This is a genomic window from Gemmatimonadaceae bacterium, from assembly GCA_019637445.1.
Classification (GTDB): Bacteria; Gemmatimonadota; Gemmatimonadetes; order Gemmatimonadales; family Gemmatimonadaceae; genus Pseudogemmatithrix.
In genome coordinates, this window is record JAHBVS010000003.1 from 56,236 (window position 1) to 113,906 (window position 57,671).

Here is a 57,671-nt window from a genome sequence, read left to right on the forward strand (position 1 = left end):
CATGCTTGATTGGCTCAATACCTACGGCATCCGCCTCTTGATGCCGTTCTCGGACCGATGGTTCTACGGCGATGCGGTGTTCATCATCGATCCGTACTGGTGGCTGCTGCTCGCCTCGGTCGTGGTGCTGGCGCGACGCAAGGCGTCGTTGCGTGCCGTCCGCGTCGCCGGCATCGTGGCGCTGGCGTATCCACTCGCGTTGGTCGCACTCGCGCGCGTGGGCGACCGTCTCGCGATGCAAGCCGCAGCGGAGCAGGGCATCGAAGGCGCGTACGAGGTGCTCTACCAGCCGCGGCCGGCCCGGCCCTTCGCGGCGCAGCTCATCGCCGTCACCGACAGCGCCTACCACTTCGGGCGCTTGCAGTGGTTGCCCCGGCCGTCGGTCCACTACGACGGCGCTGTCATCGCCGTCGGCGACCTCACGCATCCACGCGTCGTGCAGGCCCGCGACGAGGACCAGGACGTCCGCGACTTCCTCGTATGGTCACGCTATCCCTACGTGGAAATGCACACGACCGCCGCGGACGGATCCACGACGGTCGTGCTCGGTGATGCGCGCTTCCCGCGCGGCGGCTTTGCCGGCGCGCTCGGTGGGCTCGCCGTCAGCGTCCGATAAGCGCGTCCGCCTCGGCCTTCGTCACCGTCCGCGAGACCACGCGGCCATCGGCGAAGGTGGTCGTGACCGTAATCGCATCCTGCGACTTCGGCATCGTCATCGTGGTCGTGGACAGCGTCTGGCCGTCCTTCAGCTCCTCGATGGTCAGCACACGCGCGTGGTTCACCACCTGCCGCGTCTGCCGCAGTTGGCGGCCGTCGTCGGTGCCCGTCACGCTCACCGAGGTGATGGGGTTGTTGCCCGTCCAGAACTCCACGCTGTTGAAGATCAGCACGTCGCCGGCGTTGACCAGCGCATACACGGGAATGATGCTGAAGGCCAGGAACACGAACTCCTGCACCCACTTGTCGCCCATGCTCTTGTTATAGGCGTACAGCTTGCGCGTGGCCTGGAACGAGCCGAAACAGCCGCTGCTGGCAACCAGGCCAAGTGCGGCGGCGCCGAGGACGATGCCGCGGGTGAGGCGTGAGGGACGCATAGGGTTCTCCCTGTGGTGGTGGGACTGCAACAGCCTTGAGGCGTGGCGCAAACGATACGGCGCGGTGCCACCGGGCGCAAAGTCGCCCAAGGTCGCACCGCGCCGTTCCCCCCACCACGGAGGATCGCACGGACCTGCCCCTTCAACGTGTGGAGGCCTCGCTACATCAGCGCTGCCTCGAGACTTCCCAGTAGTGACGCGGCCGGGGGCGCCAAGTCGTGCACCCCATCACGAGAACCGTACCGAACACCCCCGGCCCGTCCGCGCAGTAGACGGTGCATTTCCTGTGCCAGTCACAAGCCGCCGCCGTGTGGACATGTGATGCGCGACACCTTTGTGATGCGACGGCAACTTCGTGACGTGTAAAGCGTCAACGCTGCCGCACGAAGCGCACGCCACGCACGCGGCCGGTGTTCACGACGAAGCCCGTCACGCGACCGCGACGGTCGCGCTCAATCAGGTACGTCGTGCCGCCGCCGGTGAAGATGTCGCGGGCCACGGCCCGCAGTACCTGGGTGCCGAGCGTGCGGTGCTCACGTACGAGCGCCCCGCTGCGCGCAATGAACTCATACTCCGTGTCGAGCTCTTCACTGCGGTACCGGCCCGCGTAGGCCTCGAATGTCGTGAATGGTGCCGGCTGTTTCACCAGCACCGGCTCGCGGAGCCCGCCCCCCACATGTCGAATGGTCACAGCGGATCCCGCCGTCGTGCGGCGGAGATGACCGGGAACACCTGGCAGGGTGCCGGTGCTGTCGCTGCCGAACCGCAGCCGCATTCCATCAACAAAGATTGAATCGCCAACCGCCCACATGCGCACCAACTGATTGCTCAGCGTATCCCGCCAGGTGCCGACCCAGGCCTCGCGCACCGCTGCGCTCGGCCGGTGCTCCGGGGCACGGGCCTCCACCATCGGAGGAGGCAGTCGGTCTCCGAAGACCGCCCTCGCCACGCGCTCGGCGCGGCCCTGCGGGTTTGCGTTCGCGTGGTTGCACAGCACCGCCACGGCGCCCTTCAGGTCCGGATAGCGCTCGACGAAGGCGCGGTAGCCGGCATCCGCACCGCCGTGGCCGATCGTGCGCGTGCCGCGGAAGTCGCCGAGACTCAAACCGAAGCCGTAGTTGATGGCCCTGCCGTTCGTCAGGAGGCCGCTCGTCTCCGCCGCTCGCACCACGCGGCCCCACGCGGACTCTTCGCTGCGCACGCGGTCGAGGAACGCCATCCAGGTCAGCAGGTCACCAGCGGTGGTGAACAGCGACGTCGCCCCATAGGTGTCGAAGACCGGGATCGAGACGCGCCACTCGTTGCCGCGCGGCACGTAGGCCGAGGTACGGCCAGGCACGACCATCGCGTGGTCGTCGTGGAAGTGCGTGTCGGCCATCCCCAACGGCGCGAAGACTCGCTGCTCCGCAAACTGCCGCAGTGACATCCCGCTTACGCGCTGCGTGACGACAGCGAGCAGCGTGTATCCGGAGTTCGAATACAGGTACTCGCTCCCGGGCGTGAAGTTGAGCCCACGCTGCCGCGCCAGCACCCAGAGCACGTCGCGCTCGCTTATGAGGTCGTCTGGGAAGCGCCAGCCCGCCAGCGACAGCAGCGACCATTGGTCGCGGATGCCGCTGGTGTGGTGCATCAACTGCCGCAGCGTAATCCGCTGGCCGAGGTCCGGCAGCTCGGGCACGTACGACCTGATGTCGTCGTCCAGCGTGAGCTTACCGTCCTCCGCCAAGAGGGCCACGCTCATTGCCGTGAACTGCTTCGACACACTGGCCACGTGGAAGATGCTGCGTGCTGCGATGGCCGTGCCCTGCTGCAGGTCGGACATGCCATAGCCGCGCAGGTAGCGGGCGTCGCCGTCGGCTACGCCCACTGCGCAGCCTGGTCCGTTGCTGCGGTTCACGTCCGCAAAGACGGAGTCGATGCGCAGCCGCAGCGCGTCACCGAGTTGCGCGGATGCGGTGGCCGGCAGCAGCAGGGCGAGGCAGAGCAGGGCGGTTCGGCAGTGGCGGCGGTCTCCGCTGCGGATCATCGGCACGGGCAGTTCTCGCGATTGGGGTCGGCCAAGTGTCACGCTCGTGTGGGGCCGCGTCAACTAGTTTCCCCGCGTGGACGGCCTCGATCTTTCCTCTCCGGCTCTCGCGCTGTTCTCGGCGGGCATCCTCGGTGTCGCGTCGGGCATCCTGCCGACGGGCCTCGCCGAAGTGGCGGCGCTCGGTATCGGTGTCGCGGCAGGCGCACCGCTGGCGCTCGGCATGTGGCTCACGTTCACGGTCGGCCACGTGGCCGCAAAGCTTCCGTGGTACTGGCTTGGGGCGCACGCGGACCGTGTGGTGCACGGCGGTCGCGCCGAGCGCTGGATCGCGAGGGCGCGCGGGCTGCTCGCGGTGCGACCGCACTATGGCACCGGGCTGCTCTTCGTGAGCGCGCTGCTCAGCGTGCCCCCGTTCCATGTCGCGGCCATCGCCGCCGGACTCGTGCGCATCCGCCTGCTCCCATTCCTCGCGCTTTGCCTCCTCGGCCGCCTCCTGCGCTTTGGCCTACTCGTGGGCGCGCCTGGATTGTTGCGGTCGCTGTTCGGGAACGGTCTATAGAAGGGCCCGGAATGTAGGTCACAGCGGGCAGCTCCCACGCCTCCACACCTTCCACGTCCTATGCGGCGACGTCGCGAACGCCTCATCCTCGGAATCTCACTCGCCGCCTTCGCGGGCGTCGCGACGATGTTCGCGTCGCTGCTGTGGTATCTGCAGCGCGAATCGCTGAGCGCCGAGGAGCGCCTGGTCGGCGGCTTGGCGGCCACCCTGGGTGCGGACGCCGAGGCGATGATCCTCGACACGCGGCAACTGTTGATGGAGTTCGAACAGCTCACGGAGCCGCGCTGCTCGCCCGAACATCTGCAGCGCCTCCAGCAGGCCGCGATCGGTCGCAAGTACATCCGCGCCATCGGTCATTGGCGAGCCACGGACCGACAATGCGGCGTGGGCTTCCTGCAGGCGCAGGCCCTGCGTCCCGCGCGCGCCGACCGCATCTACGACTCCGGTGTCATCGCGTGGTGGCCGAGCCCGCAGACCCAGGTCGGCGACGTGCAGCTCTTCCTGATGCGCTACGGCGACCACGACGTCGCCATCGATCCGCGCGACCTGCTCGACGTCGGCCCGCTGCAGCAGCGGCAGGCGGGGCTCTGGGTCGAAGGCCTGCCCTTCGTGCAGTTCCCGCGGGACGCCGAGCTTCCCGCGCCGCGCACCGTGCCCATTGGACTAACCCTCGACCGCGTGCGCGGCGTGGCCGTCTCGCGCTTCTCGCGCGAGGGCGAGCTCGCCATCGACATCGTCGCCATCGAACCGCTGGACAGCTTCTGGGGCCGCTACGCCCGTTCGCTCGCCGTCGGCAGCGGCATCGGCTTGCTGCTGCTCGGTGGCTTCGTGTACGGATTGGTCCGCTACACGCGCTACCGCCTCAGCATGGGCACCCTGTTGCGCAAGGCCGTCGCCCGCGGGCGAGTACGCGCGATGTATCAGCCCGTCGTGGACTTGCGCTCCCGCAAATGCGTCGGCGCCGAGGCGCTGGCGCGCTGGAAGATGGACGGCGGTGATACGGTGCCACCCGACGAGTTCATTCCCATCGCCGAGCGCGAGGGCCTGATGCCGGAGATCACGCTCGCCGTGTTGTCGAATCCGCTCAAGGAACTCCGGCCCCTGCTCACACAGGAGCAGCGCCTCAGCATCAACCTCAATGTCAGTCCCGAGGACCTCAAGGCCGAACAGTTCGTCCAGACCTTGGCCGAGCGGCTCGCGGCCAGCGGCCTGCCCGAGCGCAGCATCAAGCTGGAGATCACCGAGCGCGCCCTCGTGAACACGGACCTCGCGCGCTCGATGATTCGCCGCCTGCGCGAGCGCGGCCACGAGGTCGCGGTGGACGACTTCGGCACGGGCTTCTCGAGCTTGTCGTATCTTTCCACCTTCGAGTTGGACTGGCTGAAGATCGACAAGAGTTTCGTGGATGCCATCGGCACGGGCGCGGCGACCAGCCACGTGATCGTGCACGTCATCGAGATGGCCCGCTCGCTGGGGCTCAGGACGGTGGCGGAGGGCGTCGAGACCGAGGAGCAGGTACAGTGGCTGATCGAGCACGGCGTGGACCTGGGGCAGGGCTTCTACTTCAGTCGACCGCTCACGGCGGAGCAGTTCACCGAGTACGTGTCGGTGAAGGGCGTGGCGTGAGCTGTCGCTGGCTCCCGCTGCGCGCGCTTGGCATTGTCGTTGCGCCCCTGCTCGTGACGGCCTGCGGGGTGTTCGGCGGCCGCGCGCCCGCGCGCCCTGAACCCGAGTCCACACCTGACGCGACGCTGGCCACGGAGGTCCGGGCGCCCGCCGACGCTGCCGTGCGCGAGACGCCCGCGCCCACCCCGACCGAGCCGCGCCCAACACCCGCATCGGCGCCGGCTGTCGCACCCGCCGCGCCGCCCGTGACCGTCGCGGCTGCCGAGAATGTCGGCGGCACCGTGGTCGACCGACGGCGCACATTGGTCGGCCGCGGGCAGCAACTCGCACCGGACGAAGTCGGCTACTACATGGACACCCAGGAGGCGCGCTTTCGCCAACTGGCCCCGCAGGGGATCCGGGTGGTCCGCAACGGTGAGCAGCTGATGCTCACGCTGCCGGGGTCGATGTCCTTCGATGTGGCCAGCGCCACGCTCTCCGCCGTGGCTGACTCCGCGCTCGGCGTCATCGCGCGCGTGGTGGCGGAGTATCGGCTCACCTTGGTGAGCGTGCGTGGCTTCACGGATTCCACCGGCGACGCGGCCGTGAATCGCCGGTTGTCGGAACAGCGCGCCCTCTCGGTGGCGCGCGCCCTTTTGGCGCGCGGCATCACGGCCGAACGCATCATCGCGACGGGCTTTGGTGCCGCGCAGCCGTTGGCGAGCAACGAGACGCCCGAGGGGCGCGAGCAGAACCGCAGGATCGAGTTGGTGCTGGCTCCGCTCCGACCCTGAACCCGGAGTACCCTTGCCACCGCACCGCATCTTCAAGATGCCCTTCGCCCGCGTCTATCCCGCCTACGTGCAGAAGGCGGAGCGCAAGGGCCGCACGCGCGCCGAAGTCGACCAGGTCATCCGCTGGTTGACGGGCTACACCGCCGCCGGCCTCAAGCGCCAGCTCGACAGCGAGCACGATATCGAGACCTTCTTCGCCGAGGCGCCGGCGCTGAACAAGAACGTCAGTCTCATCACCGGCGTCGTCTGCGGCGTGCGCGTCGAGGAGGTTGAGGACCCGCTGATGCGGAAGATCCGCTACCTCGACAAGCTCGTGGACGAGCTGGCAAAGGGGAAAGCGATGGAGAAGATCCTCCGCGGCACGGCCGCGTGAGCAAGCGCCTGCAGACGTACGAAACGCCCGAGATCACGGTCACCTTCGACCCGGAGGTCTGTATTCACTCCGGCAAGTGCGTGCGTGGCTTGCCCGGCGTCTTCGATGTCAAGCGGAAGCGCTGGATCGCGCTCGAGGCGGCGTCGCCGGACGAGATCGCGGCGCAGGTCGCGCGCTGCCCGTCCGGCGCGCTCCAGGCAACCCGGCACGCCGTGCGCTACTATCACGGCACCAAGGCCGACCTACAGCCGGGCGACCTCATCGAACCAGGACGCCAATCGAACTACGGCAGCCGTCGCGCGGCCAAGTTCGTCTACTTCACCGCCACGCTCGACGCGGCCACTTGGGGCGCGGAGCTCGCCGTCGGAGACGGCCGGGGCCGCATCTTCGTCGTCGAACCCAGCGGAAGCTTCGAGGACGACCCCAACCTCACCGACAAGCGATTCCCCGGGAACCCGACCCGCTCCTACAGGACGGCCGCGCCTCTGCGCGTGACCGGCGAGATCGCCGAGTGGACGGGACACACGCCCGAGCAGTTGGCGCAGATGCACGCGCACCTGGAGAAGCTCAAGGCCGAAGGCGTGGAAGCCATCGAGGAGTGACGGCGTCACCGCGAGACCGGGCCGCGCGCTAGCGTTCCGCCCTCTGCCTGCGTAGCCTCCTGTCGTGACCCCACGCCTCGCTTTCCTCCTCGCGGCTGCTGCCCTCGGCGCCTGCGCGCGGCAAACGCCGCCCAACGCTTCCGTTCCGGCGACGGCTCGCACATCACAAGCCACCACCGAGACCGGCGTCGCCGAGGAACATCACGCCCACATGATGCCCGGCATGGCGCCGGTCGAAGTGCCCGACAACGCGCTCTTCACCGCCGCCGACGTGCACTTCATGCAGGGCATGATTGCCCACCACGCACAGGCCGTGCACATGACGCGGCTCGCCGAGGCCGCCGGCGCCGGGCCCCGCGTTCTCAAGCTCGCGCAGAAGATCGACCTCTCGCAGGCCGGCGAGATCGCCTTGATGCAGGGCTGGCTGCGCGATCACCGCCAGTTCGCCCCCGACACCTCTGCCTGGCGCACGATGTCGATGCCGGGCATGCTCACGCCCGACGAGCTCACGCGACTCGAGGCCGCCCGTGGCACCGATTTCGATCGCCTGTTCCTGCGCCTGATGATCAAGCACCACGAGGGCGCCATCAAGATGGTCGCCGATCTCATGGCCACGCCGCGCGCCGCGCAGGACGTGGACGTGTCCGTCCTCGCCAACGACGTGGAGAACACGCAGTTGGCCGAGATCGGCCTGATGTGGCAGATGCTCGCCGAGCTGGACCAGTAGTCCCCACCCGTCTCGCTGCACCGAACGACAACCCACGGAGTCGCCGCTGATGCGTGTTTCCACCTTCGCTCCCGCCATCGCGCTCACGCTGCTGGCCGCGAGCGCGCTCGAGGCCCAGACGTATCCGACGGGCAACGACCCGCGCAACAACCTGCGCCACGGACTCAGCGACGCCGGCGTCGCCATCCAGGGCATGCGGCTCGTCGGCACGGCAGGGAAGCCGGCGCCATTCGATTCCGTCCGCGGTCTCACTTTCGTGAACTCGGACCTCGCCTTCCGCGGCAACCTGGTCTACCAAGGCAACTTCGCTGGCTTCTCCATCTGGGATGTGAGCAATCCGGCCACGCCGAAGATGCTCTCCGTCGTGGAATGCATCACCTCGCAGGGCGATCCCTCGATCATCGGCAACCTGCTCTTCGTCTCCGCCGAAGGCGGCGGCAACCGCAACGACTGCGCCAAGGGCGGCGTCTCCGACCCGGCCGACCACATGGCCGGCGTGCGCATCTATGACGTGAGCAATCCCGCGCAGCCGCGTTTCATCAAGAACGTGCAGACCTGCAAGGGTTCGCACACGCACACGGTGGTCCCGCACCCGACCGACAAGGGTGTGGTCTACCTCTACGTCTCCGGCAATCAGGGCGCGCGGCCGGACACGGAGCTCGCCGGCTGCAACAACGGCTTCGACCCGGCGGACGAGAACAACTCGCTCTACCGCCTCGACGTCATCAAGGTGACGCTGGCCCGTCCGCAGGACGCGGCCGTCGTGACCGGCGCCCGCATCTTCACCGGCCTCGGCGCCGCACCGGCCCGCGGTGGCCGCCCGCGCCGTGCCCGCGCCGTGCCCGGTGCTGACAGCGCGCAGATGGCGATGATGGCCGCCGCCGGCCCGCGCAACTGCCACGACGTCACCGCCTATCCGGCGATGAACCTGCTCGCCGGCGCCTGCGCGAGCTATGGCCTGCTCGTGGACATCAGCAATCCCGAGCGCCCGCGGCGGCTCGACGCCGTCGCCGATACGAACTTCTCGCTCTGGCACACGGCGGTGTTCAGCAACGACGGCAAGAAGGTCGTGTTCACCGACGAGTGGGGCGGCGGTACCTCGCCCAACTGCCAGGCCACGCACCCGCTCGAAATGGGCGGCAACACGACCCTCGTCATCGGCGAAGACGGCAAGTATCGCCAGCACGCGTACTTCAAGATTCCCACCGGCCAGGCGAACAACGAGAACTGCGTGTCGCACAACGGCTCGCTGATTCCCGTGCCGGGTCGCGACATCATGGTGCAGGGCTGGTACCAGGGCGGCGTCGATGTCATCGACTTCACCGATGCCGACCGGCCCTTCGAGATCGCCTTCTTCGACCGCGGTCCCGTGGATGCGCCGACGCCCGAGGGCGCCGAGCGCGGCCGTATGACCATCGGCGGTTCCTGGGGCGCCTACTGGTACAACGGCCTCATCTACTCGTCCGAGATGGCGCGCGGCCTCGACATCCTCGAGCTCCAGCCTTCGGAGCACCTGAGCGCCAACGAGATCGCCGCCGCCAAGCTCGTGCGCTGGGAGGAGTTCAACCCGCAGAGCCAGCCGCGCATCGTCTGGCCGGCGGCGTTCCCGGTGGCGCGCAGCTACCTCGACCAGCTCGGCCGCAACGATGGGCTCGCGTCGGCACGTCGGCGTGCGATCGGCGAGGCGCTGGATGCCGCCGAGCGACAGTCGGGCGCGGCGCGGCGCACGGCACTCACGACCCTGGCCGGTGCGGTGGAGCGCGATGCCTCCGCCGCGCGCGATGCCGCGCGCGTGCGGATGCTGGCGACGGCTATCCGCGACTTGGCGGCGGCGACGCGTTGAGTTCGATCAGGCTCACCGCGGCACCCTGCGGGTCCATCGTGACCATGAACTTGCCGTAGGGAATCTCGATGGGACCGAAGGGCACTTGGCCACCGTTCTTGAGGACGGTGGCCTTTGCCTTTTCCACGTCCTGTACGGCGAGATATGTCATCCAGTGCGGCGGCATATCGCCCCACTCCTCGGTCATCTGCAGCACACCGCAGGCCGGCGTCTCGCCGAGGAAGAGCATGTCGTAGGGACCGGGACTGCCGGGCACTTCCATCGACTTCGCCGTCAGGCCAAAGACCTTCGCGTAGAACTCTTTGGCCGCCTTGGCGTCGCGCGTGTTCACCTCGCACCAGGCCATCGCGCCCGGCTCGTTGATGATCTGCGCGCCGCGATGCTGCTTCGGCTGCCAGATCGCGAACACGGCGCCCGTCGGATCCTGCGCCACGGCGAAGCGTCCGAACTCCGCCACATCCTGCGGCGGCGTGTGCACCGAGCCCCCGGCCTTGGTGATGGCGGCGCAGGTCGCCTCGGCATTCTCGACGCCGAAATAGACGGTCCACACCGGAGGAAACGTCGCGCCAGGGGGCAAGGCACCGATGCCGGCCGCCGAGGCGCCGCCGACGTTCGCCATCGAGTAGTGACCCATCTCGGGGCCCGACACGTCGTACTGCCAGGGCAACAGCTCGCCGTAGTAGCGGCGCGCCGCCTCCACATCCGATGTCATCAGGTCGAACCAGATCGGCTGGTTCAGGGGCAGGGCATCAAGCCGCATTCGAGGGTTCCTCCAGGAAGTGGAGGTGGGGGACGGCCAATATGGGCGCCGGACCCCCGACTCGAAAGCCGCTGCCGCCGAACCGTGACGCTACTGCTGCATCAGCCGCAGCGCGCGGCGCAGCGGGAGGCTCCACTCCCGCCAATCCACGCCGCTCTCGACACGCGCCCGCCATTTCGCGTCGAGTGCCTCGCGCAATACCAGGGCCTGGTCGGCCGGGAGGCGGTCGGCACCATCGAGCAAGGCCGGCAAAGCGTCGGCCGAGAGCTTCGCGTGGTACGCCACGTCGAACTCCAGGCCGCGTTCCGCGCGCGCAAGATTCGTCGAGACGACCAGCCGCTCCGGATTCGCCACGTTCAAGGCCACCAACCACGCGGCGGAGATGACCAGCACGCCGGGCGCGAAGCCCTCGCGCGCATCGCGCAGCACCGTCCAGGCGAACCAGCCGAGCACGGCGGCCACCCAGATCAGCACGGCCAGCGCGAGCACGCGCTCATCGGTCAGGCCGTAGTAGCGCAGGTAGAGCGAGAGGCGCAGCACGGCCGACGTGAGGACTGCGCCGACGAGCACGATGAGGACGGTGCCCAAACGCCGGAACGAACTGCGGCCGGACGCATCGGCGCGATCCACCACATCATCGGCGACGAGCAGCGCCGCCAACACCAGCCCGCTGATCACGATCAGCTCGAAGAACCCGTTCCGCGCATACTCGGCCACCGTGATGCCCGCCGTCTGCGCCACATACTCGGCGCCGCCGAAGAGCGTCCGCACCTGCAGGCCGATCCACGCGCTGAGCAGCAGGGCCAGGCCGCCGAGCAGCGGCAGGAAACCGGCAAAGGGTAGCTGCACCTGGCGGCGCAGCAGCGCCGCGCCCACACCCACAGGCGCCACCGCACCGCGCAGGGCGCCGGCGCTCACCCAGGTGGCCGCTCCGATCAGAAAGACGTGACCGAAGAAGGCCGTGTCGAGGAACTCGGCCGTCGCATCCACAAATCCAGCGAATACTGGATCCGCCGAACCCAGGAGCGCCGTCACGAACAGCAGGACCGGAATCGCGGCGATGACGCCGACGCCGAACCCACGCATGCTGCGCCGTTCGGATTCCTCGAGCGGCCGCGGTGAGGCGTCGCGCAAGGCCAGCGTCGGTCCACCGCCGACGGCTGCCCCAACCGCCGACGCCACGCCAATGATGGCGTCGCGCGGCTCCAGCGCGGCCAACGCGCGGCCGTGCGCCCGCCAGGCGATCAACCAGAACGTCACGGCCAACGCGAAGAGGTCGACGGCGAACAAGGTCTCGGCGTCGCGGAATACCAGCAGCAGTGCGATCACGCCCGAGGCCCCGAAGAGCAGGCGGCGCTCGCCCACTGCGGCGACGTCGCCAGCGTCATCCTGACCGGTGACGAACGACGCGACCGCGAGTGCCAGCAGCAGCCACACCGTGAAGCCCGCGCGCAGCGAGTCGGCACGAAGGAAATAGTCGGCGAGCACGCCGAGGATCAGCGCGGCGAGCAGGGCCAAGCGGGCGGTACGGGGCGTCACGCGCCCTCCTGATGTAGGTGGATGCCACCAAAACGACGCTCGCGTTGCGCGAAGTCGTCGAAGGCGGCGTCGAGATGTGTGGGGCGAAGGTCGGGGAAGGCGACGTCGAGGAACGCAAGCTCGGCGTACGCGCACTCCCAGAGGAGGAAGTCGGAGAGGCGCCGTTCGCCCCCCGTGCGCAGCAGCAGGTCGACAGGCGGCAGGATGGTGCCGGCCTGTGGCACGCCGAAGTCGCGCGGCGCCACGGCCAGCGCCGTCGCCATCGCCTCGCGGCTGGAGTAGTCGATGGCCACGCGCAGATGCATCCGCTGGCCACCGGCAGTCTCACGCTCACCCATCGCAATGGAGGCGAGGAGCTCGGAGGGGAGACGGTCGCGTCGGCCGACGACGGACAGCCGAATGCCGTTGCGCTGCAGCGAGGGGAGCTGCCGCCGGAGCTGCGTGACAAAGAGCTCGAACAGCGTGCGCACCTCGGCTTCCGGCCGCTTCCAGTTGTCGCTGGAGAACGCGTAGAGTGTGAGTTGCCGTACGCCGCGGCGCGCGCAATGCGCGACCACGTCGCGCACGACCTGTGCGCCCTTCACGTGTCCCATCCAGCGGGGCCGGCCGCGGCGCGCCGCCCAGCGCCCGTTGCCATCCATGATGATGGCCACGTGGTTCAGCGGGGCGTTCATTCGCCACCCACGCGCTTGATCAGCGCCTCCATATGGGCGAGGTAGCCCTCCAGTGCGCGTCGGCCGGCGGCGGTGAGCCGATACTCGGTGCGCGGGATGCGGCCGTCAAATCCCTTCTTGCAGCTCACATAGCCCGCATCCTCCAGCTTGCGCGCGTGCACGGAGACGTTCCCGTCCGAGGCGTCGAGCATCGCCTTGAGTTCGTTGAACGTCAGGGTCTCGTGCACGGCCAGTGCGCTCACGATCGCCAGGCGCAGGCGCTCGTGGATGATGCGATCCAGCGCCAGGGGCGCGGCGGTGTCTCCGTCGATGGCCTTCAACTGCGGTCCCTCCTGTCGTGCTGCCGATGCTGCCGATCCCGCCCGCCGCGCGCGCGCGGCCGATCCGTCTCGCTTAGCCACCGTGCCTCCTGGCGATCAGTACGCCAAATGCGATCTGCACGACGCCGAACCCGGCCGCCATCGCCAGATCGCCGTCGAGCGCCGGTACGAACAGCGCGATGATGCCGAGGCCCATCAGCACGAGGCCCATCATCGGCACCACGCGCACGGAGAAGGCGCCGCCCGTCGCCACGCCGACGCCGTAGAGCAGCAGCCAGAGCCCGGGCAGCACGCGTTCGGTGACCTGTGGGGCGATGCCGGCGGTGAACGGGTCCACCAAGGCCAGCGTCAGCACGGCGCCGCTGAGGATCGCGGGTGTGTAGTTGAGCAGGAATCGCCGGGCCGGCACGCTGACGAGTTGCGTGCCGCTGGTGGCGACCCGACGGCGCATCTTCCCGTACATCGCGCCAAGGCCCACGCTGCTGGCGAGTACTGCGGCGCCAAGCCAGATGGCGAGCCAGCGCTCCGGCGTCGGCTGTCGGTCGGCGAAGAAGGCGGCGGGCAGCGCAACCAGGCCGACGAGGACCAGGCCCCATCCCGGGACATCCGTGAAGGACGAGGCGCCCTCCATCGTCCGGCGGATGAAGGAGAGGTCCTGCAGGGCACGGTCACGCAGGGCCGGTGGCTCTGGCTTGGGTGCGGTCATTGCGGGAAGAATGGGGGGCGAGCGTGTCGGCTGTCAAGTACTTTACGACACAAAGTAAGTTCCGCCACCACTTGCCCCGCAGGACCAGCGGCTCCGACGGCTGCTACTGCGCTTGAGCCTTCCGCGGCGCGAACGCCCGCACGACGCTGGATGTCGAGCCGGCAAGCAGCGCGGGATACGCCAGCGTCAGCGCCCACAGCGGGCCAGGCCCCACCTGCATCGCCGCGCCCACGACCTCAGCGACGCGCGCAACCGGTCCCTGCATCGCTTGAAGGCCCAACAGCAGCGCCCACGAACCCGCGCCGCCAATCCCCGCGAGCACGGGGACCGCAGGATCCGTGCGCCGAATCCAGGTCCACGCCGCCGCCACCACCACGACGGCCGCCCAGCCAAAGGCCCAGGTGCTCAGCGTCATCGCTGCGAGCATCGAGAGAAACCACAGCAGTCGCGGTGACATCAACGGGCCTCCCGCACGACCGGCACGAAGTGCAGCCGGGCAGACGTTTGCGCGGGCTGCAAGGCATCCGCGCTATGCGGCACCCGCAGCTCCGCCAACTCACCGCGCTGCCACAGGGCGATACGATCGGAATAGCGCGGCGAAACCGGATTGCCGCTCTGGCCACCCGGGAACGTGCCCCAGGCGCGGATTTCCGGCGCCAGTTCGACCACGAAGCGCCACGAGGCACCGTGCGTGCCGCCGCTCTCGCTCGGCGAGAGAGTGCCAGGACCCGACGTCACGCTGAGGCCCTCCCAGTTGAAGCCCGGCAGTCGCAGCAGGTGGTTGATCTGCACCTTTCGAACATCGCCCCAGCGCCAGGCGCTCGGGTCCTGGCCGTGCCGCGCCGTCGTCTGCGCCCAGGCATCCCGCAGGGCCGCGAGCAGCACGGCATCGCGGGTCTCGACCTCGCCCGTCGTCTCCAGTCGGTCCCACCACTTGGAGCGCGGCTGCCGCATCAGCTGCACCAGCATCATCTGGCCCGGTGTCGCCACGCGACGCGTCTCATTAGGCAGTACCAACTCGTCCCAGGTCAGCCGCGTGAGCGCGCTGAGCAGCGATTCGAACAGCACCGCGCCCGAAGCGTCCGGGGTGAACTCGGTGTTCCAGTCGGTCAACACCTGCCATGCGCGTCGATCCTCGGCGGACCAATCACCGGCCGCTTCGGCGGCGCTGATGGCGTCGCGCAGCGCGGACACTACGAAGGGCGTGAGCTCGCTACGCGGATCCGTGTGCGCCCGCCGCAGGTCCTCGGGCGTGACGCGTGGATTCGCCCGCAGGATGCTGTTGATGCGCATGGCACGCCAAGGGCTTGGCCAGTCGCTGCCAGCGTAGCCCGAGCGCACGCTCGGGTCCACGGGCTGCTGGTTGGCGCTGGCGAGATAGCCTTGAGCCGGATTGTACGCCTGCGGATACCACTCCAGTGGTCGGTCGCCAATCCAATCGCTGGCGCTCGCACTGCCGTCGAAGATCAGATCGCCGCGTCCGCTGCCTGGGCGGATCGGGTATCGCCCCGTCGACCGGATGCCGATGTTCCCGCTCCGGTCAGCTGTGAGCATGTTCTGCGCCGGCGTGCGATATCCGGCGGTGCGCGCGTAGAAGTCCGCTGAACTCGTCGCGCGCATGGCGCTGCGGAACGCCGATCCTTCGTCGCTTGGGTCTCGGGCGGTCCAGCGCTGCGACATCCAACCCAGTGACGTCTCCAGCAACGGCCCGCGGTGCGTGGCGTACATCGTGTCGCGGGCGATGGTCGTGCCGTCCCCGCGCTGGAACAGCTCTTCTCGTATCTCGAGGTCACGCCACTCGCCATCCACGAGGTACTTGCGCGGTCGCAGGGTGTCGTCCACGGTCTCGCGATAGTAGTCGACCACATCGTTGCCCGTGTTGGTCATCGTCCACGCGACGTCGCGGTTGAAGCCGATCGGCACGATGGGCGCCAGCGGGATGGTCACGCCGTAGACGTCGAGTTCTCCCGGCACCACCAAGTGCGCCTCGTACCAGATGCTTGGCAGCGTGAGCTCGAGATGCGGATCGCCGGCGAGCATGGCGTAGCCGCTGGCGCTGCGTCCCGGGCCCACCGCCCAGTTATTGGATCCCACCACGGCCTCGCCGCGGGTCAAGAGATCCGTGAGATCGTTCAGCTCCGTCTGCGAGGCGGCGAATGGGAGCCGTGTGACGCGCGCCAGTTGGACCACCGCGTCGCGTGTGCGGCGTGCCTCGGCGACCTGGGCGGCGTCCGGTGCGCGCGGGTCCGGAATCGGTCTCGTCGCGAATCGTGGCGCGCTCCGCCCGCGAACGGGCTCGATTGGCTCCTGAATCGGTGCGTCGATGGCGAGCAGGGCAGACGCGGCCTCTTGCCCGATGAGCTCGGCCAAGGCGTGGAAGCGCAGTTCGGACTCCTGGTACGACAGCGTCTGCGACATCCGCATCAGGAGGTAGTAGGTGTCGCGCGGCTCGAAACGACGCGGCTGCCGACCCAGCAGGCGATACTCCAGCGGCAGGTCCTGCGGACGCATCCCGTCGATGTACGCATTGACGCCTTCCATATAGGCCTCGACTTCGGCCCGTGTCGTGGCGTCGGCCACGGCGTCCCACTTGGCGTTCGCGGCGTGGGCCATGCGCAATCGGCGGGCGCTGCGGTCCAGCGGCAGTGCCCGTTCGCCTACCAGCTGCGTGAGGTCGCCCGCCACGGCGCGCTGGACCAGCTCCATCTGGAACAGGCGATCCCGCGCGTGCACCCATCCCAAGGCACGCGCGGCGTCCGTGGTGCTCGTGGCGAAGATGTGCGGCACGGCGCGGTCGTCGTAGCGCACCTCGACCGGCGCCGCGGCGCCGGGCAGCGCCAGTTCCTGCTCCGCCGGCAGCTCCGCCGTCGACGCCACCGCCCAGATGCCGCTGCGTGGATCGAGCAGCGCCCCGAGTGGCGGGATGGGACCCACAGGTCGGATGCCGACGTACAGCGCCGCGAGCAGTGCGACAGCCGCGATGGCGGAGGTGAAGGTTCGCATGCGACTACGATAGCCAGCCGCGCGCCTGCGCGCGCATCCCGTACCACAGGGAAGCCGCGCCAAGCACGCAGATCACCAGCGGGAACGGGACGGCGGTCGCAGCGCCCAGCAGCGCGATGGCATCCAGCACGAAGAGGATCGTACCGAACTGCACCACGACGGCCGCCAGCGAGATGGTGAGCGCAGGCACGGCCCAACGCTTCCGCACCACGAGTCCGATCGCGCCGAGCAGCCCGCCAATTGTCGCGATGCCGTAAACGATCATGAGCCACATCGGGCGCGCGTCGTTCAACTGACGCTGCGCGTCCGTGAGCTGCGCGCGCGCGGCCTCGCTCATCGTGGGATCCATCGCCAGCGCGACAACGCCAAGGCTCATCCAAATCGTGATGAGCACCGAGATCACACGATGCGAACGCGGAACGTCAGACATGGGCCGTCCTGGGGGGAGGGTACGGAGGATTGGGGCTCGGAGAAACTAGGGTTGGCATCGCGGTCGGCAACCAGCCCGCTGTAGTCCCGAACACGGCGGAGGCGGATTCGGCAAGCGACAGGCCGCCGTCCTACAAAGAGGACAAGTCCGGGAGGAGCTCTCCCGTAAGTCGTTGCTGCGCTGACAGATAACCAATGGTCACCAGTGGCACGCGCACTGCGTAGTATTCTAGGCGAAGTCTTCTTCATCACGCTCCCACTCCCGCAGGAGTCTGCGATGTTCCGAACCCGTTCGATGTCCCGAACCCTCCTGGCCGGCGTCGCCGTTGCGATGCTCGCCATCTCCGGCTGCTCGATCAAGCGCGTGGAGCGCATCGACCCTAACTCGGTCACCGATCTGAGCGGCCGTTGGAACGACGCCGACTCTCGGCTCGTCGCCAACGCGCTCATCGCCCAGTCGCTCGAAGGCCGCTGGGCCTCCGACTACTCGGCCTCGCACGCCGGCACCGCGCCTGCCGTGATCATCGGCGAGTTCCGCAACCGCACGATGGAGCACATCCCCATCGGCACCTTCGTCCGCGATATGGAACGCGCCTACGTGCAGAGCGGCCTCGTGCGTCTCGTCGCCAGCGCGGAGGAGCGCGAGGAAGTGCGCGCCGAGCGGCAGGACCAGCAGACAAATGCCTCGGCCGAGACGCGCGCACGCATGGCCCGCGAGCTGGGCGCCCGCTACATGCTGCAGGGTGATGTCCAGGCCATCGAGGACAGCGAGGGCCGTGAGCGCATCGTGTTCTACCAGGTGGACGCGACGCTCATCGATCTCGAGACGAATGCCAAGACCTGGATCGGCCAGCACAAGATCAAGAAGTACATCCAGCGTCGCCGGCTGACGCCCTGAACCGGAGATCACAATGACGAAGCAGACTCTCGCACTCCTCGTGCTCGCGGCCGCCTGCGCGCCCTACCCGCAGCGGGTGCGTCAGCCGGTGACCATCCCGAACAACTCCACGGTGCAGGCCGCCGACGCCGCGACAGCGGCGGCCGCCGTGAGCGCCGAGCAGCAGATGCTGCGCAATGCCGCCGACTCCGTGCACATGCTGGCCGTCGGCAAGTGCGCACCGGCGCACTGTGAGGCAATCGCCCGCGGTGAACTGATGATCGGGATGAGCCGCAATGCCGTGATGGCCGCCACGCACTCCGCCCCGCAGGCGTGGATCGTCCGCGAGGCCGGCGACTACGGCACGATGGTGCCGGCCAGGCCGAGTGCGGCACCCTACGATCGCAGCGGCGAAGTGATGGTCATCCAGTTTGAGCGTGGTGGGGCGTCTGTGATCAGCCGTCGCGGCCCCCAGGGCATCACGGTGGTGTCGCGCCCGCAGGAGGCCAGCGCGCAGGCGATGGCCCGCCAGCAGGCGGAGGCGCTGGTCCGCGAAGGCGATGACCTCGTCGCGGCCAACGACCTGGCCGGCGCACTCAACCGCTACGACCGTGCCAGCGTGCTGGATCCCCAGCAGCCGGAGATTGAGTACAAGGCCGCACGCCTGTTGGACCTCCAGCTGCGGCCGCAGGAAGCCTTGATGCGCTATCAGCGCTTCCTGCTCTCGCTCGACATCGAACGCATCAAGGCGCAGGGTGACGCGGCGGCGAAGATGGCCGAGGCCATCGCGCTGGCCCAGCAGCGCATCGTCATCCTCGAGAAGCAGGTCAAGTAGTCAGATGCCGGGCCTCACCCTCGGTGGTGCCCGGCGTCGTGCGTTCGCCGCCGTGCTGCTCGTCCTCTCGGGGACGGGCTGTGCGGCGGCGAGCAAGTCGTTCCGGTCGGGCATCGATGGCATTCCCATCGAGCGGTCGCTGCGCGACCAGCTGCGCTTCGGCAACGAGGCCCAGGCCTGGCAGGGCATGGCCGACAAGAAGGTGGCGCCGAGCGACGCGCTCCTCCGCCATATGTACCGCGGCGTGATTGGCCTGCACGTGGGCGAGTTCGCGGCCGGCGCCACCTCGATGGACCGCGCCTGGGCCATCGTGGACGACCGCTTCACCAAGCGCGCGTCAGCGGGCGTGGCCTCGCTGCTCACCTCCGACGCGGTGCTGCCGTACTATCCTGGCCGTACCGAGTGGTTGATGATCCCGTACTACGGGGCGCTGCACTGGCTGGCCCGCGGCGAGCGCGACGAGGCCGCAGTCGAGGCGCGGCGCATGGCCAGCATCCTCGCGCTCGAGGACGAAGAGCAGCCGCCGAAGGAACTCCTTGGCGTGATGCGCTACGTGAACGGCGCGCTGTTCGAGGCCGCCGGCGAGCGCCAGGACGCACTGGTGGCGTACCGCAACGCGGCCGCGTTGCTCGGCCGCTCGCCGCTGGACACGACGCGCGCACCGCCGGGCTACGGCGATGTCATCGTGTTCGTCGAGGATGGATTCGTCGCGCGCCCAGAGCCACGCGCACTCGGCGTCTATATGGACGGCGACGAACTGGTGGCGCTGACCAGCGGCGACGAAGCCGGACGGCTGGCGGCCGCCCAGGTCGTGCAGCGTCGCGTGTGGGACCAGGACTTCAATCGACGCGGTGCCCTGCAGGCTGGATGGCTCACGTACGAACTCAACTGGTCCACCATCGATGCGCTACCGGGACGTGGGCACGCGCCCGCGGTGCAATCCGTGGGGGCAGAGGTGCAGAGCGTATCGGGAACCCTCTCCGAGGGCGTCCGCGCCGACTTCGCGCGCGACCAGCCCGCGCGGCTCTCCCGCGCGATCGTTCGCACGGCGGTGCGCTATGCGGCGCAGCGGGCCGGTGATAAGGCGTTCGAGCGCGCCTCCAAGGACGATGACGATGACGACGACAAGAAGAAGTCCGGCCGATGGGGCGGCTACCTGCTCGGCGCCTTGCTCTATGGTGCGTCGCTGACCTCTGCCGTAATCGATCAGCCCGACCTGCGCGCCTGGCAACTGCTCCCCGACCGCATCACCGTGGCCCGACTGCGCTTGCCGGTCGGCGAGCACGCGGTCGAGGTTGTTGCCGGCGACCAGACGCTGCCGCTGGGTACCGTGACCGTGCGCGACGGGGAAGTCACGCTGCTGACGCAGCGCGTCTGGCCCTGAGCCTCAAGGCGTGAACACCACGGTGCCGTATGCCACCGTGGCGTTCCGCGCGAATCCGTTGAGCGCGTGCGAGACACCCACACGCACGGCGCCCGCTGGCAAGCGAAACACGCTGATGCGCGGCACGTCAACCCGGAGTTCGCCACCAAGCACCCGCGTCGGCCGGCCGTAGCCCGTCACGCCGGCGCTGATCCAATCGTGGTAGAGGCGCAGCGGACCGGGCGTCTCCGCCGAGATGATGGCGTATCGCTGTCCGATACCGCCCCCGAAGATCGGGAGGCCAGGGTAGGCCACGCGTTGGTCGAGCACGGCGGGGTCGAGAAACAGCGAGGGCGTGCCCCCGATGACGAACAGTTCCGTGATGTAGTTCTTACTGTCGGCGTAGCCCGCCTTGATGCGGCCGCCGAGTCCAGCCCCTGAGTTGTGGGCAAACGAGAGCGCGACCTCGCCCTGCACGCGACGGAAATCCGTCGGGCCGAAGCTGCCCTGGGCCATCGACGCCGCCAACAACGCATCGAGGCGCGTGGTCGCCGTCGGGGTGAACAACTGCTGGCTGCTGAACTCGGTGAACAGTGTTGTGCGGTCGAACTCACCGCCGGTCTCCCGGAGTTCGAGGGTCGCCGACGCGTAGCCGACCCGCAGCTTGGAGACGCCGTGGGCCGCGTGCCATTCATCGTGCAGCGCCACCAGCCAACCGCTCAACTGCCAATCAAATGGCGTGGCGCCCGGTCCGCCGAGGCGTCCCTGGTCCGACACGTCCTGAATGGCATTCCAGCCCTGGAGCTGCACGTCGACGGGCAGGCCTCGCCAAGTCAGCACGCCGCGTGCGCCGCTCCAGGTCGCGTGCGTACCGGTGCCCGCCACGGCGAACACACCGAGTCGGGAGAGCGGGTCGCCGGCGTTGACCCCCATACTCCAGGCGTAGCCATCGGCGCCAGCCGAGTTGCCACCGATCACCGTGGCGGAGAACGGGCCGATGCCATAGCGCCGTGGCTCGGGCACGGGCTGGGTGTCAAAATCGCGGGCGAGTCGCCGCGAGACCCGCCGCGTCGCCGGGTACAGCGCGCTGTCCAGCGGCGGCAGCGCTGCCACGCGCGTTCCCGCCTCGGTGACGCGCAGGTCGTAGCCGCGCGCGTGCATGTCCAGCCACCACACCGCGCCATCAGGCCCGACGTCGGGCGCGGTCGCGATGCCGGTGGTCCGGGCAACGACAACCGCCGGCCGCTGGTCGAGGTGGATGCGTTCCAGCGACGGAACGCCGCTGGCCTCGCTCACGACGATCAGCGTGCTGTCGCTCTCCCAGGTCGGCGAGTGTCGAGTCGCGCCGTCGTCGGGACCGACGCGCTGCACGCTGCCGCGCTCGGCATCGATGACAACGATCTCCCAGTCCGCGCCGCGCTGTCGGGCGGTCGCCACGCGACGACCGTCGGCCGACACGCGCACGCCGTGATACGCACGATTGATCTCGCCGGCCGCCAAGTCGCGCAGGCTGCCATCGGCGAGATCCACGATTACGAGACCACAGGTGCCGCCCCCGCAGGTCAGCGCCGCCGCACGGCGGCCGTCAGGAAATGGGTCGGCGACCACAATCCCCGCGGCCTTCGTCACGCGGCGGATCGACCCGAACTCCGGCTGCCAGAGGAACAGGTCCGGACGGAGGCGTCCATCGGCTCGCGGCACGCTGCGCGTGACCAACAGGCGTTGGCCGTCGCGGAACCAGCGCGGGTTGTCGTATGCGGCCCCGGCCGTCGGCGCGAGCTTGTGCTCCACCTTCAGGGCGCGGGGATACGGACGATACGGCGCCAGGTCGAGCGGGTCGCGTTCGAGGCGCTCCGCGATCTTCGTGCTGTCGTCGTGGCCCGCGGTCTCCCGTCGGTTGAGGATGAGCAACCGAGCGCCATCCTCCGCGGAACTGCGCCGCACCGCGATCCGGTTGCCGTCCGGGGAGACGGCAGGAGGACCCACGTACCAGTTCCAGTGCTGCGCCAACGTTCCCTTGGCCATGCCCGCGGCTGCCATCCGCTTCCGCGCCTCGTGGGACTTCGCCAACAGGTCCGCGGCGAAACGCCCGTAGAGCACGGAGGCGGGATCGCCGAAGGTCTCCACAAACGCCTCGTCGAAGCTGCGTGACTCGCGCGCCGTCATCCGGCGCCACAGCTGCGGCAGCGCGGAATCGCCGCGCTGCTCCTGCAGCCACTCGAGGTACGCCGAGCCGACGAGGTAACGCATCGAACCGCCGTTGAAGCGCTCGGTGCCATTCAGGTCGCCATAGGAAGGCAGATAGCCTTCGAGCGCCAGCTGGCGGAGGATCGCCGGCCGCGCCACGCCGTTGGGTCGGCCGGCGCCGGTGAGCTCACCCTCGATCACGGTCGCGTAGCCCTCCGTCACCCAGGCCGGCGAGAAGACGAGCGGCCCCACCGGCAGTCCGCCTAGCGCGGCAATCAACCCGGCGAACGGTTGCCGGGAGGGCCGCGTGAGGTGCGCGAGGTGGGCGTATTCGTGCACGGACAGGATCTCGCCCCAGCCACGCGAGTGGCCGAGCACGCTGGACGGTGCCGGCGGAGTGGCCCAGAACCGCATCGCCGGCTGCACCAGTGACGGCCAGGCATTGCCGTTCGGGACGTTGAACGGATCCTCGATGATCAAGTCGATCTTGCGGGGATTCGCGTAGTCCACGCGAGCGGCCACCGCCTCGCGGATGCTCTCCAGGTGCCGCGCGACATCCTGGGTCCAGGCCTCCAGGCCCGGTTCGTAGTGCAGCCGGAAATGACGCGTCTCGATCGTGCGCCATTTGAGGGCAGGTACCTCGACCTGCGCGGCGAGGGGTGAGGCGCACACAAGGAGTGCCGCCAACACGGCGGCAACGGGGCGGTGCATCGGGCCTCCGGGGGCTGGGGCGGTCCTGGTCCTCAGTCGAGCGCGGCGGCGAACTCTCGAACAATGGTGCCGGCCGGTTGGACTGCGTGGATACCGGCGACGCTGCGGCCCGCCTGCCAATACTCGCGGCGCACGTCATCCGTCATCAACGATCGCTTCAGGCGCCGCACCGAGCGCAGCGCATACCACGTGCGCATCCAGTGCTTGCGCCGCCGTCCGCGCAACATCCATTTCGCAAACCAGCCGGCGCGGGTGCCGAGTCGATCGATGTAGGCGTTGCGAATCACCGCCACGGGCACGCCGGTCAAGCGCTCGGTCATCACGATGTCGTCGGCCTTGGCCCCGACAATCGCCTGCTTGTACGCGTCGCTGGCCCGGCACTCGGGCGTGGCGATGAAGCGCGTGCCCACCTGCACGGCCGCGTACCCCATGCGCAGTTGGCGCGTGAACTCGCGCGCATCGCCGACGCCGCCGGCCGAGACCAAGGGCAGTCCGAACCCGCTGAGTTCGTGCAGCAATGCCTCAGGGTCCAGCCGGCCCGCGTGGCCGCCCGCCAGTCGATTGACGGCAATCAACCCGTCCACGCCCGCATCCGCGCCCTTCTGGGCCCATTTGCGTTCGGTGACGTCGTGGTAGACCACGCCGCCCGCCGCGTGGACGCGCTCACACACCCACTTGGGGTTGCCGAGTGACGTCAGGAAGAAGCGCACGCCTTCCTCGAGCGCAATCTCGATCCACTGCGTCATCCGCTCGCGGTAGAGCTTGTTATTGCCTTCGATCAGCGCGTTGAACCCAATGGGCTTGCTCGTGAGGCTGCGAATGTGCCGCAGGCCGGCGCGGAACTCGTAGCCGTGCACGTACGTGAGCGAGATCGGCTGCACCACGCCGAGTCCGCCGGCCTCACTGACCGCCGCCACCAACTCGGGATTCGAACACGGATACATCGGGCCGCAGAGCAGCGGCACGGCGACGCCCGTGTGACGGGTGAACGCCGTCTCCATCAGCGTCTCACGGGCCCGAGGCGCCAGCGGACGGTACCTGTCGCCACGACGGTGCCCTCGCGGTCCAGGCACTCGGCCACCACATCGAAGTCCTGGTCTTCCGTGACCGCCGGCACCTGTACGCGCGAGACCGCGCGGATCGTCCCGCGCGCCTTCTTGTGGTAGGTCATCGAAAGCGTGGTCACGATCCCTCGCACCGAGTCCGGCAGTCCCGCCATCATCGCAAGCCCGCTGGTCATCTCGGCCACGTTCATCAGGGCGATGGCGTGCACGGAGCCCAGGTGCTGGCGGTTGGCGCGGATGTCGGGAATCTCGACTTCGGCGTGTCCCGGCTCCAAGACCTTGATGCGTGGTCGCACGGAACCGGAATAGGGCACGGTTCGGGCAAAGAGCTTGGCGAAGAGCCACTCGCCGAGCGGCAGCGGGCGCAGCCGCCGCCAGAGCGCGAGGAGACGGGAACCGGGGGAGGCGGCCATCCGAACAAGCTCGCGCGTGGTACAAGGGAGGGGAAGCGCAGTTCCCCCACGGTCCCACTTGACGCCCCCCTGTCCGCCGGATGGTTTTCGGGTCATGCGACGCTCCGTTCGAATCGCCGTTGTCCTCGTCGGCCTCACCGCCTGCTTTGAGCCGTCCCGCCCCGAGCGCGTCGGGGCCCTGATCATCACCCCCGGCTCCCTCGCACTCGCAAGCGGTGCTCAGGCCACGCTTGGCGCCCGCGTGGAATCGACCGAGGGGCGCACGCTCATCCGGCCGGTGTCCTGGGAGTCGTCCAATCCGGACATGCTCACTGTCAGTCCCGCCGGCGTGATCGTGGCCGGATTCAACACCAACGGGACGCCCCTCGCGGTACAGATCACGGCAACCGCTGTCGGTGCAATCGGCGTCGCGTCGGTGTCGGTGCTTCCGAGCCCGGTCGCCAGCTTCGCCCTTCCGGCCGGGCCGTTCGACCTGGCGCACGGCGACACGCTGACGCTGGTCCCCGCGATGACCGATGCCGAGGGTCGATCGCTCAGCGGATATCCGGTGTCCTTCGTGTCGCGGGACCCAGCGGCCATTGGCGTCTCGGCGACCGGCGCGTTGATCACGCCCGGATTTGTCGGTGCCTCGCGCTCGGCGTACGTCGTGGCCTCGATCGGCGCGTTCCAGGACTCGGTGTTCGTGACCGTGGGCAGCACGACGGTGGCGAGCCTCTCCATCACGCCTGGGGCGCTGTATCTCGCGCCTGGCCGCAGCCGACGCCTGGTCGCCCGGGCGCTGAGTCCCGCTGGCATCCCGATGGAGCTCACGAAGCCGGTGTGGTCGTCGCCGAATCCCGCGGTGGCCAGCGTCGACGACGAGGGCATCGTGACGGGTGCAAGTTTGGGCGATGTCACGCTCGAGGCGGAGTATGACGGGGTCACGGGCAGTGTCTTGGTGACCGTCAACACCTGCGGTGCCGGTCCGGCGGGCGCGTATCCCATCGAGCTGCGGTACATCAGCGCTGACCCGGGCGGGTCTATCGGGAGCGCCTTTGAGTGCGCGCTGGAGCGTCTGCGGGCGATGCTCGTCGACGCCCCCGTCGCGCCCGTCACGTACACCAACTTCAATGCCTCCCCGTGCGCGGCCGGCGTGACGCTGAACGAGGTCGTGAATGGCCTGCTGATCTTTGCCACCGTCGAGGCCATCGATGGTCCGGGCACGATCCTCGGCTCGGCCGGGCCATGCTACCTGCGCTCGGAGGACGGGCTGCCGTCGGTGGGCCGGATGCGCTTCGATATCGAGGACCTCGCGGACATCGACGCCGCGGGACTGCTCGACGAAGTGATCCTGCACGAGATGCTGCACGTGCTCGGGTTCGGCACCGCGTGGACCTCGCGCGGCGTGTTCGCCGTGTCGGGTTCCGGCCCCCGCTTCGTCGGGACCCGCGCCCGCGCGGCCTGCGTGAATGACCACGGGGGCGCGTCGGTGTGTAGCAGCGGCGTGCCGATCGAGGACTGCGTCGGCATCCCGGGATGTGGGGCCGGCACCATCAACTCGCACTGGAAGGAACTCACCTTCGGCAGCGAGTTGATGACGGGATTCGTGAACACCGGATTCAACCCGTTCTCACGGATGACCATCCAGTCGATGGCCGACATCGGCTACGGTGTGAGTGCCGCGCAGGCCGACGACTTCTTCCTGACACCCAGCCTCGTCCTCGAGGGCAGCGTGCCTGCCGGCGTCCGACTACCCGAGCCGACCCTACCGACCCACGTGGTGGATCGCTTCGGCAATCCGACGCGCATCCAATACTGAGCGCGGCGTGCGCCTGCGACTCGTCCACATCCTGATCATCCCGGCCGCCTTCGCGGCCGCACCCGAGCTCATGAGCCAGACCCCGACGCCCCCGGTGGCGAAGCGCCTGCCCGTCGTCAGCACCCTGCACGGCGATCGTCGCGTGGACGACTACGCCTACTTCCGCGATCGCGACAACCCGGAAACGATCCCGTACCTGGAGGCCGAAAACGCGTACACCGACGCGATGACGGCCCATACGAAGGCGCTGGAGCAGCGCCTCTACGACGAGATCGTCGGCCGCATCAAGGAAGACGACAGCAACGTGCCGGTGCCGCGCGACGGCTACTTCTACTATTCGCGTACGGAGCGGGGCAAGCAGTACCCCATCTACGTGCGTCGCCGCGGCTCGCTCGAGGCGGCGGAAGAGATCTACTTCGACCAGAATGCCGAAGCCGAGGGCTACGCGTTCTTCCAATTGGCGGGGCTCGAGGTCTCTCCCGACCACCGCTACCTGGCGGTCCTCGTCGACACGAATGGCTACGAGGACTTCTCCCTGCGCATCAAGGACCTGCAGCAGGGGACCTGGCTACCGGACCGCGTGGAGAAGGTGAGCTGGGGCCTGGCCTGGGCGAACGACAACCGCACGCTGTTCTACATGACCTTCGACGCCGCCAAGCGCGGCGACAAGGTCTGGCGCCACGTGCTCGGCAGCCCGACCGCCGAGGACCGCGTCGTCTATCAGGACGACGACGTGTTGTTCAACGTGGGGCTGGAGCGCTCACGCAGCGGCGCCTGGATCCTGATTAGCAGCAACTCGTTCACGTCGAGCGAGGTGCACGTCATTCCGACGACGGATCCGACGCAGGCGCCGCGGGTGCTGGCGCCGCGCCGGCCGAACGTGGAGTACAGCGTGGAGCCCGGCCGCGAGCACTTCTACATCCAGACCAACGAGGGCGCGCAGAACTTCAAGGTGATGCGCGCCGCCTTCGCGGCGACGTCGGCGACGCAGTGGGAGGAGTGGCTGCCGCACCGGCCCGAGGTGTTCGTCGAGGACGTGATGGCGTTCGCGGGGCACATCGTGGTGAGTGAACGGCGCGAGGGACTGCGTCGGCTGGCGGTGCACGACCTCCGCGCCGGCGACTCGCACGAAGTGAGCTTCCCCGAGGCCGCGTACGGCGTGTTCCCGAGCGGCAACCCGGAGTTCGCCACGAAGACGCTACGCTTTGTGTACACGTCGTTGATCACGCCGAACTCCGTGTACGACTACGCGATGGACACGCGGGAGCGCGTCCTGAAGAAGCGTGACGAGGTCCTGGGCGGCTACGATCCCAACCGGTACGCGGTCGAGCGTGTCTATGCCACGGCGCGCGACGGGGCGCGGGTGCCCGTGTCCTTGGTCTATCGCAAGGGCCTGCGGCGCGACGGGCGCCGTCCGCTGCTGCTCTACGCCTACGGGTCCTACGGCGCGACGATGGAGCCGACCTTCAGTTCCGTGCGCTTCTCGTTGATCGACCGCGACATCACCTACGCCATCGCGCATATCCGGGGCGGCGAGGAGATGGGGCGGCAGTGGTACGACGACGGCAAGATGATGAAGAAGATGAACACCTTCACCGACTTCATCGACGTGGCCGAGCATCTGGTGGCGGAAGGCTACACGTCGCGCGACCGCCTGATCGCGCATGGCGGCAGCGCCGGCGGCCTCCTGATGGGTGCCGTCGCCAACATGCGGCCCGACCTGTTCAAGGTCATCGTCGCCGACGTGCCCTTTGTCGATGTCATCAATACGATGCTCGACGCCAGTATCCCGCTGACGGCGCAAGAGTGGGAGCAGTGGGGCAACCCGCAGGTCGAGGAGCACTACCGCTACATCCGGCAGTACTCGCCCTACGACAACGTGCGGGCGCAGGACTATCCACGCATGCTCGTGGTGTCCGGCATCAATGACTCGCGCGTTGCGTATTGGGAGCCGACCAAGTGGGTGGCACGGTTGCGCGCGATGAAGACCGATCGCAATCCGCTGCTGCTCAAGATGCAGATGGGCGCCGGCCACGGCGGCGGCTCCGGCCGCTACGAGCGCTATCGCGAGATGGCATTCCGCTACGCGTTCATGATCGACCAGGTGGGGCTGGGCGTCGTCCCCTAGCCACACCTGGTCGTGGGCGCAGCGAGGTTACGGGCGCTTGACCAGCCGCACGCCGCCCGAGCCACTGGAGGCGCGGATGCGGCCGTCCGCCCCCGTGCCGATCGTTCCGCGCAGTGAATTGCGCCGCACCTGGTCCATCGTGACCGGGAAGTCGCTGGAGATGCCGCCCGAACCGGTCGTCACGTCGACTTCAACGTTCGGCGACGCGGGCAAGGCCAGGCGCACACCGCCGGAACCGGTGCGGATCATCGTGGTCGCGGCGACCTTGGTCAGCTCGAGCCGCACACCGCCCGAGCCCGTGCCCGCACGAATCTCGTTCGCGCCCAATGCGCGCATCTCCACCCCGCCGGAGCCCGTGTTGGCATCGAAGCGGTCGGCGTTCACGCGGTCGCCCTCCACGGTGCCCGAGCCGGCGCGCAGCTTCACGACCTGGCCTTCGATCTCACGCAGGTCCACGCCGCCGGATCCCGTGCTGATGTCCACGTCGCCCTTGACGCGCTCGGCGGTAACGCCGCCGGAGCCAGTCCGCGCGACGAGTTCGCCCGTGAGGCCGCGCACGGCGATGTGTGAGACGCGCGTGCGCAGCGTGAGGTTCGCCGTCATCTCCGAGGTCTCGATGCGACCGACGCCGAGGTTCAGCTCAAGGCGCTGGTTGCGCGGGACGCGGATGACGAGGTCGGCGTAGGCCTCAAGCCCTCCGCCGGAGGAGCGAATCCGCGTCGAGCGACCATCGCGGTCGTCCCAGTCGTTGGAGAAGGTGCCGTCGTTCCGCACGTGGAGGCGCGTCTCGAAGGACCCGCCGCGCCGCTCGTCGCGGTAGACGATGTCGCGATCCGGATAGCGGACGACGAGGCGGCCGTCGCGCACCTCGATCTGGAGGCGGCTGGCATCGCTTCCACCACGACGGACCTCGACCACGACCTCCGAACCGGTGCCGGCCTCAACCGTGGCGCGGCCGGCGAGATTCCAGATCTCCACCAGTTCGCCGCGCAGGGCGTGCCGCTCACTGGCCTGGGCGCCGAGCTGCACGGTGGCGAGCGAGAGCAGTGCCGCGCCGGCGAGCAACGTGATGCCGTGCCGGCGGACGGCGGAGGGGATGAGGGCGGGGACTTGGGACGTCGTCACGAGAAGTACTCCACACTGGGGTCGGGATGTCGTTGCCTTGCCCTACGGCGAGCGGCCGGGAGGGATTCATGGGGTCGGACAGGGGAGGGGTCCCGAAGGTTTGAGACCGGCACGCCACCGCTTGATGCCCGCGTTAACTTTCGAGCGTTCCCCTTGACGGAGCCCCCGTGGACCCCGTGTTTGCCAAGCTCAACCTGACGGACGAAAACAGCATCGTCGTGCTGGGCGCGCCCGTGTCGTTCGAACGTGTCTTGTCCACCCTGAAGGGCGTGCGCGTGATGCGCACGGCGCCCTCGACGGGATCGATTCCCATCGCGCTCGCGTTTGCGACGACGCAGGCCCAGGTGGATGCAGCCGTCCGCCAGCTGGCACCGCGGGCGGCAGACGACATCAAGCTCTGGTTCGCGTACCCGAAGCAGACCTCCAAGCGCTTCACCTGTGAGTTCAACCGTGACACGGGCTGGGCCGCGCTGGGTGCCGCCGGCTACGAGCCGGTCCGGCAGGTGGCGCTCGACGAGGATTGGTCGGCCATCCGTTTTCGGCGCGCCGAGCACATTCCACAGATGCGACGCGACCCCAGCTGGGCGCGCACGGAGATCGGTCGGGAGAAGGCGGAGGCGTCGCGCGCGGCGGCGGGAGTGGGGGCCGCGCCGCTGACGACGGCGGCCGTGGCCAAGCAGCCGGTCGCGAAGAAGCAGCCGGTCACAAAGAAGAAGGCGACCGCGAAGAAGAAGCCGGCCGCGAAGAAGAAGCCGGCGAAGCCCGCGACCCGCCGACCCGCCAAGAAGAAGTGATCGCGCTGGCGCTGCTGCAGACCCTGCTTGCGGCGCTGCTGGCCTGGCGGTTGATGGGAGGACGGAGGCGCCGACCGGCGGAGACCCCGCGCGCCGACGGCGCCGATCTCCCGCCACTCACGATCGTGGTCGCCACGCTGAACGAGTCGGCGCGGATTGGTCCCTGTCTGCGCGGCCTGCAAGCGCAGGGCGCACCCGTGCGGGAGATCCTCGTGGTGGACTCTGGCTCCACCGACGGCACGCGCGAACTGGTGCTCGCTGCTGCCGACTCCGACCCGCGCATCCAACTGCTTACCGATCCACCGCTGCCTGCAGACTGGATCGGCAAGGCCTGGGCGCTGCAGTTCGCGACCGAGCAGGCGAGTTCGCCCTGGGTGCTCGGTATGGATGCCGACACCGAGGCCTTGCCTGGCTGCGCCGCCGCGGTGCTCGCAGCGGCGCAGCGCGACGGCTTCGATGTCGTCTCGTTCGCCGCACGCTTTGATGGTCAGACCGCCGCCGAGCGTTGGCTGCAACCGGCTCTCTTGATCACGCTGCTATATCGTGGCGGCGCGCCCGGGGACGCGCGCGTGCGTCCCGACCGCGTCATGGCCAACGGCCAGTGCTTCCTCGCGCGGCGGGAGGTGCTGCTGGCGCAGGGTGGCTACGTGCCCGTGCGCCAGTCGTTCGCCGAGGATGTCTCGCTCGTGCGCCACCTCGCCCGTCGCGGCGTGTCGGTGGGATTTCTCGACGGCTCGCGTCTCTATCTCGTGCGCAGCTACACTGGCCTGCGGCAGATGTGGCGCGAGTGGGGACGCTCACTGGACCTCAAGGACGCCACGACCAAGCTGCGGCAGGCGGGGGACACGGCCTTCGTCGTGCTCGCCCAGGGCGCACAGCTTCCACTGGCTGTGTGGCTCGCGGGCGCGTGGCCCACGCTTCCGGCCGGCGGCTGGCGGAGCACCATCGCCGCCGCCACAGCGTTTCTTGTCGGCGTGCGCTGGCTCCTCCTCCTCGCCATCGCCCCCAGCTACGCGCGAAGGGGACCCAGCTGGTGGCTGAGTCCCCTCGCGGATCCGATCGCGGCGCTGCGACTGGTGATGTCATCGTTGCGCCGCCCGCGCCAATGGCGCACGCGCAGCTACGTCACACCTGCTTCACCTCACCCACCAACTTGACCAGCGTGTCCTTGGCATTGCCAAAGAGCATCTGCGTCTTGTCGTTGTAGAAGAGGTCGTTCTCGATGCCGGCGAAGCCCGCGCTCATGCCGCGCTTCATCACGATGATGCGCTTGGCGTAGTCCGCGTTGAGGATCGGCATGCCGTAGATCGGACTGCCCGTGTCCGTGCGCGCCGCGGGATTCACCACGTCGTTGGCGCCGATCACCAGCGCCACGTCCGCCCGCTCGAACTCCGGATTGATCTCCTCCATGTCGAGCAGCTTGTCGTAGGGGATGTTCGCCTCGGCCAAGAGCACGTTCATATGGCCGGGCATACGACCGGCGACCGGATGGATGGCGAACTTCACCGTGCCGCCGCGCTTCTCGATGAGGTCCATCAGCTCGCGCACCTGGTGCTGGGCCTGCGCCACCGCGAGGCCATAGCCCGGCACGACGATCACCAACTGCGCATAGGCCAGTTGCAGCGCGGCTTCCTCGACATTGGTCGTCTTGACCGTGAGCCCCTCGGCGCTCCGGCCGCTGGAACTGGTGGTCGCCCCGAAGGCACCGAACAGCACGTTGGCCAACGAGCGGTTCATCGCCTTGCACATGATCTGCGAGAGGATGATGCCGCTGGAGCCCACCAAGGCGCCCGAGACCACCAGCACCTCGTTCTTGATCACGAAGCCCGTCATCGCCGCGGCGATGCCGGAGTACGAGTTGAGCAGCGAGATCACCACCGGCATGTCCGCGCCGCCGATCGGAATCACCAGCAGCACGCCAAGCAGCAGCGCGAGGCCGACGACGGCGTAAAACACCCACATCGGTTGGTTCGGCACGGTGATGATCCAAGCCGAGAGTCCCACGATGGCGGCAAAGAGCAGCGCGTTCACCGTCTTCTGGCCGCCGTAGACAATCGGCTTGCCACTCATCACTTCCTGCAGCTTGGCCCAGGCAATGCCCGAGCCCGTGAGCGTGACGGCGCCGATGAGGATGCCGAGCTGCGTTGAGAGGGCGACGTCGAAGGTCGCGGACGCGCCGATCTCGACGCCGTGCAGGTACTCGGCGGAGGCCACGAGCAGCGACGCGCCGCCACCGACGCCGTTGAGCAGGGCGACCATCTGCGGCATCGCCGTCATCTGCACCGTGCGCGCCATCCAGAGGCCGACGCCGCCGCCGACCACGAGGCCGGCCGCAATCACGGGATACGTGACCGTCTTTGAACTGAGCAAGGTGATGACGATCGCCGCCAACATGCCGATGGACGAGATGCGATTGCCGCTGCGGGCCGTGTCCGGGCTCTGCAGGCGGCGTAGGCCGGTGATGAAGAACAGCGCGGCCGCGAGATACAGGAGGCGTTCAAGGGCTGGGGAGATCACTTGCCGCCCTCCGTCGGTGCCTTCTTGAACATCTCCAGCATCCGGTCTGTGACCGCGTAGCCGCCGAGCACGTTCATCATCGCGAAGACGATGGCGATGAAGCCGAGGACCGAGCCGAGCCAGCCGTAGTCGGAGTGGCCGGCGATGGCCATCGCGCCCACGACGGTGATGCCGGAAACGGCATTGGCGCCCGACATAAGCGGCGTGTGCAGCGTGGGCGGCACGCGCCCGATCAGCGAGGCGCCGAGGTAGGTCGAGAGGATGAAGACGACGATGAAGCCGATGAGGTCCATTAGGCAGCCCTCCCGGTGACGATCATCGCGCCGGTGATTTCGTCGTTCGGATCCACGTTGAGCGCCCCTTCCTTGGTGAGGAGGTGCTGCACGAAGGTGAGGATGTTGCGGGAGAGCATCTGTGAGGCGTGGGTGGGCATCGAGGCGGGCAGGTTCACTGGCCCGATCACGCGCACGCCGTTCACGTCGACCGTCTCGCCGGCCTTTGTGGCCTCACAGTTGCCGCCGGACTCGGCGGCGAGGTCCACGATCACGGCGCCGGGAGCCATCGTCCGCACGGTCTCGGTGGAGATCAGGCGTGGGGCGGCGCGGCCAGGGATCTGCGCGGTGGTGATGACCAAATCCATGCCCTTGAGATGGTCACGCAGGGCTTGTTGGATGGCCTCCTGCTGCTCCTTGCTCTGCTCCTTGGCGTAGCCACCCGCCGTCTCGCTATCCGCCGCGATGAGGTCCTGGGCCACCACGGTCGCGCCCAGCGAACGGATTTGCTCGGCGGCCGCGGCACGGATGTCGAATCCGGAGACCACGGCACCGAGGCGGCGCGCCGTGGCGATCGCCTGCAGGCCGGCGACGCCAGCGCCGAGGATGCAGCACTTGGACGGAGCGATGGTGCCCGCGGCCGTCGTGAGCATCGGCAGGAACTTGGTCAGTGCGCTCGCGCCGATCAGCACGGCCTTGTAGCCGGCGACGGTCGCCTGCGACGAGAGCACATCCATTGACTGTGCTCTCGTGATACGCGGGACCAGTTCCAGCGCAAAGGCCGTGACGCCGGCGGCATCGAGGGCCTTGATGGACTCGGCGCTTGTGGCCGGCGCGAGGAGGGAGACCAGATGGGCGCCGCGCCTGAGCTTGGTTGCCTCGTCTGGTGAGGGCTTCTGCACCTTGCAGATGAGGTCGGAGCCACCGAGCAAGGCGGAGCGATCGATGAGTTGCGCGCCGGCGGCGGTGTACGCCGCGTCCGTGAAGCCAGCAGAAAGGCCGGCACCAGGTTCGACCTGCACCGTGACGCCGGCCTTCACCAGTCGTGCCGCGCTCTCTGGAATGAGCGCGACGCGCAGTTCGCCGGGGACGGTTTCCTTCGGAACACCGAGGATCACGGGGAATGTCCGGGAGGGGTTGGGCAGGAAACTGCAGGTGTGCGGCGGGAGAAGCTACCGGGAGTTTTCCCTCTTTGCATGGACGAATCCCCTACGTCGAGGTCAGGCAGTGGGAGCGGCGTCTCTCGCTGCGAGAATCCCGCGTTGCACTCGTGAGGGCTGTGCGTCCTAGGTCTCGATGGCTTGGCCCGGCCAAGGCCGTGAGGGCCTGACGATTTTCGGCTGTTCCGCGATCTTCCTAAGTCGTTGTATACCAACACATCACAATGTGATGCGGGGTGTTGTGTGGTGGGCCGAGGCACCCAATACTTCGCCGCGTGACAGGTCAGTTCGTTGACGCTGTCAAGTTCGTGACCGGGTCGTTGACCGGTCGTCACTCGTTGGCAGTTCGCTTGTCAGTTCACCCCACTCTCAAAGGAGAGCACAGATGTCCCGTTCGTTCGTTCGTTCCCTCGCGGTTGGTGCGCTGCTGCTGGCGGCGCCCGCGATCGTCGAGGCCCAGGGTTGCACCGTGATTGCGCCTGCGACCAGCTGCTTCATCAACCGCAACGCCACGCTTACGATCCCGTCGCTGGCGTTCATCAACATCACGGCAGCCGGCGACATCGCGCTGTCGACGCCGGCGGACTGGGCGGCCTTCCTGACGGCTGGCACGCCGGTGACCACGGTCACGGCTGCTCCGTTGACGCTTCGTAGCAACACGACCTACGGCGTGGACATCGCCGCGGGCGCCATCGCCGGCGGCAGCCGTCCCTTGGGTGCGCACGGCTACAAGTTCCAGTCGGGCGCCTGCACGGCCGGTGGCTTCACGGCCTTCTCTGGCGCGACGCAGACGTTCATCGCGGCCGGCTCGGCGGCGACCAACGGCACCGGCGCCAACCTGTGCCTCGAGTCGACGTTCGACCCGAGTGACTTCGTGGGCAACCTCTCGGCGGGCTCGTACACCATCCCGCTGACGCTCACCATCACGGCCCCGTAAGGGTCCGCGACCTGCGACCCGTGACGGGACGGATTCGGGTGAACCTTGGCTTCCCCCTTCGCGCGCTGCTCTGGCTCGCGTTGGGGGCGGCCGGGTTCGCCGCCCCGATTCGGACGGTTCCTGCCCAGTTCACCGTCCTCCGGCTCGAGGAGCACATCGTCCTCGGCCGCGACTCGCTGACCCAAGTCATCCAGGTCCGGAGCGAGTCGGATACCCTCCAGCAGCTGCGGATCGAAGTGAAGGACTGGATCCGCGACTCCCTGGGCAACAACCTGTACGACTCCCTCGGCACGCAGCCGTCGAGCTGCGGTGGGCGCCTCGAGGTGTTTCCGCTGGCCCTGCAGCTGCCGCCGCGCAGCACGCAATACCTGCGCGTGAGCTACGCCCCGCGCGGTGCGGAAGATCCGGGCTGCTGGTCCATCATCCTGCTGGAAGCCGTGAAGCCGCCGAGCTTGGTGCAACGCGTCGAGGGCGCCGCGGTCACGCTGACGGTCTTGACGGGCGTCAAGCTGTACATCCATCGCGCCGGTGAGGTGTCGAACGGCGCCATCGACTACGCGGACGTCGAGGAGCGCTGGGAGATCGGCGCGGCAGGCGACTCCGCGTTGGTCCGCGAGCTCGTGGTACGCTTCTCCAATACGGGCACCTCGCACCTGCAGGTCCGGACCAAGCTCGAGCTGCGCACGGAGCGCGCCTCGCTCCTTCGGGAAATCGAGGGACCGGAGGCGTACATCACGCCGGGTGCGTTTCGCGACGTGATCGTGCGGCTGCCCGAACTGGCGACGGGCCGGTACGCTGCCATCGTTCTGCTCGACTACGGCGCCAGCGAGATTCTCGCGGCGCAAGTGGAGTTCAGCATCCCGTGAGGATTGCCCGCCGCTTCCTGGGGGCCTTCGGCCTGCTCGCGACGCTCGCATCGACGGGCGCCGGCGCGCAGGGGCTGACGTTTACGTCGATGAGCGTGGCTGGATTCCCGCTCACGGTGACCGGCACCACGCCAGACAACTTCGACAGCGGGTCTATCCTCTTCGGCAACACCTCGTTCACGGTCAACCTGATCCTGAACTTCTTTGGCAACTTCAATCCGCGGGTGACCACGGTGCAGGTGCGCTGCGGCGCGCCCTGCCCGGCGTCTGTGGCGCAGGTGCAGTGGCGCCGCGCGGACCTGTCGACGTGGAACTCGCTTTCCACGGCGTTTGTCACCATCGAGACGCGCACAGCATACTACAATGGCACCAACGACCCTTGGAGCCAGACGCTGCAGTGGCGCTACCTGTTGAACTGGGCGACCACGCCTCCTGTGGTCTCCCTGCAGTTTCCGATTGACTTCCAGCTCGTGGTGACGGCCCCATGAGCGCACGATTCCCGCGATCACTGGCACTGTTGGGCCTCCTCGTGGCGACGCAGCTAGCGGCCGCAACCGCTGGCGAGCCGGACGACCGGGTGCGCACCGCGCCGGTGTCTATCTCGGGCGTGCCGCGCGCCTTGGTGAGCGTGGCCATCGAGGTGCCCAGCGACCTGCAGTCGGCGGACTCGCTGACCTTCAGCGTCGACGTGAAGGGCGGAGCCGAGGTGCTCGGGCGCCGCGAGGGCGCGGTCGTGCGCCACCAGGGCACCGGCCTCTGGCGGCCGATCCTCTTGACCGTCCGCGTCCCCTCGAATGCCAAGACCGGCTTGATCGACGTGGCCGACGTGATCTTTGCGGACGGCAGCGGGCGCGAGGTCGTCGTCCCGCTGGTGCTGCGCGTGCCCACGGTGAGCGAACTCCGGGTCGACGCGCCGAAAGTGTACGGGAACCTGATGCCCGGTGACCGCCTCGACCTCCTGTACCGCGTCCACAACGAGGGCAACGCTCCCGAGGTCCTGCTCCTGGAGTCGCGCGTGCCGTCGGGGTGGCGGTCTCGGATCATCGATACGCTGACGGTGTCCGTCGACCCGTTCGCGTCGGCTGAGCTCCGCGTGACCGTGCGCGTGCCGATTGGCTCGAATCGCGGTGAGTACTACGCGGCGGCCAATCTCCTTCGGCCGGACAACGACTCGTTGCTGGCGCCGACGGCGGTGACGGCACTGCACGTCGACGCGCGCCACGAGGTGCAAGAAGGCTCGCTGACCCTGCGTCCGATGACGGTGCTCACCGCGAGTAGCGTGGGGTCGGGCCTGACGGTGGGAATGCGCGCCGAAGGCAATATAGCCGAGGGCGTGCACGTCCGGGCCCAACTTCTGCCGCCGCAGCGCCGCTCGGGGCTCGAGACGATCGCACTTGCCTCGGTCGGTGGCCTCGGGAATCCGTTCCAGGCGTCCGTGACGGCCGAGACGTGGAGCGCAGATGCCGGACTGGTGACGGCGGATCTCGCGCCGCTGACGGGCGTGCTGGCCATCGCCGAGGGTATGTCCGGGCAGGCCCGCCTCGGAGACCTGTCGATGCGCGCGTTCGCCGGCCGGTCCGGCCTGCGGGGCAGCGCCACCGGCTCGCACGTCGGCGCCGGCATGTGGATGCCGACGAACCTCGGTGACCTTGGCGTGACCGCCTCCATCCGTCGCGAAAGCTTTGGTGGCGGCTACGACCGCAGGCTGTCGGCGTTGGGCGTCGATCTTGGACGCACCCTGAACGACGGCACGCGCCTCAACTCCTCGCTGGCGCTTCGTGGTACCGCCGATGGGCTTGGGCTGGGCTACCGTCTCGAAGGAGCGCGCGACTACGGCTCGGGCAGGGTTCGCGCCTCATATGGGTACGCACCGGGTGGCAGCGCCGCCTTCGCGATCGGCACCCAGAACTTCGATGTGGAAGCGACGCACGAGTTCAGCGACAGGTGGCGGTCCACCGGCACGCTGCGCACGATGAAGGACGACGCACCGTCGGGGCTCCAAGTGCGCTCCTTCGTGCTCGGGCTGGGGCAGCTCTATCAGTGGCGACCTGCGACCTCGTTCACGTTCAACGGCAGCGTCTCCACGTTCGGGGGTCGCGCGCCGTCGGCGAGCGGGGGGTCTTTCGGGTCGTCCAACCTGCTGAGTTCCCTCGGCGCCGCGCAGCGCTGGCACGAGTGGACGCTGAACTCCTCACTGCAACTGGGCATCGTGGGCCGCAGCACCGAACTTTCCAGCGGTGCGACCAACGACGTGCGCGTGCTCCAGAAGGGCATCCAGCTGTCGGCCTCGCGGTCGTGGCTGCAGGTCGGCCAAGTGTCGTTCGGCGGCAGCCGCCTCGTGACCGGCGCCGGTGCCGGACAGCCGACGAACGTCACGTCCATCTTCGGTCGCTTCTCCAGCGCCACGCTGCTGGTCGGTAGCTTCCCGTTGCGCGGCACGGCGGAGATGCAACTGCTCAACGCAGAGTACACGCCGACGTTGGTGAGCTGGCGCGTCGGGGCGTCGACACCGCTGCCGATGGGCCTTGAGCTGGAGTCGAGCGTCGAGCGCAACCCGTTCTTCCTGGACCGCAATGGCAACGCCGGATGGGCGGTTGCGATGCGCGTCACCGCATCAGCGTCCGTGTTCACGCCGAAGCGCAGCGGCTATCAGGGCGTCGTCTTCGAGGATCACAATGGTAACGGGCAGCGCGATGCGGACGAGCCTGGGGTCGGCGGTGTGCGGGTCATCCACGGGGACCTCCGCATCTCGACCGACCGCGACGGCCGCTACACGCTTCCGCGCGGCGTGCGTGGTCGCGTTCGCGTGGACGTCGCGACGCTGCCCTCTGGCTGGTTGGTGCACCCCGGCGCCGCGGCGGGGGTGGACGAGCGCCTGGACGTGCCGTTGGTGGCGACTGGTGGCGTGACGCTGCGCCTCGTGGTGGATGCCGACGAGGACGGCCGCCGCCCGGAGGTCGACCTGTCGGAAGCCAGCGTGTGGCTGGTCGATCGCGATGGTCGCGAGTGGCTGGGGCGCGCCACCCCGAACGGCGAGTACCGGTTCGAGAACATCCCCGCCGGTCGCTACGGCGTCCAGGCGGATCTCTCGCGGCTGACCGAGCCGCTTCGCGTGGCAGAGGGCGAGTCGGCGCAGGTGGTGGCCGGAAGCACACGTGCTCACACCGTGCACCTCCGTGGTCGCGCGGTGCGCATCATCCAGCCGCCTAGCCGCGGCGGCACCGGTGGACGCGGCGGCACGCGCGGTAGTGGGCGGGGAGGCCATACCGGCAGCGGCGCGGAGAGCAGCCGGTGAGGGTGTCGCGACGTGGCGGGCCGACCCGCGGCGGACGGTCTCGTGGCTGGGGAAGGTCACTCAGGTTCGCGACCCTGGCCGCCGTGCTGCCGGCCGGCGCCTGTGGCCTGCTCACGGGCCCGCTCGACGGCGATGCCCACGATCTGAGGGGCGAGTGGGCCCTGAGCGGAGCGCAGTCGAGCCCATCCCTCCAAATCGTCGGAGAGATCAGCATCACCACGCAGCATCGTGGTGAGATATTCGGTACGGCGCAGTGGGAGGAGCGCGATGGTTTCGGGGGCGTGACCGTGGCCGGCGGGACGCTCGCCGGCATCGTCGCGACGGTGGAGGATGTGGACTTCGACGTGCAGATAGGAGGCAATCCGCGCCGGTTTATCGGCCGCATCGTGGCCGACACGATTGCGGGCACCTGGATCCAGGCGGTTGGGGGCCTGAGCGGGACGTTTCGCGCCGTCCGCGGAGCGACGCCGTGAGGCGGTTCGCGCCGCTCTGGCTGGGAGTTCTGGCGACGCTGCTCGCCGGCGGCGGACGGACCGCCGTCGCTCAGAGTTGCACGCTGAACTACATCAACGAGTGCATCGTGACCGGCGACGCCACTCGCTCGCTGTTCATCACCATTACCCGCAACGCGCGCCTCGTCGCCGCGACGGGCACGTTGCCGCTGCCGACGCCGTCGACGACCGAGCTCCAGACGACCTTTGGCGTCCCAGTGTCGGTGCCACTCACGGTGCGGGCGAACTCGGGCTGGAGTGTCTCGATTTCATCCACTGCCACGGTGTGGTCCGCCACGCCGGGGAGCGCGCGGCAGAACAAGCCGGTGGCGGACCTGCAGTGGGGCCTGTCGGCGGCTGGGGCCTTCACGGGCGTGACCACGGGGCTCGTCACCGTCCAGTCGGGGTCTGCCACGGGCGGGGCCTCGGTCCCGCTGCACCTTCGCGTGTCGTACAACTTTGCGCTCGACCGCGCCGGCAGCTACACGATCCCTGTCCGGATCACCCTGACCGCTCCCTGAGCCAACTGATCATCGCCTCCCCAAAGGCGGGGAGGTCCTTCGGGACTCGGCTGGACAGGATATTTGCGTCTTCGACGACGGCCTGATCAACCCATAGGGCTCCCGCGTTCCTGAGGTCGTCCCGAATGCCTACCGTCGACGTCATTCGACGGCCCTTCACGATGCCGGCTGATATGAGCACCCAGGGCCCGTGGCAGATGGTCGCCACGAGGCCTCCGGCAGAATGCACCGATCGCACAAGATTCAAGACCGTGTTATCGCGACGCAGCTTATCGGGTGCCCAACCGCCCGGCGCTAGGATTCCGGCCAAAGTGGCGGGATCCACTATGCCGACATCTAGTTCGACCGGGGCAGGGTATCCGTGCTTTCCCTTGAAGGTGACGCCTTCCGGTCCCAGGAGCGGCGCCGAGTATCCGGCTGCTTCAAGTCGCAGTTTCGGATACCAAACCTCGAGATCCTCATAATCAGGACCAACCAAAATACCGATTGTCTTGGTCATCTCGGCCTCGAATGTGGAACAACTCTCGCGAAGCGACAATGTTCCGATAAGACGCTTTAGTTGCGTGATGTAACTCGATTTCAGTAGCGCAGTTATGTAATGTCATCTAGATATTCTATCAATTGCATACGTGCGAATCTGTATGCATCGATCGCTGCATACTATCGTGCGCCACGTCTTTGCGCTCCAGAATATCACAAATTCGGATATCCACTTTCGGCGCGGCGTGCATGAATTACAAGGCGTGCCACGAGCCGAAGTCACCTAGGTATCGATCGAGGGTTGCTGGGGCAGAGTTCTTCAAAGCCAACTCCTCACCAGGGTTCGACCAGGCGCCAACACTCGACGACCTCCTCAGGAGTTCTCAGCACGACTGTCAACTCGGCGCAATGTCACCGGCTCGCTTCGCGGCCTGAAACGCCATGGCCCGAAGCCTCGCCACCCGGTTCCGCATCGGTGGGTGCGTAGCGAACAGGTCCCAGATTCGCCCCTCGCGATCATTTGAAAGCCGACCAGTTGGGTCGGCAATGCAGAGATGCGCAACGCCGCTCGAGATGGCCTTTGTCGGCGCGTGATGCTGCTCGATCTTGTCCAAGGCTGACGCCAACGCGGCTGGGTTCCGCGTGAACTGCGCCGCCATCGCGTCCGCCAGATACTCCCGCTTTCGGCTCACCCCCATCGCGAGCAGGCGAGTGACCAGTGGTGCCAGCAGCCAACTCAGGACCCAGACAGCCACAAGGAGCAGAATCAGCGGGTTGTTTCCGCCTCCGCCGTTGCCACGGCCGCGCCCTCTGCCGCCAATTCGGCCCCCGCGGAGAAACACGCGGCCGACGCCGTCGCGGATCAACAGAATGGCACCCGCGATCCCGGCCATCAGGGTCATCAGCCGGGTGTCTTCATTCTTGACATGCCCCATCTCGTGCGCCACAACTGCCTGCAGCTCATCGCGGTCCAGCACACCGAGCAAGCCTGCGGTGACCGCCAGGTGAGCTTCCAGCGGCCGCGTCCCGGTCACAAAGGCGTTGGGGTCCGGATCCGGCACCACGTAGACTTTGGGGCGAGGCAGCCCGGCCGCGATCGACATCTCCTCAACCACGTTCAGGAGCTGCTGCTCCTCAGGGGTCTTGGCCGCGTCGAGCGGTTGGGCCCCGGTGGTCCAGAGCACCTTCTTGGCTCCGTTGCGCAGGACGTCCCCGACCAGGAAGAGCGCGACCGCCCCCATCGCGAGGCCGAGCCACGGCACCCGATGCTGGTAGCCGCCGGTCGCGCCGGCTCCCTGCGTCGACAGCCAGAGAATCAGGTCGCCGCCCAGTCCGAGCCAGAGGAAGAACAGCAGGAACGCCCCAACCAGCACCCAGGACTTGCGGCGGTTGGAGGCCTGCTGCTCAAAGAGGTTGAGCGTGCGCGGCTCAGCCACGCGCCGCGGCCTCAGCTACGCTTGAACTCGACCTTGGGCACCGCCCGCTCGGCGGCGTCCTCGATCTCCCAGAGCTCGGCCGGCACGCACTTGGCAAAGCCCGCCACGAGGTTCGTGGGGAACTGCTGCTGCCGCGTGTTGTAGAGCGTGGCCGTGTCGTTGTAGAGCTGCCGCGCGAACGACACCTTGTTCTCGGTCGAGGCCAGTTCTTCCTGCAGCGACTTCATGTTCGCGGTCGCCTTGAGGTCAGGATAGGCCTCGACCACGGCGAGCAGCCGGCCGAGCGCGCCGGTGAGCTGGGCCTCGGCCGCTGCGGACGCTTGCACGTGCTGCGGATCGAGGCCGGCGGCGGCCTTGACGGCGGAGTTGCGCGCGCTGACGACGGCCTGCAGGGTGTCCTTCTCGAAGTCCATCGCGCCCTGAACGGCGCTGACGAGGTTCGGGATCAGGTCATGTCGGCGCTTCAACTGCACGTCGATCTGCTTGAGCGCGTTGGCGGTCTGGTTCCTGAGGGCGATGAGCCCGTTGTAGGCGATGACGCCCCATACGGCGATGACAGCAAGCGCAATCAACAGGAACACGTCGAGCTCCTGGAGAGAGGGGGTGCGCGGACACCAACGAAGCGGGGGGCGACACCGCGCGGTATCGCCCCCCGTAACCTACGCGCGCGCGCGCGTCAGGGTGTCAGTTCCCGGCCTTCTTCTTGGCCAGCGCGTCCTGCACCCAGGTGAGCGGAATCAGGAACAGCGGCGTGAGCAGAATGCCGAGCAGCATATTGATCCACGTCAGGCCAACGTAGTAGGCGCCCATGCCGAGGCCTGCGATGAGGGTGCCGAGGGGGCCGCCAAAGCTGTGTTCCACGTCTTCGCTCCGAGGGGTGCCGGGGTGAGGCGTTCGTCCGACGGATATCTTAGCCACGTGCCTAGCCAAAGTGAAGCGGTTTCGGCGGTGCAGGGCGCGCTCGCGGCGCTGCCCTCAGGCCGATGGCTGCTCGCCGTGTCCGGCGGTCGCGATTCAATGGTGCTGCTGGATGCGATGGCATCGGCGCGCGGCCACGAGGTCGCTGCGGTGGCGACGTTTGATCACGGCACGGGGCGCGCGGCGACGCGCGCGGCTTCGCTCGTGGAACGGCGCGGCCTCGAGCTGGAACTGCCCGTTGTGTCGGGCACCGTAGATGCGCCCGAACCGCCGGGCGAGGCCTCGTGGCGACACCTGCGCTGGCGCTTCCTGCGCGGATGGGCCGAGGAGCTCGACGCGACCATCCTCACGGCACACACGGCGGATGACCAGGTCGAGACCGTCGTGCAGCGCATCCTGCGTGGGGCGGGCGCACGCGGCTTGGCGGGAATGAACGCCGTCGTGGTGGCGCCGGGTCTTCCGACGGTGCTCCGTCCGCTGTTGGGCGTGGCGGGGACGGTGATCGCAGACTACGCGACGACGCGCAGTCTGCGCTACGTGACCGACCCGACGAATCGCGATCGCAAGTACCAGCGCAACCGTGTCCGGCACGACATCCTGCCGGCCCTCGAGCGCGCGGCGCCGGGCTTCGGCGCCTGGTGCGCCGACCTGTCGGTGCGCGCGGCGGCGTGGCGGACGGCGCTGGCCTCGCTGGTGGACTCCGGCATCGGACCGACGATCACGGGTGACGGCGCGCTTGTGCTGTGGGCGAGCCGCGTGCAGGCGCTCGGAGCCGACGAGTGGAGTGTGATCTGGCCGGAGTTGGCGGCGCGTGTGGGTGTCGTCATGGACCGCCGCGGCATCGCGCGGGCGAGCGCCTGGGCTCCCCGGTCGAAGCCAGGCGGGGAGGTCCAGCTTTCCCGCGGCGCCACGATTCGCCGTACCGCTCGCACGTTCGTAATTCGGGCATCGGCGACCCTCGCCAACTATATTGATGCACAGTGAGTACGACCGCCCCGAAGTCCGCCGACCCGCGCCTGCTAGGGCGCGCCATCAAGCGCATCGCCTTCGACGAGCAGGCGATCGCGCAGCGTGTCCGGGAACTGGGCGCTGAAATCACCGCTTCCTATCCAGACGGTGACCTGCTGGTGCTGGGTCTGCTGAAGGGCAGCTTCGTGTTCCTGGCGGACCTCGTGCGGGAGATTCGCCGTCCGCTGCACGTGGACTTTCTCGTGGCCTCGAGCTACGGCGCCGGGACGGTGTCGTCCGGCAATGTCCAGTTGGTGTACGACCCCGAGACCTCGCTGGAAGGGAAGCACATCCTGCTGGTCGAGGACATCGTGGATTCCGGTCGCACGCTGCAGAAGCTTGTCCAGATCCTTGGGGCGCGGAAGCCGCGGTCGATTGAGATCTGCGCCCTGCTGCACAAACACATCGCGGAGCACCTCTCGCATCCCGTGAAGTTCGTGGGATTCGACGCGCCGCACGAATTCCTTGTCGGCTACGGCCTGGACCACGCGGAAGACTTCCGCCACGTCCCGTTCGTGGCCAGCCTCGAGTAGGTAGCCATGGCCAACGCCCCGCAACAAAAGCCCGGTGGGTTCGGACGCGCCTCGCGCACCCTGTCGCTGTGGGTGCTCGCGATCCTCGTGCCGTTCGTGTTCTTCCAGATGACGGCCGGTCGCAACGAGCAGTCGCCGAAGATTGACTACTCGCTCTACGACCAGCAGCTCACGGCCGACAACATCGCCAAGGTGACGATCGTCGGCGGCCGCGAGGTGACGGGCGAGTTCAAGAACCGCGTCCTCATCGACGGCCGCGAGGCCAAGCGCTTCTCGACCAAGCTGCCGGTGGCCAACAGCGAGGCCGAAGTCGAGCGGCTGCGGGCCAAGAACGTGAGCATCGGCGCCGAGGATCCGCGCATCAGCATCGGCACGCTGCTGCTGCAGATGCTGCCCTGGATCATCATCATCGGCATCTGGGTCTTCCTGCTGCGGCAGATGCAGGCCGGCGGCAACAAGGCCTTCTCGTTCGGCAAGTCGAAGGCCAAGCTGCTCTCCGGCGACACGCCCAAGGTGACCTTCGCCGACGTGGCGGGCGCCGACGAGGCGAAGGTCGAGCTGCGCGAGATCATTGAGTTCCTGAAGGACCCTGCCAAGTTCACCAAGCTCGGTGGCCGCCTGCCCAAGGGCGCGCTGTTGGTCGGCCCGCCGGGCACGGGCAAGACGCTGCTCGCCAAGGCCGTGGCCGGCGAGGCGGGACGTCCGTTCTTCTCGATGTCGGGCTCCGACTTCGTGGAGATGTTTGTCGGCGTCGGTGCCAGCCGCGTGCGCGACCTCTTCGAGCAGGGCAAGACGAACGCGCCCTGCATCATCTTCATTGACGAGATCGACGCGGTCGGCCGCCACCGCGGCGCCGGCCTCGGTGGTGGGCACGACGAGCGCGAGCAGACGCTCAACCAGCTGCTCGTCGAGATGGACGGTTTCGAGTCCAATGACGGCGTCATCCTGATTGCCGCGACGAACCGCCCCGACGTGCTCGACCCGGCGCTGCTGCGTCCGGGCCGCTTTGACCGCCAGATCGTCGTGGACGCCCCCGACCTCAAGGGTCGCGAGGGCATCCTCAAGGTGCACATCCGCAACAAGCCGCTGGCCGAGGACGTGGACATCCATCGCCTCGCGCGTGGCACGCCGGGCATGGCCGGCGCGGATCTCGCGAACCTCGTGAACGAGGCGGCGTTGCTTGCCGCGCGTCGCAACCACGATCGCATCTACATGCTCGACTTCGAGGACGCGAAGGACCGCGTCATGCTCGGCGCCGAGCGCAAGTCGCTGGTGATGAAGGAGGAGGAGCGTCGCCTTACCGCGTATCACGAGGCGGGGCACGCCGTCTGCGCGATTCGCGTGAAGGGCAACGACCCGCTGCACAAGGTGACCATCGTGCCGCGTGGCCGTGCGTTGGGCCTCGCCTTCACGCTGCCCGAGGATGATCGCGTGTCGGTGACGCGCGAGCAGCTCGAGGCGCGCCTGGTGATGGCCTACGGTGGACGCACCGCCGAGGAGATCGTCTTTGGCCGCGACCGTGTGACCACGGGCGCGGCCAGCGACATCCAGCAGGCCACGGGTATCGCGCGGCGCTATGTGTCGCAGTGGGGCCTCTCGGATGCCATTGGGCCGATCCTCGTGGGCGACAACGAGCAGGAAGTCTTCCTGGGCCGCGAGCTCACCAGCCGCCGGCAGGTGTCCGAGCGTACGGCCCAGCAGGTGGACGACGAGGTCTCGCGCGTGATCAACGAGGCCTACAACCGCGCGATGGACACGCTGACGACCAACCGCGCGCTGCTCGACAGCATCGCGGCGGCGCTGCTTGAGCGCGAGACGCTTTCGCGAGAGGACATCGCGATCCTCGAGCGTGGTGAGGAACTCCCGCCGCGCATCGATCCGCCCACGGCCCTGCCGACGCCGCCGAAGGCCGCGGCGGACGCCGAGCCGCGGCGCGTGCCGCCGCCGCTCTTGGGCGGGCCCGAGCCATCGCCGGCCTGAGGCGGGTTCGTACGTGACCGTGGTGCGGCGACCGTGAATCCCACGGGCTTCCTGACGTTCGGCTGGCGCGACCTCCTCGAGGTCGCGCTTGTCGCATACATCCTCTACCGCGGCCTGCTGCTCATCAGCGGGACGCGCGCGCTGCAGATGCTGGCGGGCATCGTCGTGCTGGTGCTCGCCTACGCGGCCGCCTGGGTGCTGCGGCTCACCACGCTGACGTGGCTGCTCGGCCTGGCGTTCACTTACGGCGCGTTCGCCGCCATCGTGATCTTCCAGCCGGAACTGCGCGCGGCGCTGGCGAACCTCGGGCAGCGGCGGCTGGGGTTCCTGCTCAGGCGCGACGAGGAGGACACCGATGCCGCCGCCGTGCTCGCCGATACGGCGTTTCGCCTCTCGCGCCTCGGCCTCGGCGCCATCATCGCGATCGAGCGCGATGTGTCGTTGGCGCCGTTCGTGGGGAGCGGCACGGCGGTGTCGATGCAGGTGCACGCCGACCTGCTCGCGGCGGTGTTCGCGCGATCCTCGGCGCTGCACGACGGCGCCGTGGTCGTCCGCGCGGACCGTGTGATCGGGGCGGGCTGTATTCTGCCGCTGACCGCGACGCCGCTGGATCGCAGCTATGGCACGCGGCACCGGGCGGCGCTTGGGCTGTCCGAGGAGACGGATGCCGTCATCCTCGTCGTCAGTGAGGAGCGCGAGGAAGTGTCGGTGGCGTTGCGCGGCGAATTGCGCCGGATGGGCAGCGAGCGCGAGTTGCGCACATTCCTCGCGGCGCGCGAGGCGAACGCGACCGTCTGAGGGGCAGGGGTCCGCGACCTTGCGCGCTGGTGGGGCGTCGGCGGGCGTTGTGGTCTAATGTCCGACGTTCGCCCAACCATTTTGACTGCGCGCGTGTCTCACCGCGTGAACCCTCACCCTGCCTGACGATGACTCTCCGATCGCTCGCCGGCTGGCTCGGCGTCCTGCTCCTGACGGCCTGTGGAGGCGGCACTGCTGCGTCCCGAGCCCTTGTGACCGTATTCGACTCCACGCGTGCAGACACCGTCGTCGCGCGCACCGCTGGGGAAGTGCCGGCGGAACGCGTGCGGCAGTTGGTCGAGGAGCTGCGCATCGCACCGGAGGCCGACGATACGTCGCTGTTTGCCGACGTCTTCGAGTTCGACGTGACGCCGGATGGCCGCCTGCTGGTGTTCGACCAAGGGGGGCGCAGCGTGCTGGAGTTCGCGCCCGGCGGAGCGCTGACGCGCCGCATTGGACGCCAGGGCGCGGGGCCCGGCGAGTTCAATCGCAACGGCGGCATGGTGGCGCGCGCGGACGGGGGCTTCGTGCAGTGGGACGCTGGAAATGGGCGCGTCTCGTTCTTCTCGCCGTCCGGGAACTTCGATTCGAGTTGGGTGGTGCCGACCGGTTTCAGTACGTCGAATGGGTTGCGCAGCGATCGCAGTGGCTCCCTGTACCTGTACCGTCCGGTCACGCCGCCCCGCGAGGGGGAGATTCTCGGGCGGATGGGCTTGGTGCGCCTGCAGCCCGGTGGTGTGTGGGGCGACTCGTTGGTGCCGCCCGACCTTCCCTGGGAACGCGTGGTCTACGTGGCGCGCGTCGATGGCAACACCTCGTCGACTTCGCCCACCCACTCCCCGCGGTTCCAATGGCAGTGGCATCCCGACGGGCACTTCGTGTCGGTGAGCACTGCGCGCTATGTGCTCGAGGTTTCGCGCCCCGACCGTGCGCTGCGCATCGAGCGCGAGGCACCGGCCATCCCCGTGTCGGCCGATGAGCGGGCGTTTGAGGAAGAGCGTATCACCGCCTCGATGCGCCAGACTGAACCGGGCTGGGTCTTTCGCGGCCCACCGATTCCCGCCGAGAAGCCGCCCGTGGCCGCGCTCTTCGTGGCGCGCGATGGACGATACTGGGTGCGGGTCGCCACGGCCTCGGAGCTCATTCCGGAGGCAGAGCGCGACCCGGTGCGCCCGAACCGGCCGCCCCCGCGGCGCTACCGTGAGCAGCCCGAGTACGAGGTGTTCGACGCGGATGGGTCCTTCCGCGGTCGCGTGGCGCTGCCGATGGGCAGCACGTTCATCGAGGCCGATGGCGACCTGGTGTGGTTCATCGCCCGCGACGCGGACGGGCTGGCGGCCGTGGTCCGTGCCCGTGTGAATCCCGGACTGCGCTAGGCCACCTCGCGTGGAGCCGCGATTGCGTGGGCGCGAGGCTTTCGCGCCCGCGTAAGCTCCGGTAATTTCAACTGTTATGGGTTTTTCGGGTCTCGCCGAGCGCGTGGCAGAGGTGCGGCAGCGCATCGACGCCGCGCGCGCACGGGGGCAGGGGCAGTCGGTGCGCCTGATCGCCGTGACGAAGACGCACGGAGCCGAGGCGGTGCTCGCAGCCGAGGCGGCGGGAATTGCCGATGTCGGCGAGAACAAGGTGCAGGAAGCGGTGGGCAAGCAGGTTGCCCTCCGAGAGGCCGGCACGATGCCGTCGGGCATCCGCTGGCATCTCATCGGCCATCTGCAGACGAACAAGGTCAAGCAGCTCGATCGCTTCGACCTGCTGCACGCGCTGGATCGACCGCGCCTTGCGGACGCGGTGTCGGAACAGGCAATGCGCAGCGAGCGGGTGTTCGACGTGCTGATGCAGGTGAATGTCGTCGGCGAGGAATCAAAGGGTGGCTATGCGCTCGCGGATGTGCAGGCAGCAGCGACGCGCCTGCGGGAGCTGTCCGGCCTTCGGGTGCGGGGCGTGATGACGATGGCGCCGTTCGACGCGGACGAGCCGACGCTGCGACGGGTGTTTCGCGGCGCACGGGAAGCGCGCGAGCGGTTGCAGGATGCAGGCCTTCCCGCCGAGGAGCTCTCGATGGGAATGAGTGGGGACTACGAGATTGCCGTCGAGGAAGGGGCCACGTTGCTCCGCCTCGGCACCGTGCTGTTCGGCGCAAGGAGCTAAGCAAAATGGACGATCAGGGCGAAGACATGTTCCGCCTCTCGCCGGTGGATGTCCGCCGGTTTGAGTTTGGCACGTCGATGCGAGGCTATGACCGCCAGCGCGTGGACAACTTCCGCGATCAGGTGGCCGATGAGCTCGAGTCGTTGATCCACGAGAACGCGGACCTCGACGGCAAGAACCGCGCGCTGGCCGAGCAGCTCAAGCATTTTCGTGAACGCGACAAGGCCCTGAACGAGGCCCTGGTCAGCGCGCAGCTGCTGCGTGAGGAGATGAAGGGCCAGGCGGAGCGCGAAGCGGCGCTGATCATCCAGGAAGCCGAGGCGCAGGCCTCGCGCCTGCAGGAGCGCGCGCGCGGTGAGATCGCCGAGCTGCAGCGCGAGCTCAAGGAATTGGAACGCACGCGTCGCGCGTATCTCGCGCAGCTCAAGGCGCTGGCCGAGCGACACCTCGCCGAGGTCGCGGCGTTCGAGCAGGCTCCGTCACCGGGCGCCAGCGAGTCGCCGTGACCGTGGCTTCGATGGCGCTCGATCCCCAGGCGGTGCAGTCCGCGGTCGCGGCCATTCGGTCGCGATCGGCGCTCGTGCCCGAGGTGGCGGTGATCCTCGGGACGGGGCTTGGCGCGCTGGGCGAAGCCATCGAAGTCGAAGCGAGCATCCCCTACGGCGACATCCCGGGATTCCCGCTCTCCACCGTGGAATCGCACACCGGTCGCCTGCTGCTCGGTACGCTTGCCGGCCGCCGCGTGGTGGCGATGCAGGGACGTTTCCATCGCTACGAAGGCTACGCCCTGCAGCAGGTGACCTTCCCGGTGCGCGTCATGCGCGCACTGGGTGCGGAGGTGCTGGTGGTCTCAAACGCCTGCGGCGGCATCCGCGCCGACTGGGCGCCGGGCGACCTGATGTGCATCGCCGACCATATCAACCTGCTCGGCGACAATCCGCTGGTCGGCCCGCACCATCGGGAGTGGGGCGTCCGCTTTCCGGATATGAGCGCGCCCTATGACGCCGCGTTGCGCGCGACGGCTTCGGAGGTGGCGCGTGGCGCGGGCATCACGTTGCGCGAAGGCGTGTACGCTGCCGTGATGGGGCCGAACCTCGAGACGCGCGCCGAGTACGCGATGCTGCGTACGATGCGTGCGGACGTGGTCGGGATGAGCACCGTGCCCGAGGTGATCGTCGCCGTGCAGGCGGGCTTCCGCGTGCTGGGCATCTCGATCATCACCGACGCTTGTGTGCCGGAAACACTGGAGGCGGCTTCGCTGGAGAAGATCCTCGCGGTGGCGGCAGTCGCGGAACCCAAGCTGACTGCGCTGGTGCGCGGCGTGCTGGAGCGCCTGTGACCGCCACGGAGCCCACGATGCGCTACCGCCCCATCCCTGCCGATCTCGGCGCGGACGCGTTGGAGCGCGAGGTAATGGATCGCTGGACGCGTGACGGCGTGTTCGAGGCCGCGCAGGCCCAACGCGCCGATGCGCCGTCGTGGGTGTTCTTCGAGGGTCCGCCGACGGCGAACGGTCGGCCGGGCATCCACCACGTATTCTCGCGCACGCTCAAGGACCTCTTCTGCCGCCATCGCGCGATGAAGGGATTCCACGTGCCGAGGAAGGCAGGCTGGGACACGCACGGCCTGCCGGTCGAGATCGAGGTCGAGAAGTCGCTGGGAATCAGCGGCAAGCAGGACATCGAACGCGTGGGTGTGGCGGAGTTCAACCGGCTCTGCCGCGAGAGCGTGTGGAAGTACAAGGGTGACTGGGAGCAGCTCAGCGCCCGCATGGGCTACTGGCTCGACTACGACGATCCCTACGTCACCTACCACAATGCGTACGTGGAGAGCGTGTGGTGGGCGCTGAAGACGCTGCACACGAAGGGACTGCTCTACCAGGGGCACAAGATCCTGCCGTACTGCGCGCGCTGTGGCACGGCGCTGAGCTCGCACGAGCTCGCGCAGGGCTATCAGGATGTGGAGGATCCGTCGGTCTATGTGGCGATGGACCTGGAGGGTGAACGGGGAACGCTGAACGGTGAAGGGAGAACCGGCGCCGTGCGGCGGCGAATCATTGTGTGGACGACGACGCCGTGGACGCTGGTGTCGAACGTAGCGTTGGCCGTGCATCCGGAGCTGACCTACCTCGAGTTGCGCAAGAAGAACGTCAGCGACTGGACCATCATTCTCGCCGAGGGGCGCGCCGCGGGCGTGCTCGGCGCGGATTACCGTGACCGCTGGGAGACGGTGAACACCCTCAAGGGTTCGGACCTCGTCGGCTGGCGCTACAAGCGTCCGCTGGAGTGGGTCGAGTATCCCGAGGAGGGCGCGAACCAAGTCATCGTCGGCGAGGAGTTTGTCTCGGCGGACGATGGCTCGGGCGTGGTGCACATGGCGCCGGCCTTCGGCGCGGACGACTACGCGGCGGGGCAGCGGCACGGCCTGGCCTTCGTGAATCCGGTGGATGCGCGCGGACAGTTCCCGGCGACGATGCCGGTGGTCGGTGGCAAGTTCGTGAAGGATGCCGATCCGGTGATCGTCGAACAGATGGAGCGCGACGGCACGCTGTGGAAGGCGCAGCGTTTCGTGCACTCGTATCCGCACTGCTGGCGTTGCGGCACGCCGTTGCTCTACTACGCGCGCGGCAGCTGGTTCGTGCGCACGACGGCGTTCAAGGACCGCATGATGGCGCGCAATGCGGCGGTGAACTGGAATCCCGCGGAGATCGGGTCCGGGCGCTTCGGGGCGTGGCTGGAGAACAACATCGACTGGGCGATCTCGCGCGACCGCTATTGGGGCACGCCGCTGCCGGTGTGGGTGAACGACGCGGACCCGACGGAAGTGCAGGTGATTGGCTCGTTCGCCGAGTTGGCGGAGCAGGTGGGTCGTGCGTTGCCCGAGGACTTCGACCCGCACAAGCCGCACGTCGACCAGTACAGCTGGCCGGCGCCGAGCGGCACGGGCACGATGCGCCGCGTGAACGAGGTGATCGACACCTGGTTTGACTCGGGCTCGATGCCGTTCGCGCAGTGGGGCTACCCGCAGCAGCCGGGCAGTGCGGAGCAGGTGAAGCGCTACTATCCCGCGGATTTCATTGCTGAGGGCGTGGACCAGACGCGTGGCTGGTTCTACTCGCTGCTGGCGATCGCAACGGGTCTGGGCGACGCGTTGCCGAACAACCACGTGCGCGACGAAGCGGCTCCGGTCGCCGAGCCCGATGGGACGCGTGCGGCGCCGTATCGGGCGGTCGTCGTCAACGACCTGGTGCTCGACGCGCAGGGGCAGAAGATGTCGAAGTCGCGCGGCAACACGGTGGATCCGCACGCGGTGATGCAGCGGCACGGCGCCGACGCCGTGCGGTTGTTCCTGATGGCGGGTTCGCAGGTCTGGGTGCCGCGACGGTTCGACGAGGCGGTGATCCGCGAGACCGCGGGGCGTTTCCTCGTGACCTTGCGCAACGTGTACAGCGGCATCTTTGCGCAGTACGCGAACTTCGGCTGGAGCCCGAGTGATCGCGATCCGGCGGTCGCGGACCGTCCCGTGCTCGACCGCTGGGTGCTCGAGGAAGTCGCGGTGGTCGAGGCGAGCGTCGATGCGGCGCTCGAGCAGTTCGACGCCACCTCGGCGGCGCGCATCCTGATGGAGTTCGTCACCGAGGGCGTGGCGAACTGGTACGTGCGCCTGAGCCGCGCGCGCTTCTACGATGTGGCGTCGGACGACAATCGGGCTGCGTTTGCCACGCTGCATGCTGTGCTCGTGCGCGTGTCGCGCCTGCTGGCGCCCTTCTCGCCGTTCATCTCGGATTGGATGCATCACGAGCTCACCGGAACGTCGGTGCACCTCGCCGACTTCGGCTCGACGCCGTCGACCAAATCAGACGCTGAGTTGGCGGAACAGACTGCGCTGCGCAGCGCCATGTCCGCGGCGCGCACACTCGCCACGCTGGGCCGTTCGGCGCGCGAGTCCGCCGGCATCAAGGTGCGGCAGCCCTTGGGCACGCTGACCTGTGTGGCGCCCGACGTCGCCGCCGCGTGGCATGGCGTGATTGCGCCAATCGTCGCCGCCGAGCTCAACGTGAAGACGGTGAGCTTCGCCGACTCCGCGGCCGACTGGGTGCGCCTCGAGGGCAAGCCGAACTTCCCGGTCTTGGGCAAGATCCTCGGGGGTGCGATGAAGGCGGCCAAGCCGGTCGTCGAGGCGCTGTCGCAGGAGGACCTGCGCCGCATCGAGCAGGGTGATGCCGTGACGGTGGACGTGCCGGGCCACGGGGCGATCGCCCTCGATGCCGCGCGCGTGACCATCACGGCCAAGGCCGCGTCGTCGTTGGTTCTGCAGCAGGGCGACGGCCTCAGTGTCGCACTGGACCCGACGGTGACGCCGGAGCTGCGCGCGGAGGGTATGGCGCGCGAGGTGGTCAGCCGCGTGCAGCGGCTGCGGAAGGAATCGGGGCTGGCGGTGAGCGATCGGATCCGGCTCGCCGTGGTGGCCCCGCAGGAGGTGCAGGACGCGCTCACGCCGCACGCGGCGTGGATCGGCGCGGAAGTGCTTGCGGTCTCGGTTGCCGTGGTCGGCGCCGCGCCCGCGGGTGTGTGGGAAGCGCAGGCCGAGGTGGACCTCGACGGTCCGGCCGTGCGCGTGGCCCTTTCCAAGGAAGCCTGAGATGGCGGACAAGACCCCCGGTTCCGAGAAGAAGTTCAAGCCCTTCCCCAAGAAGCAGATCGCGTATTTCGAGAAGCGACTGCTCGAGGAGCGGCGGCGCGTGCTGAAGGAACTCGGGCATTACGACGAAACCTTCGGCAATACGCCCCAGGGCGCCGATGGCGATCTCTCGGCCTACTCATTCCATATGGCCGACCAGGGCACGGACGCGATGGAGCGCGAGAAGGCCTTCCTCTTCGCCTCCAAGGAAGGGCGCTTCCTGTGGCACGTGGACCAGGCGTTGCGCCGCCTGTATCGCACGCCTGAGGAGTTCGGGAAGTGCCACAACTGCGGTGGCGAGGTGGGCTTCGACCGCCTCGACGCGCTGCCGCACGCGCGATACTGCATCGACTGCAAGCAGCGTGAGGAAGATGGGAAGAAGTGATCCGGGCGGGCTCGCGCCGGCTCCCGTGCTCGGGATGGTCGGCGCGATCGTGCTCGCCGATGCCTTCACGAAGTTCGTGGCGGTCGATCGGCTAGCGCCGGCGCACGTCCCGCACTCGGTGTTTGGCGAGTGGTTTCAGTGGACGCTGGCCTACAATCGCGGCGCCGCGTTCGGCCTGCACCTGGGTCCGTGGTCGCGCTGGATCTTCATTGCGCTCACGATCGTCGCGCTCTGGGTGTTGTGGTCGCTGTACCGCAGCAGCGCGCCGACGGCTCGCGCCCGCGTGTTGGCGTTGGCGAGCATTGCGGGCGGCGCGATCGGTAATCTGGTGGATCGCCTGCGCTCGGGACGCGGCGTGGTGGACTTCATCGACATCGGCGTCGGGTCCTGGCGTTGGCCGACATTCAACGTGGCGGACATCGCGGTGAGCGTCGGGGCGCTGACCCTCGCCGTCGTGTTGTGGCGTGAGGACGTTGAGGCCGCCCAGGCCGAGGCCGCCGCTGGCGCTGCGAGTCTCGACGACGGCACCACGGCCGGCAGGCACGAGCCGACGCCGAGTCGCTGAGATGGGCGAGCCGCTGCCGCCGGGGCGGCACGCACTGACGGTGCCCGCGGGCAGTTCCGAGCGCCTTGACCTGCTCGTCGCGCAGTTGGGCGGACTCTCCCGCACACAGGCCGCGACGCTCATCGCCACGGGCAAGGTGCAGGTGGACGGCCGTGTGGAGCGCGCGAGCTTCCGGCCGGAGGCTGGCGCGCGCATCGACGTCGAGATCGTGCCGCCGCCGGGCCGGGAGATCGTGCCCGAGCAGATCCCGCTGCGTGTGGTGCACGAGGACGAGGACATCGTCGTCGTGGACAAGCCCGCGGGCATGGTGGTGCATCCGGCGCCGGGCAACTGGAGTGGCACGCTGGTGAACGCGCTGATGGGGCGCGGGCAGGGGCTCGCCGAGGGCGGCGGGCCGGAGCGGGCCGGCTTGGTGCATCGCCTGGACAAGGAGACCAGCGGCCTGCTCGTCGTGGCCAAGACCGACCGCGCGCACCGCGTGATGAGTCGCGCCATCGCCGCACGCACGGTGAAGCGCCGCTATGCCGTGCTGTCCTGGGGTCACCTCGACGCCGACCGCCTGACGGTGGACAAGCCAATCGCCCGCGACCCCAACGACCGGACGCGGATGGCGGTGCGGCCGGAAGGACGCAACGCCCGGACGGACTTCACTCGGCTCGCCCGCTTCGATGCCACGGACCTGCTGCGGGCCGACCTGCACACCGGTCGGACGCACCAGATTCGTGTGCACCTGGCGGCGGTGGGGCATCCGGTGGTGGGTGACGATACCTACGGCGGGGGTGGGGGGCGGCGACTCGTCGACCTGCCCCCGCGGCGGCATTTCCTTCACGCAGCCTGGCTCGTCTTTACCCACCCGGTGTCGGGTGCCGTGCTGGACCTGCGATGCCCGCTGCCCGAGGAGCTGCGACGCTCCTTGGCTCGGGCTGCCGAAGACCCGTCGTTGTTTGCCCACCCCGATGTGCTGGAGTACTTTGGCTTCTATAGAGCGACCGACTGATTTCGTGCTGTCTTCGGGACCCGAAGTGGACGCCGACCAAGGCCCGCGTGCGCTAGAGGTACGGGTGGGAGCGGAGACGCTCGCCATCCCGATGTCGCACGTGGTCGAGGTGGCGTCGCTGAAGCTGCTGACCCGCTTACCCGGTGCCCCGACGTGGTGTGCTGGACTGTTGAATCTGCGGGGACGCGTGTTGACGGTGGTGGACCTCGGCCTCCTGCGTGGGGCGGAGGGGACGGACGGACCGGTCGTGGTGGTGGAGGAGGCGGGCCGCCGCTTCGGGCTTCGGGTGTCGCGGGTGCTGGGTGTGCAGGCCTTGGCTGGGCAGGAAGCGGTGGACGTCGCGGCCCTCGGGTCCGACGTGCTCGACGATCATTGAGGCCGGCCACGCCGGCACCTACCCAAACGGCAGTGAGGGGGATTCGTGGCTCCGACGGTGCTCATCTGTGACGACGCGATCTTCATGCGGACGATGGTTGGCGACATCCTCACGCAGGCGGGCTTTGAGATTGTCGGGGAGGCGGAGACCGGCCGGCAGGCCGTCGAGAAGTACAAGGCCCTACGTCCCGACCTGGTCACGATGGACATCGTGATGCCCGACATGGGGGGCATCGATGCCGTGCGCGAGATTACCGCCTTCGACGCGGGCGCGAAGGTGCTGATGTGCAGCGCGATGGGGCAGCAGTCGCTGGTCGTCGAGGCCATCCAGGCCGGCGCCAAGGACTTCGTCGTGAAGCCGTTCCAGCCGAGCCGTGTGCTCGAGGCCGTGCAGCGCGTCCTCGGGTGATTGGGTCGCCCCCACCTCGCGCCGCCCGTGGACGCCGCCAAGTACGCCGAGCTGTTTCGCACCGAGAGCCGTGAGCAGCTCTCGGCGGTGAACCGCGCGCTGCTCCGTCTGGAGCAGGGCGAGACCTCGCGTGAGCCGGTGGACGCGATCTTCCGCGGCGTGCACACCATCAAGGGGATGAGCGCGACGATGGGCTACACGGCCGTCGCCGAGTTCGCGCACGAGCTGGAGTCGCTGCTCGACAAGGTGCGCACGGGCGCGCAGTCCGTGACCGCCGAGTTGATGGACGCGCTGTTCGCCGCGGTGGACGCGCTGGAGGCGGGGATCGATCGGCCGACCGCCGAGGCCGCGATGCCAGCCGGGATGCGCGAGTCGTTGGAGCGCCTGCACGATGTCGCCGGCGGCCGCTCGACGGCGGAGTTCCGCGTGCCGCGGGCGAGCGCGGCCGTGGAGATGCCTGCTGAAGCGGCGGACGAGGCGGCGCTGGGCGAGCCCGACGCCGATGTCACGCTGCTGCGCATCCAGCAGACCGCCGACAGTGCGCTGCC

57 protein-coding genes (2 of these 57 only partly in view) are annotated in these 57,671 nt (G+C 68.5%); 36 read left to right on the forward strand and 21 right to left on the reverse strand.

All coding sequences use genetic code 11. The features are described 5' to 3' along the window. Positions 1-616, forward strand: partial view of a metal-dependent hydrolase gene (locus KF709_13200; protein ID MBX3175365.1) — the 3' portion only. Its footprint begins 332 nt before the window's first position; only the last 616 of its 948 coding nucleotides appear in the window; its start codon lies off the left edge, out of view; its stop codon occupies positions 614-616. On the opposite strand, the gene KF709_13205 is transcribed toward KF709_13200, so the two are convergent. After that, the gene (locus KF709_13205; GenBank protein ID MBX3175366.1) at positions 603-1,094 is read right to left on the reverse strand and encodes a DUF3332 family protein; all 492 of its coding nucleotides are present in this window, start codon (positions 1,092-1,094) and stop codon (positions 603-605) included. The genes KF709_13200 and KF709_13205 overlap by 14 nt on opposite strands. A 370-nt stretch (positions 1,095-1,464) precedes the next feature. After that, a complete protein-coding gene (locus KF709_13210) occupies positions 1,465-3,126 on the reverse strand; it encodes a beta-lactamase family protein (protein MBX3175367.1) in 1,662 nt (553 codons plus the stop codon). Positions 3,127-3,196: 70 nt separating this feature from the next. On the opposite strand from KF709_13210, the gene KF709_13215 reads away from it, so the two are divergent. The 7 genes from KF709_13215 to KF709_13245 all read left to right on the forward strand — a co-directional run bounded on the left by KF709_13215 (position 3,197) and on the right by KF709_13245 (position 9,626). Then, complete coding sequence (locus KF709_13215; GenBank protein ID MBX3175368.1) at positions 3,197-3,682, forward strand: hypothetical protein; 486 nt, start codon at positions 3,197-3,199, stop codon at positions 3,680-3,682. Positions 3,683-3,742: 60 nt separating this feature from the next. Further along, a complete protein-coding gene (locus tag KF709_13220) occupies positions 3,743-5,308 on the forward strand; it encodes an EAL domain-containing protein (GenBank protein ID MBX3175369.1) in 1,566 nt (521 codons plus the stop codon). Then, positions 5,305-6,081 carry an OmpA family protein gene (locus KF709_13225; GenBank protein ID MBX3175370.1) on the forward strand — a complete coding sequence of 259 codons (777 nt, stop codon included), beginning with the start codon at positions 5,305-5,307 and terminating at the stop codon, positions 6,079-6,081. The genes KF709_13220 and KF709_13225 overlap by 4 nt, the downstream gene beginning before the upstream one ends. A 37-nt stretch (positions 6,082-6,118) precedes the next feature. Continuing rightward, entirely contained in the window at positions 6,119-6,454 is a 336-nt protein-coding gene (locus tag KF709_13230; GenBank protein ID MBX3175371.1) for a DUF2200 domain-containing protein, read from the forward strand. Then, entirely contained in the window at positions 6,451-7,056 is a 606-nt protein-coding gene (gene arr / locus KF709_13235) for an NAD(+)--rifampin ADP-ribosyltransferase (protein MBX3175372.1), read from the forward strand. The genes KF709_13230 and arr overlap by 4 nt, the downstream gene beginning before the upstream one ends. A gap of 64 nt (positions 7,057-7,120) precedes the next feature. Further along, positions 7,121-7,783, forward strand: a complete 663-nt coding sequence (locus KF709_13240) for a DUF305 domain-containing protein (protein ID MBX3175373.1) — start codon at positions 7,121-7,123, stop codon at positions 7,781-7,783. Between the two features lie 49 nt (positions 7,784-7,832). Next, positions 7,833-9,626 carry a hypothetical protein gene (locus tag KF709_13245; protein ID MBX3175374.1) on the forward strand — a complete coding sequence of 598 codons (1,794 nt, stop codon included), beginning with the start codon at positions 7,833-7,835 and terminating at the stop codon, positions 9,624-9,626. Here KF709_13245 and KF709_13250 read toward each other — a convergent pair. The 8 genes from KF709_13250 to KF709_13285 all read right to left on the reverse strand — a co-directional run bounded on the left by KF709_13250 (position 9,595) and on the right by KF709_13285 (position 17,058). Further along, complete coding sequence (locus KF709_13250; GenBank protein MBX3175375.1) at positions 9,595-10,386, reverse strand: VOC family protein; 792 nt, start codon at positions 10,384-10,386, stop codon at positions 9,595-9,597. The genes KF709_13245 and KF709_13250 overlap by 32 nt on opposite strands. A gap of 90 nt (positions 10,387-10,476) precedes the next feature. Continuing rightward, positions 10,477-11,925, reverse strand: a complete 1,449-nt coding sequence (locus tag KF709_13255) for a DUF4173 domain-containing protein (protein ID MBX3175376.1) — start codon at positions 11,923-11,925, stop codon at positions 10,477-10,479. Then, on the reverse strand, positions 11,922-12,599 hold the full coding sequence (gene uppS, locus KF709_13260) for a di-trans,poly-cis-decaprenylcistransferase (protein MBX3175377.1): 678 nt from the start codon (positions 12,597-12,599) through the stop codon (positions 11,922-11,924). Before uppS ends, KF709_13255 begins: the two co-directional genes overlap by 4 nt. Continuing rightward, on the reverse strand, positions 12,596-12,886 hold the full coding sequence (locus tag KF709_13265; protein ID MBX3175378.1) for a transcriptional regulator: 291 nt from the start codon (positions 12,884-12,886) through the stop codon (positions 12,596-12,598). The genes uppS and KF709_13265 overlap by 4 nt, the downstream gene beginning before the upstream one ends. A 106-nt stretch (positions 12,887-12,992) precedes the next feature. Beyond that, positions 12,993-13,625 carry a hypothetical protein gene (locus tag KF709_13270; GenBank protein MBX3175379.1) on the reverse strand — a complete coding sequence of 211 codons (633 nt, stop codon included), beginning with the start codon at positions 13,623-13,625 and terminating at the stop codon, positions 12,993-12,995. 103 nt (positions 13,626-13,728) lie between these two features. Further along, a complete protein-coding gene (locus KF709_13275) occupies positions 13,729-14,082 on the reverse strand; it encodes a hypothetical protein (GenBank protein MBX3175380.1) in 354 nt (117 codons plus the stop codon). Next, the gene (locus KF709_13280; GenBank protein MBX3175381.1) at positions 14,082-16,628 is read right to left on the reverse strand and encodes a penicillin acylase family protein; all 2,547 of its coding nucleotides are present in this window, start codon (positions 16,626-16,628) and stop codon (positions 14,082-14,084) included. The genes KF709_13275 and KF709_13280 overlap by 1 nt, the downstream gene beginning before the upstream one ends. 4 nt (positions 16,629-16,632) lie before the next feature. Continuing rightward, on the reverse strand, positions 16,633-17,058 hold the full coding sequence (locus KF709_13285; protein ID MBX3175382.1) for a hypothetical protein: 426 nt from the start codon (positions 17,056-17,058) through the stop codon (positions 16,633-16,635). Positions 17,059-17,352: 294 nt separating this feature from the next. Here KF709_13285 and KF709_13290 point away from each other — a divergent pair, with 294 nt between their 5' ends. From KF709_13290 to KF709_13300, 3 genes are read left to right on the forward strand one after another with little or no spacing between them, the layout of a single operon-like run. Then, positions 17,353-17,955 (forward strand): penicillin-binding protein activator LpoB, encoded by a 603-nt coding sequence (locus tag KF709_13290; protein MBX3175383.1) that lies wholly within the window; start codon positions 17,353-17,355, stop codon positions 17,953-17,955. A gap of 13 nt (positions 17,956-17,968) precedes the next feature. Then, entirely contained in the window at positions 17,969-18,769 is an 801-nt protein-coding gene (locus KF709_13295; protein ID MBX3175384.1) for a hypothetical protein, read from the forward strand. Positions 18,770-18,773: 4 nt separating this feature from the next. Further along, positions 18,774-20,153, forward strand: coding sequence for a hypothetical protein (locus KF709_13300; GenBank protein MBX3175385.1), 1,380 nt, complete (start codon positions 18,774-18,776; stop codon positions 20,151-20,153). A 3-nt stretch (positions 20,154-20,156) separates the two neighbouring features. On the opposite strand, the gene KF709_13305 is transcribed toward KF709_13300, so the two are convergent. Genes KF709_13305 through KF709_13315 form a run of 3 tightly spaced genes read right to left on the reverse strand, consistent with a single transcriptional unit; the run spans position 20,157 to position 24,507 of the window. Further along, complete coding sequence (locus KF709_13305) at positions 20,157-23,030, reverse strand: hypothetical protein (protein ID MBX3175386.1); 2,874 nt, start codon at positions 23,028-23,030, stop codon at positions 20,157-20,159. 32 nt (positions 23,031-23,062) lie between these two features. Further along, the gene (locus tag KF709_13310; GenBank protein ID MBX3175387.1) at positions 23,063-24,034 is read right to left on the reverse strand and encodes a nitronate monooxygenase; all 972 of its coding nucleotides are present in this window, start codon (positions 24,032-24,034) and stop codon (positions 23,063-23,065) included. Further along, positions 24,031-24,507, reverse strand: a complete 477-nt coding sequence (locus KF709_13315; GenBank protein ID MBX3175388.1) for a DUF4442 domain-containing protein — start codon at positions 24,505-24,507, stop codon at positions 24,031-24,033. The genes KF709_13310 and KF709_13315 overlap by 4 nt, the downstream gene beginning before the upstream one ends. A 94-nt stretch (positions 24,508-24,601) precedes the next feature. Between KF709_13315 and KF709_13320 the strand changes: the two genes are divergently transcribed. Continuing rightward, positions 24,602-26,305, forward strand: coding sequence for an Ig-like domain-containing protein (locus KF709_13320; protein MBX3175389.1), 1,704 nt, complete (start codon positions 24,602-24,604; stop codon positions 26,303-26,305). 7 nt (positions 26,306-26,312) lie between these two features. Continuing rightward, the gene (locus tag KF709_13325; protein ID MBX3175390.1) at positions 26,313-28,433 is read left to right on the forward strand and encodes a S9 family peptidase; all 2,121 of its coding nucleotides are present in this window, start codon (positions 26,313-26,315) and stop codon (positions 28,431-28,433) included. A gap of 27 nt (positions 28,434-28,460) precedes the next feature. Here the strand turns inward: KF709_13325 and KF709_13330 are convergent, their stop codons facing one another. Continuing rightward, positions 28,461-29,558, reverse strand: a complete 1,098-nt coding sequence (locus KF709_13330; protein MBX3175391.1) for a DUF4097 family beta strand repeat protein — start codon at positions 29,556-29,558, stop codon at positions 28,461-28,463. 167 nt (positions 29,559-29,725) lie between these two features. Here KF709_13330 and KF709_13335 point away from each other — a divergent pair, with 167 nt between their 5' ends. Both KF709_13335 and KF709_13340 read left to right on the forward strand, forming a co-directional pair. Further along, positions 29,726-30,352 (forward strand): hypothetical protein, encoded by a 627-nt coding sequence (locus tag KF709_13335; protein MBX3175392.1) that lies wholly within the window; start codon positions 29,726-29,728, stop codon positions 30,350-30,352. Continuing rightward, positions 30,349-31,509 carry a glycosyltransferase gene (locus tag KF709_13340; GenBank protein ID MBX3175393.1) on the forward strand — a complete coding sequence of 387 codons (1,161 nt, stop codon included), beginning with the start codon at positions 30,349-30,351 and terminating at the stop codon, positions 31,507-31,509. The genes KF709_13335 and KF709_13340 overlap by 4 nt, the downstream gene beginning before the upstream one ends. Here KF709_13340 and KF709_13345 read toward each other — a convergent pair. From KF709_13345 to KF709_13355, 3 genes are read right to left on the reverse strand one after another with little or no spacing between them, the layout of a single operon-like run. Next, on the reverse strand, positions 31,478-32,869 hold the full coding sequence (locus tag KF709_13345) for an NAD(P)(+) transhydrogenase (Re/Si-specific) subunit beta (protein ID MBX3175394.1): 1,392 nt from the start codon (positions 32,867-32,869) through the stop codon (positions 31,478-31,480). The two genes, KF709_13340 and KF709_13345, sit on opposite strands and share 32 nt — an antisense overlap. Continuing rightward, on the reverse strand, positions 32,866-33,162 hold the full coding sequence (locus KF709_13350; protein MBX3175395.1) for an NAD(P) transhydrogenase subunit alpha: 297 nt from the start codon (positions 33,160-33,162) through the stop codon (positions 32,866-32,868). The genes KF709_13345 and KF709_13350 overlap by 4 nt, the downstream gene beginning before the upstream one ends. Continuing rightward, complete coding sequence (locus KF709_13355; protein ID MBX3175396.1) at positions 33,162-34,259, reverse strand: NAD(P) transhydrogenase subunit alpha; 1,098 nt, start codon at positions 34,257-34,259, stop codon at positions 33,162-33,164. Before KF709_13355 ends, KF709_13350 begins: the two co-directional genes overlap by 1 nt. Before the next feature lie 427 nt (positions 34,260-34,686). Here KF709_13355 and KF709_13360 point away from each other — a divergent pair, with 427 nt between their 5' ends. The 6 genes from KF709_13360 (at position 34,687) to KF709_13385 (ending at position 40,411) form a co-directional block, all read left to right on the forward strand. Beyond that, positions 34,687-35,238: a hypothetical protein gene (locus tag KF709_13360; GenBank protein MBX3175397.1), complete on the forward strand. Its 552-nt coding sequence runs from the start codon at positions 34,687-34,689 to the stop codon at positions 35,236-35,238. 20 nt (positions 35,239-35,258) lie between these two features. Continuing rightward, positions 35,259-36,104, forward strand: coding sequence for a hypothetical protein (locus KF709_13365; protein ID MBX3175398.1), 846 nt, complete (start codon positions 35,259-35,261; stop codon positions 36,102-36,104). Further along, complete coding sequence (locus tag KF709_13370) at positions 36,101-36,592, forward strand: hypothetical protein (protein ID MBX3175399.1); 492 nt, start codon at positions 36,101-36,103, stop codon at positions 36,590-36,592. The genes KF709_13365 and KF709_13370 overlap by 4 nt, the downstream gene beginning before the upstream one ends. Next, positions 36,589-39,399: a hypothetical protein gene (locus KF709_13375; GenBank protein MBX3175400.1), complete on the forward strand. Its 2,811-nt coding sequence runs from the start codon at positions 36,589-36,591 to the stop codon at positions 39,397-39,399. Before KF709_13370 ends, KF709_13375 begins: the two co-directional genes overlap by 4 nt. Before the next feature lie 83 nt (positions 39,400-39,482). Continuing rightward, entirely contained in the window at positions 39,483-39,872 is a 390-nt protein-coding gene (locus KF709_13380; protein ID MBX3175401.1) for a hypothetical protein, read from the forward strand. Next, entirely contained in the window at positions 39,869-40,411 is a 543-nt protein-coding gene (locus tag KF709_13385; protein ID MBX3175402.1) for a hypothetical protein, read from the forward strand. Before KF709_13380 ends, KF709_13385 begins: the two co-directional genes overlap by 4 nt. Here KF709_13385 and KF709_13390 read toward each other — a convergent pair. From KF709_13390 to KF709_13405, 4 genes are all read right to left on the reverse strand, one after another. After that, positions 40,392-40,910 carry a type 1 glutamine amidotransferase gene (locus KF709_13390; protein MBX3175403.1) on the reverse strand — a complete coding sequence of 173 codons (519 nt, stop codon included), beginning with the start codon at positions 40,908-40,910 and terminating at the stop codon, positions 40,392-40,394. The two genes, KF709_13385 and KF709_13390, sit on opposite strands and share 20 nt — an antisense overlap. A gap of 376 nt (positions 40,911-41,286) precedes the next feature. Further along, positions 41,287-42,327, reverse strand: a complete 1,041-nt coding sequence (locus KF709_13395) for a M48 family metallopeptidase (GenBank protein MBX3175404.1) — start codon at positions 42,325-42,327, stop codon at positions 41,287-41,289. An 11-nt stretch (positions 42,328-42,338) separates the two neighbouring features. Then, positions 42,339-42,908 (reverse strand): LemA family protein, encoded by a 570-nt coding sequence (locus KF709_13400; protein MBX3175405.1) that lies wholly within the window; start codon positions 42,906-42,908, stop codon positions 42,339-42,341. A 103-nt stretch (positions 42,909-43,011) separates the two neighbouring features. After that, positions 43,012-43,188, reverse strand: a complete 177-nt coding sequence (locus KF709_13405) for a hypothetical protein (GenBank protein ID MBX3175406.1) — start codon at positions 43,186-43,188, stop codon at positions 43,012-43,014. A 57-nt stretch (positions 43,189-43,245) separates the two neighbouring features. On the opposite strand from KF709_13405, the gene tilS reads away from it, so the two are divergent. The 15 genes from tilS to KF709_13480 form a co-directional block, all read left to right on the forward strand. Then, positions 43,246-44,229 (forward strand): tRNA lysidine(34) synthetase TilS, encoded by a 984-nt coding sequence (tilS, locus tag KF709_13410; GenBank protein ID MBX3175407.1) that lies wholly within the window; start codon positions 43,246-43,248, stop codon positions 44,227-44,229. A 47-nt stretch (positions 44,230-44,276) separates the two neighbouring features. Further along, positions 44,277-44,786 (forward strand): hypoxanthine phosphoribosyltransferase, encoded by a 510-nt coding sequence (gene hpt, locus KF709_13415; GenBank protein MBX3175408.1) that lies wholly within the window; start codon positions 44,277-44,279, stop codon positions 44,784-44,786. A gap of 6 nt (positions 44,787-44,792) precedes the next feature. Beyond that, on the forward strand, positions 44,793-46,766 hold the full coding sequence (gene ftsH, locus KF709_13420) for an ATP-dependent zinc metalloprotease FtsH (GenBank protein ID MBX3175409.1): 1,974 nt from the start codon (positions 44,793-44,795) through the stop codon (positions 46,764-46,766). Between the two features lie 33 nt (positions 46,767-46,799). Continuing rightward, positions 46,800-47,564: a diadenylate cyclase CdaA gene (gene cdaA / locus KF709_13425; GenBank protein ID MBX3175410.1), complete on the forward strand. Its 765-nt coding sequence runs from the start codon at positions 46,800-46,802 to the stop codon at positions 47,562-47,564. A 128-nt stretch (positions 47,565-47,692) separates the two neighbouring features. Next, the gene (locus KF709_13430) at positions 47,693-48,940 is read left to right on the forward strand and encodes a hypothetical protein (GenBank protein ID MBX3175411.1); all 1,248 of its coding nucleotides are present in this window, start codon (positions 47,693-47,695) and stop codon (positions 48,938-48,940) included. 76 nt (positions 48,941-49,016) lie between these two features. Further along, positions 49,017-49,712: a YggS family pyridoxal phosphate-dependent enzyme gene (locus KF709_13435; GenBank protein MBX3175412.1), complete on the forward strand. Its 696-nt coding sequence runs from the start codon at positions 49,017-49,019 to the stop codon at positions 49,710-49,712. A 5-nt stretch (positions 49,713-49,717) separates the two neighbouring features. After that, complete coding sequence (locus KF709_13440; GenBank protein ID MBX3175413.1) at positions 49,718-50,218, forward strand: DivIVA domain-containing protein; 501 nt, start codon at positions 49,718-49,720, stop codon at positions 50,216-50,218. An 11-nt stretch (positions 50,219-50,229) separates the two neighbouring features. Then, positions 50,230-51,051 (forward strand): purine-nucleoside phosphorylase, encoded by an 822-nt coding sequence (locus tag KF709_13445; GenBank protein ID MBX3175414.1) that lies wholly within the window; start codon positions 50,230-50,232, stop codon positions 51,049-51,051. Continuing rightward, complete coding sequence (gene ileS / locus KF709_13450) at positions 51,048-54,353, forward strand: isoleucine--tRNA ligase (protein ID MBX3175415.1); 3,306 nt, start codon at positions 51,048-51,050, stop codon at positions 54,351-54,353. The genes KF709_13445 and ileS overlap by 4 nt, the downstream gene beginning before the upstream one ends. A gap of 1 nt (position 54,354) precedes the next feature. Next, positions 54,355-54,777 carry a TraR/DksA C4-type zinc finger protein gene (locus tag KF709_13455; protein MBX3175416.1) on the forward strand — a complete coding sequence of 141 codons (423 nt, stop codon included), beginning with the start codon at positions 54,355-54,357 and terminating at the stop codon, positions 54,775-54,777. Further along, on the forward strand, positions 54,764-55,342 hold the full coding sequence (gene lspA, locus KF709_13460; GenBank protein MBX3175417.1) for a signal peptidase II: 579 nt from the start codon (positions 54,764-54,766) through the stop codon (positions 55,340-55,342). The genes KF709_13455 and lspA overlap by 14 nt, the downstream gene beginning before the upstream one ends. Position 55,343: 1 nt before the next feature. Beyond that, positions 55,344-56,339: an RluA family pseudouridine synthase gene (locus KF709_13465; protein MBX3175418.1), complete on the forward strand. Its 996-nt coding sequence runs from the start codon at positions 55,344-55,346 to the stop codon at positions 56,337-56,339. Positions 56,340-56,343: 4 nt separating this feature from the next. Next, positions 56,344-56,715 (forward strand): chemotaxis protein CheW, encoded by a 372-nt coding sequence (locus KF709_13470; protein MBX3175419.1) that lies wholly within the window; start codon positions 56,344-56,346, stop codon positions 56,713-56,715. 45 nt (positions 56,716-56,760) lie between these two features. Then, on the forward strand, positions 56,761-57,123 hold the full coding sequence (locus KF709_13475) for a response regulator (GenBank protein MBX3175420.1): 363 nt from the start codon (positions 56,761-56,763) through the stop codon (positions 57,121-57,123). 27 nt (positions 57,124-57,150) lie between these two features. Next, positions 57,151-57,671: the start of a chemotaxis protein CheA gene (locus KF709_13480; protein ID MBX3175421.1), read on the forward strand. 1,447 nt of this gene lie beyond the right edge of the window; only the first 521 of its 1,968 coding nucleotides appear in the window; the start codon lies at positions 57,151-57,153; its stop codon lies off the right edge, out of view.

Coding starts and splice junctions, on each gene's coding strand:
- KF709_13440 (MBX3175413.1), top strand. CDS start 49,718: ATGGACGATCAGGGCGAAGACATGTTCCGCCTCTCGCCGGTGGATGTC.
- ftsH (MBX3175409.1), top strand. CDS start 44,793: ATGGCCAACGCCCCGCAACAAAAGCCCGGTGGGTTCGGACGCGCCTCG.
- KF709_13280 (MBX3175381.1), bottom strand. CDS start 16,628: ATGCGAACCTTCACCTCCGCCATCGCGGCTGTCGCACTGCTCGCGGCG.
- KF709_13320 (MBX3175389.1), top strand. CDS start 24,602: ATGCGACGCTCCGTTCGAATCGCCGTTGTCCTCGTCGGCCTCACCGCC.
- KF709_13360 (MBX3175397.1), top strand. CDS start 34,687: ATGTCCCGTTCGTTCGTTCGTTCCCTCGCGGTTGGTGCGCTGCTGCTG.
- KF709_13350 (MBX3175395.1), bottom strand. CDS start 33,162: ATGGACCTCATCGGCTTCATCGTCGTCTTCATCCTCTCGACCTACCTC.
- KF709_13300 (MBX3175385.1), top strand. CDS start 18,774: ATGCCGGGCCTCACCCTCGGTGGTGCCCGGCGTCGTGCGTTCGCCGCC.
- lspA (MBX3175417.1), top strand. CDS start 54,764: ATGGGAAGAAGTGATCCGGGCGGGCTCGCGCCGGCTCCCGTGCTCGGG.
- KF709_13455 (MBX3175416.1), top strand. CDS start 54,355: ATGGCGGACAAGACCCCCGGTTCCGAGAAGAAGTTCAAGCCCTTCCCC.
- KF709_13270 (MBX3175379.1), bottom strand. CDS start 13,625: ATGACCGCACCCAAGCCAGAGCCACCGGCCCTGCGTGACCGTGCCCTG.
- KF709_13305 (MBX3175386.1), bottom strand. CDS start 23,030: ATGCACCGCCCCGTTGCCGCCGTGTTGGCGGCACTCCTTGTGTGCGCC.
- KF709_13230 (MBX3175371.1), top strand. CDS start 6,119: ATGCCCTTCGCCCGCGTCTATCCCGCCTACGTGCAGAAGGCGGAGCGC.
- KF709_13290 (MBX3175383.1), top strand. CDS start 17,353: ATGTCCCGAACCCTCCTGGCCGGCGTCGCCGTTGCGATGCTCGCCATC.
- KF709_13375 (MBX3175400.1), top strand. CDS start 36,589: ATGAGCGCACGATTCCCGCGATCACTGGCACTGTTGGGCCTCCTCGTG.
- KF709_13390 (MBX3175403.1), bottom strand. CDS start 40,910: ATGACCAAGACAATCGGTATTTTGGTTGGTCCTGATTATGAGGATCTC.
- KF709_13295 (MBX3175384.1), top strand. CDS start 17,969: ATGACGAAGCAGACTCTCGCACTCCTCGTGCTCGCGGCCGCCTGCGCG.
- KF709_13430 (MBX3175411.1), top strand. CDS start 47,693: ATGACTCTCCGATCGCTCGCCGGCTGGCTCGGCGTCCTGCTCCTGACG.
- KF709_13315 (MBX3175388.1), bottom strand. CDS start 24,507: ATGGCCGCCTCCCCCGGTTCCCGTCTCCTCGCGCTCTGGCGGCGGCTG.
- KF709_13275 (MBX3175380.1), bottom strand. CDS start 14,082: ATGTCACCGCGACTGCTGTGGTTTCTCTCGATGCTCGCAGCGATGACG.
- KF709_13250 (MBX3175375.1), bottom strand. CDS start 10,386: ATGCGGCTTGATGCCCTGCCCCTGAACCAGCCGATCTGGTTCGACCTG.
- KF709_13205 (MBX3175366.1), bottom strand. CDS start 1,094: ATGCGTCCCTCACGCCTCACCCGCGGCATCGTCCTCGGCGCCGCCGCA.
- uppS (MBX3175377.1), bottom strand. CDS start 12,599: ATGAACGCCCCGCTGAACCACGTGGCCATCATCATGGATGGCAACGGG.
- KF709_13435 (MBX3175412.1), top strand. CDS start 49,017: ATGGGTTTTTCGGGTCTCGCCGAGCGCGTGGCAGAGGTGCGGCAGCGC.
- KF709_13285 (MBX3175382.1), bottom strand. CDS start 17,058: ATGTCTGACGTTCCGCGTTCGCATCGTGTGATCTCGGTGCTCATCACG.
- KF709_13465 (MBX3175418.1), top strand. CDS start 55,344: ATGGGCGAGCCGCTGCCGCCGGGGCGGCACGCACTGACGGTGCCCGCG.
- KF709_13245 (MBX3175374.1), top strand. CDS start 7,833: ATGCGTGTTTCCACCTTCGCTCCCGCCATCGCGCTCACGCTGCTGGCC.
- KF709_13445 (MBX3175414.1), top strand. CDS start 50,230: ATGGCGCTCGATCCCCAGGCGGTGCAGTCCGCGGTCGCGGCCATTCGG.
- KF709_13220 (MBX3175369.1), top strand. CDS start 3,743: ATGCGGCGACGTCGCGAACGCCTCATCCTCGGAATCTCACTCGCCGCC.